The organism is Cellulomonas sp. Marseille-Q8402 (genome assembly GCF_965119525.1).
Map to the genome: position 1 here is coordinate 2217414 of NZ_CBCPLX010000001.1, position 56946 is coordinate 2274359.

48 protein-coding genes, 1 tRNA gene, 4 pseudogenes and 1 riboswitch (2 of these 54 running past the window's edge) are annotated in these 56946 nt (G+C 75.5%); of the genes and pseudogenes, 16 read left to right on the top strand and 37 right to left on the bottom strand.

Annotation, left to right across the window (positions count from 1 at the left end; translation table 11 throughout):
- From ACWPWW_RS10220 to ACWPWW_RS10230, 3 genes are all read right to left on the bottom strand, one after another.
- A protein-coding gene (locus tag ACWPWW_RS10220) for a TetR/AcrR family transcriptional regulator (protein WP_454050197.1) crosses the window boundary here: on the bottom strand, positions 1 to 333 show its start. Its footprint begins 333 nt before the window's first position; the window shows 333 of its 666 coding nt (coding positions 1-333); its start codon is at positions 331 to 333; its stop codon lies beyond the left edge, outside the window.
- 175 nt (positions 334 to 508) lie between these two features.
- Positions 509 to 1747: an Nramp family divalent metal transporter gene (locus ACWPWW_RS10225; RefSeq protein ID WP_454050198.1), complete on the bottom strand. Its 1239-nt coding sequence runs from the start codon at positions 1745 to 1747 to the stop codon at positions 509 to 511.
- Between the two features lie 73 nt (positions 1748 to 1820).
- The gene (locus ACWPWW_RS10230) at positions 1821 to 2474 is read right to left on the bottom strand and encodes a hypothetical protein (protein ID WP_454050199.1); all 654 of its coding nucleotides are present in this window, start codon (positions 2472 to 2474) and stop codon (positions 1821 to 1823) included.
- A 102-nt stretch (positions 2475 to 2576) separates the two neighbouring features.
- On the opposite strand from ACWPWW_RS10230, the gene ACWPWW_RS10235 reads away from it, so the two are divergent.
- Positions 2577 to 3701 carry an N-acetyltransferase family protein gene (locus ACWPWW_RS10235; protein ID WP_454050200.1) on the top strand — a complete coding sequence of 375 codons (1125 nt, stop codon included), beginning with the start codon at positions 2577 to 2579 and terminating at the stop codon, positions 3699 to 3701.
- A gap of 28 nt (positions 3702 to 3729) precedes the next feature.
- Here the strand turns inward: ACWPWW_RS10235 and ACWPWW_RS10240 are convergent, their stop codons facing one another.
- Genes ACWPWW_RS10240 through ACWPWW_RS10250 form a run of 3 tightly spaced genes read right to left on the bottom strand, consistent with a single transcriptional unit; the run spans position 3730 to position 7584 of the window.
- Positions 3730 to 4728 carry an ABC transporter ATP-binding protein gene (locus ACWPWW_RS10240; RefSeq protein ID WP_454050201.1) on the bottom strand — a complete coding sequence of 333 codons (999 nt, stop codon included), beginning with the start codon at positions 4726 to 4728 and terminating at the stop codon, positions 3730 to 3732.
- Positions 4725 to 6470, bottom strand: coding sequence for an ABC transporter permease (locus ACWPWW_RS10245; protein WP_454050202.1), 1746 nt, complete (start codon positions 6468 to 6470; stop codon positions 4725 to 4727). Before ACWPWW_RS10245 ends, ACWPWW_RS10240 begins: the two co-directional genes overlap by 4 nt.
- A 16-nt stretch (positions 6471 to 6486) precedes the next feature.
- Positions 6487 to 7584, bottom strand: a complete 1098-nt coding sequence (locus ACWPWW_RS10250) for a thiamine ABC transporter substrate-binding protein (protein ID WP_454050203.1) — start codon at positions 7582 to 7584, stop codon at positions 6487 to 6489.
- Positions 7585 to 7673: 89 nt separating this feature from the next.
- A riboswitch (TPP riboswitch) is annotated at positions 7674 to 7805 on the bottom strand.
- A 152-nt stretch (positions 7806 to 7957) separates the two neighbouring features.
- On the opposite strand from ACWPWW_RS10250, the gene ACWPWW_RS10255 reads away from it, so the two are divergent.
- Positions 7958 to 8242 carry a DUF4235 domain-containing protein gene (locus tag ACWPWW_RS10255; protein ID WP_454050204.1) on the top strand — a complete coding sequence of 95 codons (285 nt, stop codon included), beginning with the start codon at positions 7958 to 7960 and terminating at the stop codon, positions 8240 to 8242.
- 84 nt (positions 8243 to 8326) lie between these two features.
- Here the strand turns inward: ACWPWW_RS10255 and mnhG are convergent, their stop codons facing one another.
- From mnhG to ACWPWW_RS10285, 6 genes are read right to left on the bottom strand one after another with little or no spacing between them, the layout of a single operon-like run.
- The gene (gene mnhG / locus ACWPWW_RS10260) at positions 8327 to 8725 is read right to left on the bottom strand and encodes a monovalent cation/H(+) antiporter subunit G (RefSeq protein WP_454050205.1); all 399 of its coding nucleotides are present in this window, start codon (positions 8723 to 8725) and stop codon (positions 8327 to 8329) included.
- The gene (locus ACWPWW_RS10265) at positions 8722 to 9399 is read right to left on the bottom strand and encodes a monovalent cation/H+ antiporter complex subunit F (protein WP_454050206.1); all 678 of its coding nucleotides are present in this window, start codon (positions 9397 to 9399) and stop codon (positions 8722 to 8724) included. Before ACWPWW_RS10265 ends, mnhG begins: the two co-directional genes overlap by 4 nt.
- Entirely contained in the window at positions 9396 to 9977 is a 582-nt protein-coding gene (locus ACWPWW_RS10270) for a Na+/H+ antiporter subunit E (protein ID WP_454050207.1), read from the bottom strand. The genes ACWPWW_RS10265 and ACWPWW_RS10270 overlap by 4 nt, the downstream gene beginning before the upstream one ends.
- Positions 9974 to 11521, bottom strand: a complete 1548-nt coding sequence (locus ACWPWW_RS10275) for a Na+/H+ antiporter subunit D (RefSeq protein WP_454050208.1) — start codon at positions 11519 to 11521, stop codon at positions 9974 to 9976. The genes ACWPWW_RS10270 and ACWPWW_RS10275 overlap by 4 nt, the downstream gene beginning before the upstream one ends.
- Complete coding sequence (locus ACWPWW_RS10280) at positions 11518 to 12066, bottom strand: Na(+)/H(+) antiporter subunit C (protein ID WP_454050209.1); 549 nt, start codon at positions 12064 to 12066, stop codon at positions 11518 to 11520. The genes ACWPWW_RS10275 and ACWPWW_RS10280 overlap by 4 nt, the downstream gene beginning before the upstream one ends.
- A complete protein-coding gene (locus tag ACWPWW_RS10285; RefSeq protein WP_454050210.1) occupies positions 12063 to 15173 on the bottom strand; it encodes a Na+/H+ antiporter subunit A in 3111 nt (1036 codons plus the stop codon). The genes ACWPWW_RS10280 and ACWPWW_RS10285 overlap by 4 nt, the downstream gene beginning before the upstream one ends.
- Before the next feature lie 261 nt (positions 15174 to 15434).
- Between ACWPWW_RS10285 and ACWPWW_RS10290 the strand changes: the two genes are divergently transcribed.
- Positions 15435 to 17681, top strand: a complete 2247-nt coding sequence (locus tag ACWPWW_RS10290) for a (Fe-S)-binding protein (RefSeq protein WP_454050211.1) — start codon at positions 15435 to 15437, stop codon at positions 17679 to 17681.
- 7 nt (positions 17682 to 17688) lie between these two features.
- Here the strand turns inward: ACWPWW_RS10290 and ACWPWW_RS10295 are convergent, their stop codons facing one another.
- Together ACWPWW_RS10295 and ACWPWW_RS10300 are read right to left on the bottom strand one after the other, a co-directional pair.
- Entirely contained in the window at positions 17689 to 17850 is a 162-nt protein-coding gene (locus ACWPWW_RS10295; RefSeq protein WP_454050212.1) for a hypothetical protein, read from the bottom strand.
- A gap of 68 nt (positions 17851 to 17918) precedes the next feature.
- Entirely contained in the window at positions 17919 to 19505 is a 1587-nt protein-coding gene (locus tag ACWPWW_RS10300; RefSeq protein ID WP_454050213.1) for an MFS transporter, read from the bottom strand.
- Between the two features lie 81 nt (positions 19506 to 19586).
- Here ACWPWW_RS10300 and ACWPWW_RS10305 point away from each other — a divergent pair, with 81 nt between their 5' ends.
- Positions 19587 to 20102 carry a TetR family transcriptional regulator gene (locus tag ACWPWW_RS10305; protein WP_454050214.1) on the top strand — a complete coding sequence of 172 codons (516 nt, stop codon included), beginning with the start codon at positions 19587 to 19589 and terminating at the stop codon, positions 20100 to 20102.
- 35 nt (positions 20103 to 20137) lie between these two features.
- On the opposite strand, the gene ACWPWW_RS10310 is transcribed toward ACWPWW_RS10305, so the two are convergent.
- Positions 20138 to 21340, bottom strand: coding sequence for a glycoside hydrolase family 26 protein (locus ACWPWW_RS10310; RefSeq protein WP_454050215.1), 1203 nt, complete (start codon positions 21338 to 21340; stop codon positions 20138 to 20140).
- 468 nt (positions 21341 to 21808) lie between these two features.
- Between ACWPWW_RS10310 and ACWPWW_RS10315 the strand changes: the two are divergent.
- A pseudogene (locus ACWPWW_RS10315) lies at positions 21809 to 24514 on the top strand (cation-translocating P-type ATPase); the annotation flags it as partial.
- Positions 24497 to 25174 carry a type II toxin-antitoxin system Phd/YefM family antitoxin gene (locus ACWPWW_RS10320; RefSeq protein ID WP_454050434.1) on the top strand — a complete coding sequence of 226 codons (678 nt, stop codon included), beginning with the start codon at positions 24497 to 24499 and terminating at the stop codon, positions 25172 to 25174. The pseudogene ACWPWW_RS10315 and the gene ACWPWW_RS10320, both read left to right, overlap by 18 nt.
- Positions 25175 to 25294: 120 nt before the next feature.
- Here ACWPWW_RS10320 and ACWPWW_RS10325 read toward each other — a convergent pair whose 3' ends face one another.
- The 5 genes from ACWPWW_RS10325 to dcd all read right to left on the bottom strand — a co-directional run bounded on the left by ACWPWW_RS10325 (position 25295) and on the right by dcd (position 30767).
- Positions 25295 to 26095: an SDR family NAD(P)-dependent oxidoreductase gene (locus ACWPWW_RS10325; RefSeq protein ID WP_454050216.1), complete on the bottom strand. Its 801-nt coding sequence runs from the start codon at positions 26093 to 26095 to the stop codon at positions 25295 to 25297.
- A gap of 34 nt (positions 26096 to 26129) precedes the next feature.
- Entirely contained in the window at positions 26130 to 28007 is a 1878-nt protein-coding gene (locus ACWPWW_RS10330) for a glycoside hydrolase family 15 protein (protein ID WP_454050217.1), read from the bottom strand.
- Positions 28008 to 28047: 40 nt separating this feature from the next.
- Positions 28048 to 28941 carry an SDR family oxidoreductase gene (locus ACWPWW_RS10335; protein WP_454050218.1) on the bottom strand — a complete coding sequence of 298 codons (894 nt, stop codon included), beginning with the start codon at positions 28939 to 28941 and terminating at the stop codon, positions 28048 to 28050.
- 131 nt (positions 28942 to 29072) lie between these two features.
- A complete protein-coding gene (locus ACWPWW_RS10340; RefSeq protein WP_454050219.1) occupies positions 29073 to 30179 on the bottom strand; it encodes a hypothetical protein in 1107 nt (368 codons plus the stop codon).
- Positions 30180 to 30191: 12 nt separating this feature from the next.
- On the bottom strand, positions 30192 to 30767 hold the full coding sequence (gene dcd, locus ACWPWW_RS10345) for a dCTP deaminase (RefSeq protein ID WP_454050220.1): 576 nt from the start codon (positions 30765 to 30767) through the stop codon (positions 30192 to 30194).
- 79 nt (positions 30768 to 30846) lie between these two features.
- Here dcd and ACWPWW_RS10350 point away from each other — a divergent pair.
- Positions 30847 to 30920: transfer RNA gene (locus tag ACWPWW_RS10350), tRNA-Pro, on the top strand.
- 104 nt (positions 30921 to 31024) lie between these two features.
- Here ACWPWW_RS10350 and ACWPWW_RS10355 read toward each other — a convergent pair.
- The 10 genes from ACWPWW_RS10355 to ACWPWW_RS10400 all read right to left on the bottom strand — a co-directional run bounded on the left by ACWPWW_RS10355 (position 31025) and on the right by ACWPWW_RS10400 (position 40320).
- Complete coding sequence (locus ACWPWW_RS10355) at positions 31025 to 32188, bottom strand: GGDEF domain-containing protein (RefSeq protein ID WP_454050221.1); 1164 nt, start codon at positions 32186 to 32188, stop codon at positions 31025 to 31027.
- A 100-nt stretch (positions 32189 to 32288) separates the two neighbouring features.
- Positions 32289 to 33059: an ABC transporter permease gene (locus tag ACWPWW_RS10360; RefSeq protein WP_454050222.1), complete on the bottom strand. Its 771-nt coding sequence runs from the start codon at positions 33057 to 33059 to the stop codon at positions 32289 to 32291.
- 1 nt (position 33060) lies between these two features.
- Positions 33061 to 34029, bottom strand: a complete 969-nt coding sequence (locus ACWPWW_RS10365) for an ABC transporter ATP-binding protein (RefSeq protein ID WP_454050223.1) — start codon at positions 34027 to 34029, stop codon at positions 33061 to 33063.
- A gap of 56 nt (positions 34030 to 34085) precedes the next feature.
- Positions 34086 to 34856 (bottom strand): hypothetical protein, encoded by a 771-nt coding sequence (locus ACWPWW_RS10370; protein ID WP_454050224.1) that lies wholly within the window; start codon positions 34854 to 34856, stop codon positions 34086 to 34088.
- Positions 34853 to 35764: an ATP-binding cassette domain-containing protein gene (locus ACWPWW_RS10375; protein WP_454050225.1), complete on the bottom strand. Its 912-nt coding sequence runs from the start codon at positions 35762 to 35764 to the stop codon at positions 34853 to 34855. Before ACWPWW_RS10375 ends, ACWPWW_RS10370 begins: the two co-directional genes overlap by 4 nt.
- Entirely contained in the window at positions 35761 to 36153 is a 393-nt protein-coding gene (locus tag ACWPWW_RS10380) for a GntR family transcriptional regulator (protein WP_454050226.1), read from the bottom strand. Before ACWPWW_RS10380 ends, ACWPWW_RS10375 begins: the two co-directional genes overlap by 4 nt.
- Positions 36154 to 36433: 280 nt before the next feature.
- Positions 36434 to 37498, bottom strand: coding sequence for an aspartate-semialdehyde dehydrogenase (locus tag ACWPWW_RS10385; RefSeq protein ID WP_454050227.1), 1065 nt, complete (start codon positions 37496 to 37498; stop codon positions 36434 to 36436).
- Positions 37495 to 38772, bottom strand: a complete 1278-nt coding sequence (locus ACWPWW_RS10390) for an aspartate kinase (RefSeq protein ID WP_454050228.1) — start codon at positions 38770 to 38772, stop codon at positions 37495 to 37497. Before ACWPWW_RS10390 ends, ACWPWW_RS10385 begins: the two co-directional genes overlap by 4 nt.
- Positions 38773 to 38911: 139 nt before the next feature.
- Entirely contained in the window at positions 38912 to 39691 is a 780-nt protein-coding gene (locus ACWPWW_RS10395) for a TSUP family transporter (RefSeq protein WP_454050229.1), read from the bottom strand.
- The gene (locus tag ACWPWW_RS10400; protein WP_454050230.1) at positions 39688 to 40320 is read right to left on the bottom strand and encodes a TetR/AcrR family transcriptional regulator; all 633 of its coding nucleotides are present in this window, start codon (positions 40318 to 40320) and stop codon (positions 39688 to 39690) included. Before ACWPWW_RS10400 ends, ACWPWW_RS10395 begins: the two co-directional genes overlap by 4 nt.
- 153 nt (positions 40321 to 40473) lie before the next feature.
- Here ACWPWW_RS10400 and ACWPWW_RS10405 point away from each other — a divergent pair, with 153 nt between their 5' ends.
- The 3 genes and pseudogenes from ACWPWW_RS10405 (at position 40474) to ACWPWW_RS10415 (ending at position 43595) form a co-directional block, all read left to right on the top strand.
- The gene (locus tag ACWPWW_RS10405; RefSeq protein ID WP_454050231.1) at positions 40474 to 40899 is read left to right on the top strand and encodes an organic hydroperoxide resistance protein; all 426 of its coding nucleotides are present in this window, start codon (positions 40474 to 40476) and stop codon (positions 40897 to 40899) included.
- Positions 40900 to 41124: 225 nt separating this feature from the next.
- A pseudogene (locus ACWPWW_RS10410) lies at positions 41125 to 41370 on the top strand (hypothetical protein); the annotation flags it as partial.
- Between the two features lie 1421 nt (positions 41371 to 42791).
- Positions 42792 to 43595, top strand: coding sequence for a helix-turn-helix transcriptional regulator (locus tag ACWPWW_RS10415; RefSeq protein WP_454050232.1), 804 nt, complete (start codon positions 42792 to 42794; stop codon positions 43593 to 43595).
- A 12-nt stretch (positions 43596 to 43607) separates the two neighbouring features.
- Here the strand turns inward: ACWPWW_RS10415 and ACWPWW_RS10420 are convergent, their stop codons facing one another.
- From ACWPWW_RS10420 to ACWPWW_RS10430, 3 genes are all read right to left on the bottom strand, one after another.
- Positions 43608 to 44171: a DUF5063 domain-containing protein gene (locus tag ACWPWW_RS10420; RefSeq protein ID WP_454050435.1), complete on the bottom strand. Its 564-nt coding sequence runs from the start codon at positions 44169 to 44171 to the stop codon at positions 43608 to 43610.
- 149 nt (positions 44172 to 44320) lie between these two features.
- Positions 44321 to 44920, bottom strand: a complete 600-nt coding sequence (gene recR, locus ACWPWW_RS10425; RefSeq protein WP_454050233.1) for a recombination mediator RecR — start codon at positions 44918 to 44920, stop codon at positions 44321 to 44323.
- A gap of 52 nt (positions 44921 to 44972) precedes the next feature.
- Positions 44973 to 47660, bottom strand: coding sequence for a DNA polymerase III subunit gamma and tau (locus tag ACWPWW_RS10430; RefSeq protein ID WP_454050234.1), 2688 nt, complete (start codon positions 47658 to 47660; stop codon positions 44973 to 44975).
- A gap of 677 nt (positions 47661 to 48337) precedes the next feature.
- On the opposite strand from ACWPWW_RS10430, the pseudogene ACWPWW_RS10435 reads away from it, so the two are divergent.
- The 6 genes and pseudogenes from ACWPWW_RS10435 to ACWPWW_RS10460 all read left to right on the top strand — a co-directional run.
- Positions 48338 to 48424, top strand: a pseudogene (locus tag ACWPWW_RS10435) (MetQ/NlpA family ABC transporter substrate-binding protein); the annotation flags it as partial.
- Positions 48425 to 48530: 106 nt separating this feature from the next.
- A pseudogene (locus ACWPWW_RS10440) lies at positions 48531 to 48581 on the top strand (hypothetical protein); the annotation flags it as partial.
- Positions 48582 to 48714: 133 nt separating this feature from the next.
- Positions 48715 to 49374 carry a MetQ/NlpA family ABC transporter substrate-binding protein gene (locus ACWPWW_RS10445; protein WP_454050436.1) on the top strand — a complete coding sequence of 220 codons (660 nt, stop codon included), beginning with the start codon at positions 48715 to 48717 and terminating at the stop codon, positions 49372 to 49374.
- Positions 49375 to 49672: 298 nt separating this feature from the next.
- Positions 49673 to 50443, top strand: coding sequence for a MetQ/NlpA family ABC transporter substrate-binding protein (locus tag ACWPWW_RS10450; RefSeq protein ID WP_454050235.1), 771 nt, complete (start codon positions 49673 to 49675; stop codon positions 50441 to 50443).
- A 40-nt stretch (positions 50444 to 50483) separates the two neighbouring features.
- Positions 50484 to 51554 carry a methionine ABC transporter ATP-binding protein gene (locus ACWPWW_RS10455; protein WP_454050236.1) on the top strand — a complete coding sequence of 357 codons (1071 nt, stop codon included), beginning with the start codon at positions 50484 to 50486 and terminating at the stop codon, positions 51552 to 51554.
- A gap of 59 nt (positions 51555 to 51613) precedes the next feature.
- Entirely contained in the window at positions 51614 to 52213 is a 600-nt protein-coding gene (locus ACWPWW_RS10460) for a methionine ABC transporter permease (RefSeq protein WP_454050437.1), read from the top strand.
- A gap of 116 nt (positions 52214 to 52329) precedes the next feature.
- Here ACWPWW_RS10460 and ACWPWW_RS10465 read toward each other — a convergent pair whose 3' ends face one another.
- The 4 genes from ACWPWW_RS10465 to ACWPWW_RS10480 form a co-directional block, all read right to left on the bottom strand.
- A complete protein-coding gene (locus ACWPWW_RS10465; RefSeq protein ID WP_454050237.1) occupies positions 52330 to 53778 on the bottom strand; it encodes an FAD-binding oxidoreductase in 1449 nt (482 codons plus the stop codon).
- Entirely contained in the window at positions 53775 to 54989 is a 1215-nt protein-coding gene (locus ACWPWW_RS10470; protein WP_454050238.1) for an alpha-hydroxy acid oxidase, read from the bottom strand. Before ACWPWW_RS10470 ends, ACWPWW_RS10465 begins: the two co-directional genes overlap by 4 nt.
- Positions 54990 to 55102: 113 nt before the next feature.
- Positions 55103 to 56596 (bottom strand): protein kinase domain-containing protein, encoded by a 1494-nt coding sequence (locus ACWPWW_RS10475; protein WP_454050239.1) that lies wholly within the window; start codon positions 56594 to 56596, stop codon positions 55103 to 55105.
- 102 nt (positions 56597 to 56698) lie between these two features.
- A protein-coding gene (locus ACWPWW_RS10480) for an FtsX-like permease family protein (protein WP_454050240.1) crosses the window boundary here: on the bottom strand, positions 56699 to 56946 show its final stretch. It continues 1126 nt past the right edge of the window; only the last 248 of its 1374 coding nucleotides appear in the window; its start codon lies beyond the right edge, outside the window; it ends in the stop codon at positions 56699 to 56701.

Consider the following 56946-nt stretch of genomic DNA (forward strand, 5'->3'; position numbering starts at 1 on the left):
GCCGCGGACGTGCAGGAACACCCGGCGCGCCGGGTCGGCCTCGGCGGCGACGGCGCGCACCCAGGGCTGCGCGGCGAGGTCGACGGTGGCGTCCCGGCGGTCGGCGCCGTCGACGGCGTGGTCGAGGCAGCCGACCAGGATGTCGGCCTTGCTCGGGTACGAGTAGTACACGGTCTGCACGCCCACGCCGGCGGCCCGGGCGACCGCGGTGATGGAGGTGGTCGCGTAGCCGTGCTCGACGAACAGCGTGGTGGCGGCAGCGGCGATGCGCGCACGGGTGGCGACGGCGCGCCGCGTCCGCCCGTCGGCGTGGACGGTCCCGCTGCTGGTCACGAGCCAAACGGTAGCAGCACTACGGAATGCATCTGGTAGCACCGCTACCAGAACTGGTCGCCCCCGCGCCGAGATGACGGCTCTCGCCTGCTCGCGGCGGCGGTCGCACAGGCGGGAACTGCCATCTCGGCGCAGACCGGGGCGGGTTTCCGTAGCGGGACTACCGGTAGCGGGGTCACGCGCCCGTCGCCAGGAGGACCAGGAGCGCGAGGTTGAGGGCCACGACCAGCACCACCACGACCACCAGGGCCGCCTGCAGCCGCGGGCCGTTGGCGTACGACCCCATCAGGGACCGGTCGCGGTTCAGCCGCACCAGCGGGATCGCCGCGAACGGGATGCCGAAGCTCAGCACCACCTGGCTCACCACGAGCGTCCACGTCGGGTCGGCGCCGACCCCGAGCAGCACCAGCGCGGGGACCAGCGTGATCGCGCGCCGGGCCAGCAGCGGGATCCGCCGGTGGATCAGCCCCTCCATGACGGCGGCGCCGGCGTAGCAGCCGACCGACGTGGACGCGAGCCCCGAGGCGAGCAGCCCGATGGCGAACACGACGCCGACGACGGGGCCGAGCGCCGTGCTGATCGCCGCGTGCGCGCCCTCGATGGTGTCGGTGCCCTCGACGCCCCGCAGGTTCGCCGCCGCGAGCAGCAGCAGGCCGATGTTCACGGTCCCGGCCACCGTGAGCGCCGCGCCGACGTCCCAGCGGGTGGCACGGAGCAGGCCGTCCCGGTGCCCGTCGTCGCGCACCTGCCCGAACCGGTCCCGGCTGAGCGCCGAGTGCACGTAGATCGCGTGCGGCATGACCGTCGCGCCCAGCATCGAGGCGGCCAGCAGCACGGAGTCGGTCCCGGCGAACCGCGGCACCAGCCCGCCGAGCATCGCCGCGGGATCGGGCGGGCCGACGACCAGCCCCAGCAGGAACCCCACGACGATGACCAGCAGCAGCCCGACGACCAGCCGCTCGAAGCGGCGCTGCCCGTACCGGTCCTGCGTGGCGAGCAGCAGCATCGACACCACGCCCACCACCAGGCCGCCGAGCACGAGCGGCAGCCCGAACAGCAGGTTCAGCGCGATCGCACCGCCCACGACCTCCGCGATGTCCGTGGCGGCCGCCACCACCTCGGCCTGGGCCCAGAACGCCAGGCGCGGGCCCTTCCGCAGGCGCTGGCCCAGCACGCCGGGCAGGGAGTCGCCGGTGACGATGCCGAGCTTGGCGGACTGGTACTGCACCAGCACGGCCATGGCGTTGGCGGCGACCAGGACCCACAGCAGCAGGTAGCCGTACCGCGCGCCGGCGGTCAGGTTCGCGGCGACGTTGCCCGGGTCCACGTAGGCGATCGCGGCGACGAACGCCGGGCCGAGCAGGGGCAGCACGCGGCCGCGCGAGGTCGCACGTCGGTCGGCTGTGGCGGTCACCGCACCTCCAAGTTCGGTCGTCCGAACTCAGTCTAGGCACAGGCCGCCGCCGCCCGCGCGAGACGGCGCCGGCTCAGGCCGCGGCGGGCTCCACGTCGCGCCGCCACCGGCCGCCGACCTGGCGGAACCCGACGCGCTCGAGGTAGTCGCCCGCGCCCTGCGCGTCGGGCGTGATCACGAGCGACCGCAGGCCCGTGCCCGCGAACACGCCGCTGCGCCGGTACACGAACTCGCCGGGCGTGAAGTCGCGGAACCGCGGGGTGACGTAGTCGAGCTCGACCTCGCCGACGTCCGCGCCGGCGTCCCGCACGACCACTACGCCGACGGTCTCGTCGCCCCGGAGCACCAGGAAGGCCCAGCGTGCCGCGCCGGCACCGTCCGGCGCCGACGACCCGGGCAGCACGAACGACGGGTAGTACCGCGCGATGTCGGCGGCGTGCACGCCGAGGACGTGCCGCAGGTAGTCGTCGTCGGCGCCGACCGGCACCACCTGGTACACCTCGGCGTCGTGCCGCTCGCGGGTCAGCCGCCAGAGCCAGTACGCGTCGATCACGGCGATCACCGCGTTCATCACGGCGAACGGCCAGATGCCGACGACGGCGTTGTACGCGGCCGCGATGACCGACCCCGCGAAGTTCATCCACCGGAACCGCAGGACGCGGGCCTGCATCAGGGACACGACGACGAGGGCCGACCCGACCCACCCGATGATCTCCAGCACTGGCATGGGCGTGACGGTACCGCCCGGGACCGCGCGAGGAATCGGTAGCGTCGCTCCAGGAACAACTATTCCGTCGCCCTCGGCGAGGCTCGGCGGGACGATGACCGCATGACGGTCTCGACGACGCAGCCCCACCTGGTCCCGCTGCCGGTGCCCGCGACGCTCGACGCCCCCGGGGCGTGGCTGCTGCGGGGCCTGGTCGACGCCTCGAACGCGGTCCTGCTCGACGACTGGGGCACGCTCGACGAGGCGCGGCTGCCGGCCGAGACGCTCGCCTCCCTGCAGCACCAGGAGCACGCGGCCAAGCTGCGGTTCCTCGCGCTGGACGCCCCGGTCGACGCCGGCCCGCCGGACCCGGCGCGCGTCCTCGGCTACCTCGCGCTGCACCTGCCGCGGCAAGACAACACCCACACCGGCGACGTCGAGATCGGCGTCCGGCCCGAGCACCGCGGGCGCGGGATCGGGTCGGCCCTGCACGACCTCGCGCTGCGGACCGCCCGTGAGCACGGCAGGACGGTGCTCACGGGGGCCACCGACCAGCGCGCCGAGCCCGAGCCCGGCCCCGGGACGCTCACCCCCGGGACCGGCAGCGGCCGGGTGCGGACCGACGACCGGTCGGTCGCGTTCCTGCTGCGCCGCGGCTGGGAGCTCGAGCAGGTGGAGCGCCGCTCGGTGCTGCAGGTGCCGCTGCCGGACGGCGAGCTGGCCCGGCACGCCGACGCGGCCCGGGCCGCGGCGGGGCCCGGCTACCGCGTCGTGCAGTGGGACGACCGCTGCCCCGACGCGTGGGTCGACCAGTTCGCGCTGCTGCAGACCCGCATGAGCACCGACGCCCCGATGGGCGGGCTCGACCTGCGGGAGGACGTCTGGGACGCCGCCCGGGTCCGGGCGGCCGAGCAGCAGCACGCCGAGCGGGGGATGCGGTACCGGGTGTCCGCGGCGGTGCACGTGCCGACCGGGGCGCTGGTCGCCTTCTCGGTCCTGCTCAGCCGCCCGGACACGGAGGAGTTCCTCTACCAGGACGACACGCTGGTGCTGCGCGAGCACCGCGGCCACCGGCTGGGGATGCTGGTGAAGACGGCGAACCTGGCCCGGCTGGCCGAGGTCCAGCCCGCCGCGCGGCGGATCGCGACGTGGAACGCCGAGGAGAACGGCCCCATGCTGGCGATCAACGTGGCGCTCGGGTTCCGGCCGGCGGGCGGGTGCGGCGGCTGGCAGCTCCGGCTGGCCTGAGCCGCGACCCGGGGCAGGACCCGGCCGCTCAGCCCCCGACGACGGCCACCGCGCCCTCGTCGGCGGCGACCCGGACCCGCTGCCCGACGCCGGGCACGTCGCCCGCCGCCGGCAGGGCCGCGGTCACCGGCACCTGCTCGCCGTCGAGCAGCGCGACGACCTCGACCCGGCCGCGCCGGGCCCGCCGCCCGGTGACGACCGCGGACCGCACGGGTCCGCCCGCGGGGTGGTCGCCGGCCGCGAGCACCCGCCAGCCGCCGGGCGCGACCGCGAGCGGCTCGGCGTCCAGGAACGTCCGGTACCCGAGGAACTCCGCCACCTCCCGCGACGCCGGCCGCCGCCACAGCGCCTCCGGCTCGTCGACCTGGAGCAGCCGGCCCGCGGACATCACGGCGACCCGGTCCGCGACGGTGAACGCCTCGTCCTGGTCGTGCGTGACGAACAGCGCCGTCGTCCCGGTGGCGACCAGGACGTGCCGCAGGTCGTCGGCGAGGCGCTCGCGCAGCGACCGGTCGAGGGCGGACAGCGGCTCGTCGAGGAGCAGCAGCCGCGGGCTCGGCGCGAGCGAGCGCGCGAGCGCCACCCGCTGCCGCTCCCCGCCGGAGAGCGTCGCGACGGGCCGGGCGGCGTAGCCGGGCAGGCCGACCAGGTCGAGCAGCTCGGCGACCCGGGCGGCGCGCGCGGTCCGGTCGAGGCCGCCGAGGCCGTAGGCGACGTTGCCGGCGACGTCCCGGTGCGGGAACAGCTGGCCGTCCTGGAACACCAGCCCGAACCCGCGGCGGTGCACCGGCACCCGCGCGAGGTCGGCGCCGGCCCAGGTCACGGACCCGCCGGCCGGCGGTTCCAGCCCCGCGACGGCGCGCAGCAGCGACGACTTGCCGCAGCCGGACGGCCCGAGCAGCGCGAGCACCTGACCGGCGGGCACCTGCAGCGTCACCCCGTCCACCGCCGTCACCGACGTGGCGTCCCGGCCCGCTCCCCGGTAGCGCACGACGAGGTCGTGGACCCCCAGCCCGTCCTCGGTCACAGCTCTCCTCCCACCGGCCCGCGGAGCCGCTCCGCGAGGGCCATCACGCCGGCGGTCAGCGCGGCGAGCACCACGCCGGCGGCCAGCGCCATCCCGTAGTTGTCCGCGCCCGGCTGCCCGATCAGCCGGAAGATCACCACCGGCAGCGTCGGGCGGTCCGGCCGCGCGAGGAACGACGTGGCACCGAACTCGCCGAGCGACACCGCGAACGCGAACCCGATCGCCAGGCCCACGGACCGGGCCGCCAGGGCACCGTCGACGCCCAGCAGCACCCGGCCCGGGCCGGCGCCGAGCGTCCCGGCGGCCTCGCGCAGGCGCGGGTCGACGGCGCGCAGCACCGGCAGCACGGTGCGGACCACCAGCGGCACGGCCACGACGGCCTGCACGACCGGCACCAGCACCCCGCTGCTGCGCAGGTCGGTCTCGATGCCGAACGGGTGCCCGAGGGTCAGCAGCGCGCCGAACCCGACCGTCACCGCGGACACCCCGAGCGGCAGCATGAACACGCCGTCGAGCACGCCGACCGCGCGCCGGGCGGCCGGGGGCCGGGGCCGGCGGGACACCACGAGCGCCACCAGGCAGCCGACGACGAGGGCGAGCACGGTGGCGTCGACGGCGATCCGGAGCGAGTTGCCCAGCGCCTCCCAGACCGTGACGGTCAGGGCGTTCCGCCCTCCGGTGGTGCCGAGCGCCCGGTAGTGGTCCAGCCCCCAGCCGTCGGCGGTCCGCAGCGAGCCGGCCACCAGCGCGCCCAGCGGCAGCGCCAGCAGCACCAGCACCACGGCGGTGACCGCGGCCGGGAGCGGGTGCGGCCGGCCGGCGGCGGCGACGGCGGTGTCGACCAGGGACAGCGCCCGCTCCCGCCGGGACCGCGCCCGCCCGGCGACGGCCAGCGCGACGGCCACGACGACGACCTGCACCACGGACAGCACCGCGGCGGCGCGCAGGTCGAGGAACTGCGTCGTCTGGATCCAGATCTCGGTCTCGACGGTCCCGAACCGCATCCCGCCGAGCACCAGCACCGTGCCGAACGCCGTCGCGCAGAACAGGAACACCAGCGACGCGGCCGAGGTGATGGCCGGGGTCAGCGCGGGCAGCGTCACCGTCCGGAACGCGCGCGCGGGCGAGGCGCCCAGCGAGCGCGCCGCCTGCTCCGGGCGCGGGTCGAGCCGCTCCCACGTGCCGCCGACGGTCCGGACCACCACCGCGTAGTTGAAGAACACCAGCGCGGCGATGATCGCGGCGAAGGTGCCGTCCAGGTGCAGGAACCCGAGCGGGCCGTTCTCCCGGAGCAGCGCCCGGAAGGCGACGCCCACGACGACCGTCGGCAGCACGAACGGCACCGTGACGAACGCGCGCAGCACCCCGCGCCCGGGGAACCGGCAGCGGTACAGCACGTACGCGCCGGGCACGCCGAGCAGGACGGACAGCACGGTGCCGAGCGCGCCCTGCGCGAGCGTGAGACCGATGATCCGCCAGGTGCGCGGCCGGGCGAACACCTCGGTGAATCCGGACAGGTCCAGGGCGCCGTCGGGCACGAAGCCGCGCCCGACGAGGGCCAGGACCGGCCACGCGAAGAACACGCCGAGGAACACCAGCGGCACCGCCGCGGCGACCGTCCAGGCCGCGGCTCGCCCCACAGCCCAGCCCGGCGCCGGCGGGCGGAGCGGGCCGGGTCCCGGGCGCGCCGCCGTCCCCGTCCGGCGGGTGCCGGACGGGGACGGCCGCGTGGTGGTGCTCACGGGTCCCCGGCGTCGCTCAGCCGGTGACCAGGTCGGTCCACTCGCGGACCCAGTCGTCGCGGTGCGCGGCGATGTCGTCGAGCGGCACCTCGTACGGCTCCTCGGCGAGCGGCGCCCACTGCGCCCAGGACTCGGGCAGGTCGACGGCCGTGCTGACCGGGTACATGTACATCGAGCCCGGGATGTCGGCCTGCACCTCGTCGGAGAGCAGCCAGTCGACCAGCTGCTGCGCGCCCTCGGGGTTCTGCGCGCCGGCCAGGACGCCCGCGTACTCGACCTGCCGGAAGCAGGTGCCGAGCATCGCGCCGGTGGTCGGCTCGGTGCCGCCCTCGGGGACGGTCTCCGGCGGCGAGGACGCGTAGGACAGCGCGATCGGCCGGGGGCCGCCCCCGCCGCCGCCGGAGAAGTCGGTGTAGTAGGCGTCCGACCAGCCCTCGGCGACCTTCAGCCCGTTGGCGCGCAGGTCGGTCCAGTACTGCTGCCAGCCGTCCTCGCCGAACGCGCCGACGGTCGCCAGCAGGAACGCGAGGCCCGGGCTGCTGGTGGCGGCGTTGGTCACGACGGTGAGGTCCGCGTACTGCGGGTCGGTGAGGTCCTCGAGCGTGGTCGGCTCGGGGATGCCCTGCGCCGTGAACCAGGCGTGGTCGACGTTCAGGCAGACGTCGCCGCGGTCGATCGCGGTCAGCGAGCCCGACGCGTCCGGCGCGTACGCCGCGGCGTCGGCGGCCGCGGGTGCCGACGACTCGTAGGGCTGCAGCACGCCCTCGTCGATCGCCCGGGAGGCGAACGTGTTGTCGATGCCGTAGACCACGTCGCCCAGCGGGGCGTCCTTGGTGAGGATGAGCTGGTTGACCAGCGCCCCGCCGTCGCCCGGGGCGACCTGCGTGACCGTCAGGCCGGACTCCTGCTCGAACTGCTCCAGCAGGCCGTCGCTCACGTGGAACGAGTCGTGCGTGACCAGGGTGACGGTGCCGGCGGCGTCCGTGCCGTCGTCGGTGGCCGTGCCCGACCCGCCACCGGCGACGGAGCAGGCGGTCAGGGCCAGGGCCGTCGCCGCGAGACCCGCGGGGACGGCGAGCCGGTGGGTCCGGCGGTGTGCGCGCGTGCGCGCCATGGTGGTTCCTCCTCGATGTGCACCGAGGGGGCCGCCGCGCGCTGCCGTGCGGCCCGGGCGCGACGCCCGCGGAGCACGACGGCACGAGGCGACTGAGATTCCCGACTCCCTACGCCGGTGCTAACCGGATCAGGTTCGAGGGTCTGCGGTCCGTCCGCACTCTCAGCGTCGGTCGGGCCGCGGCTTCTCGCGCGACCCGGGACGCTCCCCTGTCGTTCGCGCCGACCTTACACCGCCCGCGCCCGGGCGTCGGTGCCCGCTCACGACCCGCTCACGACCCGCTCACGACCCGCGCGTGACCTGCGGGCCCGTACGGGCAGGGCTAGCGTGGGCGCGTACCCGACCCGACGCAACGCCCGACCCAGGAGGTCCCGTGGCCGACGAAGAAGCCCAGTCCACGTTCGCCAAGATCACCGGCCTGGTCGTCGCCGGCGCCGTCGCCTGGCTGGCCGGCAAGGCCGTCGACGCCGCGTGGAAGGCGGCCTCGGGCCACAAGCCGCCGAAGCCCGAGGACGACGCCACCGACATCCGGATCAGCGAGGTCGTCCTGGCCGCCGCCATCACCTCGGGCGCCGTGTCGCTCGCCCGGGTGTTCGCGACCCGCGGCACCAAGAAGTTCGTCCAGCGCGTCGACAAGAACCGCCGCCTCCCGGGCTGACCACCACCGCCGGGTGGAAGGTTCCGGCAGACACGCCGACGGCGTGTCGGGTCGGACCTTCCACCCTGCGTGACGTGCGGCAGGTCAGGCGTCGCGCTCGTCGCGGCTCTCGTCCGCCTCGCCGCCGTCCTGGCCGTCGGCGCGGTCCTGCGCCTGCGTGAGCTCGTCGACGACCAGCAGGTCACGGCGGACCTTGCCCGTGCGGTAGCCGGCCCGCCCGACCAGGTGCGCCGCCACCGGCGCGGTGAGCATCTGGAACAGCGCCACGAGCACGAGCGCCCACACCGCCGCACCGGAGCGCAGCCGCAGCGACAGCCCGATCAGCACGAGGATCAGCCCGAGCACCTGCGGCTTGGTCCCGGCGTGCATCCGCGACAGCAGGTCGGGGAACCGCAGCACGCCGACGCCGGCGGCGAGCGCCAGCAGCGCCCCGCCGAGCAGGCAGACCGCGGCGACGACGTCGGCGACCAGGTCCCAGCTCATCGTCCGCCCCCTCCGTCGGTCTCGCCGTCGTCCGCGCGGTCGGCACGCGCCGCGGCCGCCCGGTCGTGCGCGGTCTCCTGGGCCGCAGCGTCGCCCCCCGCGGCGTGCTGGGAGCGCCGCCCGTCCCCGTCGGTCACGTGCTCCCCCGGTCCGTGCTCGTCCACGTGCGCCTCGTCCCCGTGCTCCCGGCGGTCCTCGTCGGGCACGACCCGCGCGCCGCGGGCCTCGTCCCCGTGCGCCGCGTGCTCGGCGTGGACGGCCTGCCGGTCCTCGGCGGGGCGCGGGGCCTCGACGGCGGACGCCTCGGCCTCGCGGGCCCGGCGCGCCCGGCGGGCGGACTCGGCCTCCTCCTCGGCGCGGATCCGCTCGGCCTCCTCCTGCGCGATCTCCTCGCGGGACCGCACGCGGCCCTCGCCCTCGGGCTCGACGGACGCGAACCGGGCGATGGTCACGGAGCCGACGAAGCCGACCAGCGACAGGACGACCAGGATCGGCACGACGTCGGTGCGGCGCTCGGCGGCGGCGTAGAGCGCCACGGCCCCCACCACCACGGTCACGATGATGTCCAGCGCGACGGTCCGGTCGAGCATCGACGGCCCGCGCTCCGCGCGGATCAGGGCCAGCACCCCGGCGACGGTGAACAGCGCCGCGCACACCAGCAGGACGACGGTCATGCGCGCACCTCCGCGCGTCGGGTGGTGCGCCCGCCCGGCTCGAGGCCGGCCTCGCGCAGCTCGGTGTCGGAGGCGAACGCGCGCAGCACCCGCTCCTCCTGGTCCAGCACGGACTGCCGCGCCCGCTCGACGCCGCCGGACTGCTCGACGTCGAGGACGTGCAGGTAGAGCATGCCGGTCAGCCGGTGCGCCTCGACGACGAGGGAGCCCGGGACCAGCGAGCACAGCTCGGCCGTCATCGTCAGGTACAGGTCCGAGTGGTTGCGCAGCTGGACCCCGATCACCGCCCCGCGCGGGGTGTGCCGGGGCCGCAGGGCGACCCACGAGACCTCGACGGACGCGTGCACCAGGTCCCACGCGAACCGGGCCACCAGCACCACCAGCGCGACCGGGCGCACGGTGCCGTGGAAGTCGATCGGGGTCATCCGCAGCAGGCCGGTGACCGCGACCGCGATGACGGCGCCGGCCAGGACGTTGCCCACCGAGAAGTCGCCCCAGAGCAGCACCCAGACGGCGACCAGCCACAGCATCGTCGGCCACTGGGCGGCCAGCTTCCGCCGGCGCGGGTGCAGGCTCACGAGCCGGCCTCCCTCGACGCGTCCACGGACTCGCCCGAGCCCCGGCCGCCCTCCGGCAGCACCGACTGGACGTAGACGGACCGGTCGGCGAGCGCACCGGCGGCGCGCTCGGCGTACCCGTACAGCGGGCCCGCGCCGATCGTCAGCGCCAGGCCGAGCACCACCAGCGCGCCGGCGGAGCCCACCATGCCCTTCGGCAGGTGCGTGTCCGGCAGCGGCTCCGGCGGCGTCTGCCAGAACGCCTTGTTCCAGGCCTTGATCAGCGCGTAGAGCGTGAGCAGGGAGGTCAGCACGCCGCCCACCACCAGGGTGAGCGCCAGCGCGGAGCCGTCCTGCACGCCGGCCTGCAGCAGGCCGACCTTGCCGAGGAACCCGGACAGCGGTGGGATGCCGCCGAGGTTCATCGCCGGGATGAAGAACAGGATCGCCAGCACGGGCGCGATCTTCGCCAGCCCGCCGAGCGAGTCCAGCGACGTCGACCCGCCGCGCCGTTCGATGAGCCCCGCGACGAGGAACAGGCCGGTCTGCACGATGATGTGGTGCGCGACGTAGTAGATCGCCGCGGCCCAGCCCGTCTCCGACGCCAGCGCGATGCCGAAGATCATGTAGCCGATGTGGCTGACCAGCGTGAACGACAGCAGACGTTTCAGGTCGTCCTGCGCGACGGCGCCGAGGATGCCCACCACCATCGTCGCCAGCGCGGCCCACATCAGGACGTCGTCCATCCGGCCCTCGGGGAACAGCAGGGTCTGGGTGCGGATGATCGCGTACACGCCGACCTTGGTGAGCAGGCCGGCGAACACGGCGGTCACCGGCGCGGGCGCCGTCGGGTAGGAGTCCGGCAGCCAGGCGGACAGCGGGAAGATCGCCGCCTTGATCCCGAACGCCAGGAGCAGCAGGACCTGCAGCGCGAGCCGCACGCCCGGGTCGATCTCCGGCAGCCGCTCGGCGAGCTGCGCCAGGTTCACCGTGCCGGTCGCCGCGTAGGTCATCGCGATGGCGATCAGGAACAGCACGGACGACAGCAGCGCGACGACGACGTAGATGCTGCCGGCGCGGATCCGCTCGCCGGTCCCGCCCAGCGTGAGGAGCACGTACGAGGCCGCCAGCAGGATCTCGAAGCCGACGTAGATGTTGAACAGGTCGCCCGACAGGAACGCGTTCGCGACGCCGGCGGTGAGGATCAGGTACGTCGGGTGGTAGATCGAGACCGGCGCGGCCTCGTCGCCGTCGGCCTCGCCCTGGGCCAGCGAGTACAGCTGGACGCAGAGGGTCACGGCCGCCGACACGGTGAGCATCAGGGCGGAGAGCCGGTCGGCCACCAGGTCGATGCCGACCGGTGCCGCCCAGCCGCCGATGTCGACGACCAGCGGCCCGTCGTCCGCGAGCACCAGCAGCGTCGCGGCGACGACCAGCACGATGCTGAGCGCGACGACGCTGATGATCCGCTGCAGCCGCGGCCGGCGGTACAGCGCGAGCGCGAGCCCGGCGCCGAACAGCGGCACGACGACCGGCAGCGGCACGAGCCAGCTGAACTCGCTCATCGGCCCTCCTGCCCTCGGTCGTCGGTCGGTCGGTGGTGGTGGTGGTGGTGCTCGTCGGCGCCCACGCCGGCCGGCGAGGGTCCGCCCTCGTCCGTCTCGTCGCGGGTCTCGGCGGCCTCCTCGTCGAGCGTGGTGGTCGACTCCTCGGTGTCGTCGTCCTCGAACGCGCGCTCGTCGCGGGCGGCGAGCCGGGCGATGCGGCGGTCCTCGAGGTCGTCCTGGACCTCGTCGTGCCGGTGCAGCTGCCAGGACCGGTAGGCGATGGCGAGCAGGAACGCGGTCATGCCGAGCGTGATGACGATGGCGGTCAGCACCATCGCCTGCGGCAGCGGGTCGCTCATCCGGCCCTCGGGCTCGAGGCCGACGATCGGCGGCCGGCCGGCCGCGCCGCCCGCGACCAGGAACAGCAGGTTCGCGCCGTTGCCGATGAGGATCACGCCGATCAGGACGCGCGACAGGCTGCGCTCCAGCAGCAGGTAGACGCCCGCGGTGACCAGCACGACGATCACGCCGACCAGCACCAGGTTCGGGCTCATGTCGATCATCGCGACCCCTCCGTCCCGGAAGCGCCGGGGTGCTCCACGAGCCCGGCCGCGGCGGCGTCCACGCGGACCTCCTCGGCCGGCTCGGCGTCGCCGCCGACGGCCGCTGGCTCCCCCTCGTCCTCGGACTGCCGGTCGATCTCGGCCCCCAGCGTGCGCAGGATGTCGAGCACCAGGCCGACGACGACCAGGTACACGCCGACGTCGAAGAACAGCGACGTGACCAGGTGGATGTCCCCGATCAGCGGGATCGACACGTCGATGATCCAGGACTGCAGCACGCTGCCGCCGAACATCAGCGCGCCGAGCCCGACGCCGGCGGACAGGAACAGCCCGCTGCCCAGGAGCAGACCCGGCTGCACCGGGGCCGCCTCGCCGAGCTCGTAGCGACCACCCGCCAGGTACCGCACGATCAGCGCGATGCCCGTGACCAGGCCCGCCGCGAACCCGCCGCCGGGCGCGTTGTGGCCCGAGAACAGCAGGAAGAGCGAGTACACGATCATCGTGTGGAACAGCAGCCGCACGACGACCTCGAACACGACGGACCGCCGGCGGGGCGCCAGGGTCCGGCCGGCCCGCAGCCACTCGCGCGGCTGGTAGGCCGCCCGGGACTCCGGGGGCCGGCGGACGGACGCGAGCGGGTCGTCCCCGCCGCCCCACACCTGCCGCTGCTCGGGGGCGTCGCCGGCCCGGAAGATCGCACCGGACCGCTTGCGCAGGAACACCAGCGAGGCGACGCCGGTGGCCGCGACCAGCAGCACCGAGATCTCGCCCATCGTGTCCCAGGCGCGGATGTCGACCAGCGTGACGTTGACGATGTTCTTGCCGCCGCCGAAGGCGTACGCCTCCTCGGCGAAGTCGACCGACACGGGGCTGTGGATCCGCGCGCCGGGCACGATCAGCGCGAGCGCGCCGACGGTCAGGCCGGTGGCGAGCGCGACCACGAGCCGCACGAAGCGGGACGCGACCAGCGGCCGGTCCGAGAAGTACGGAGGCAGCCGGCGCATCACCAGCACGAACACGACCAGCGTCACCGTCTCCACGAGCACCTGGGTCAGCGCGAGGTCGGGCGCGCCGTGCAGCAGGAACAGCGCCGCGATGCCGTAGCCGGAGACGCCGAGCAGGATGACGGCCTTGAGGCGGCGGCGGGCGCGCGCGACCAGCACGGCGGCGACGGCGACGAACCCGCCGATGACCAGCTGCGCCGGGCGGTCCCAGGCGCGGGCGTCGTCGGGCAGCTGCGTGAACCGGGCCAGGGGCACGCCCACCGCGGCGACGAACACCACGAGGATGCCGCCCAGGTAGAACGGCAGCGAACCACGCTGGGTGATCGCGGTGACGTCGGCCGCCACGTCGTCCAGCCGGCGCATGAACCGGCGGTACACGCGGTCCGCCTCCGGCACGTGCGGCACGGCGGCCTGCGCGGCCTCGACGGGCCGGCGGGCGAGGAACAGCAGGGCTCCGACGCCGAGGACCGCGACCGTGATCGCGAGGGTCGGCGTGAAGCCGCCCCAGAGCAGCAGGTGGCCGGGCTCGCCCGTCGGGTAGGTGTCGGCGTACGGCGCGAGCAGCTCCTCGCCCCAGGAGGGCAGCAGCGCGACCGCGAGCCCCAGGACGGCGAGCAGCAGCGCGGGCCACACCAGGACCAGCGAGGGCCGGCCGACGGGGGCGGGCTCCGCGCGGTCGTCGTCGGCGTGCGCCTCGGGCTCGGCCGCGCTGCGCTCGTCGCGGGCGACCGGCGCGGCCGCCTCGCGGCGCACCGCCGAGGCCTCGCGGGCCGCGGTCAGCGCCTTCACCGCCGCGGGCGACAGCACGGGCTTGGTGGCGAACGCGCCCCACCAGAGCCGCAGGCCGTACGCGACGGTCAGCGCGGAGCCGACGGCGACGACCACCAGCACGACCAGGTCCTCCGGGTGCCCGCCGTGGCCGAGGGCCTCGAGCGCGGCCTCCTTGGCCACGTAGCCGGCGAACGGCGGGAAGCCGATCATCGACAGCGTGGCGAGCCCGCCGGCCAGCGCGGTCACCGGCAGGGCGCGCCCGACCCCGGACAGCCGGCGCAGGTCGCGGGTGCCGGTGGCGGCGTCGACGACGCCGACGACGAGGAACAGCGCCGCCTTGAACATCGCGTGCGCGCCGACCATCGCCAGGCCCGCGAGCGCCGTCGCCCGCGTCCCGTACCCGATCAGCAGCACGATGAGGCCGAGCTGGCTGACCGTGCCGAACGCGAGGATCAGCTTGAGGTCGTGCTGGCGCAGGGCGCGGTAGCCGCCCAGCAGCAGCGTCCCGGAGCCCAGGGCGAGGACCATCCAGCGCCACACCGGCAGGTCGGAGTAGGCCGGCGCGAACCGCGCGACCAGGTACACGCCGGCCTTCACCATGGCGGCGGCGTGCAGGTAGGCGCTGACCGGGGTCGGCGCGGCCATCGCCGCGGGCAGCCAGAAGTGCAGCGGGATCAGCGCGGACTTGCTCGCCGCGCCGGCCAGCAGGCAGACCACCGCCGCGGTGACCAGCGGCCCGTGCGGCGGGTCCGCGATCGTCTCCGACAGGCGGTACGTGCCCGCGCTCTCCCCGAGCAGGATCACGCCGACGAGCATGGTCAGGCCGCCGGCCGTGGTGACGACGATGGCCTGCATCGCGGCCCGGCGGCTGGCCTTGCGCTCGTGGTAGTGCCCGATGAGCAGGTAGGAGAAGACCGTGGTCAGCTCCCAGAACACGAACAGCAGCAGCGTGTCGTCGGCCGTGACCAGCCCGAGCATCACCCCGGCGAACGCGACCAGCACGGCGCTGAACCGGCCGAGGCCGCTGGCGTGCTGCTTGAAGTACGCCGAGCAGTAGACGAGCACCAGGGCACCCACGCCGCCGACGAGCAGCGTCATCAGCCAGGACAGCGTGTCCAGCCGGAACGCCAGCTCCAGCCCGAGGCCGGGCACCCACTGCACCACCTGCACGGGGCCGTCGCCGGCCATCACCTCGCCGGTGAGCGACAGCGCCCACACGGCGGCGGACAGCGGCGCGAGGGCGAGGACCCAGAAGGCCTTGCGCCCGATCCACGCCACGAGCGCGGGCGCGACCAGGGCCGCGACGAGGTGCACCGTGAGCAGCTGCAGCACGTCCGCTCCGTCCTGTGGTGGGCGGGTGGTCGGTCGATCGGTCGCACCGACCACGCGGCCGGCAGGTGTGGTGTTGTCGACGGGCAGGTACAGGGACGCACGGCGTCCTCCGGCACGCAAGCGTGCGGGGACGACCGTGGTCGAGGGATTACCTGGACTCTATCAAGTGATGGCCTGCCGCGACGGGTGCAGCACGGCCGCGGCCGCGCGCGGCGGGACCTCCGGCCCGGGCCGGCGGGCGGCGCGGGCTAGCGTGTGCGGGTGGACGCGCTGCAGGTGACCTGCCTCGTCGTGGTGGCGGCGGCCACCGTGGCCGGCGTCGCGACGTTCGCCCGCGGGGTGCTGCGGATCACCCGCACCGTCCGGGCCGGACGCCCCGCGCCGGGCCGGCTGCGGCCGGTCGGCCGGCGCACGCTGCTCGTGCTGCGGGAGATGGTCGGGCACGGCCGGTTCCAGCACACCCCCGTCGTGCGGGTGGCGCACTGGACGGTGATGGTGTCCTTCCCCGTCCTCTTCCTCACGCTCGTCACCGGGTACGCGCAGGTGGTCGACCCCCGGTTCGCGCTGCCGCTGCTCGGGCACCTGGTCCCGTGGGAGTGGCTGACCGAGGGGATCGCGTGGCTGTCCCTCGCCGGCATCCTCGCGCTGATCGCGGTCCGCGTCCGGCGCACGCCGCGCGACCTGCCGCCGACGCCCGCCCGCGCGATCGCCGCCGTCGGCGCGGGCACGGGCGACGGCTCGGGCCCTGTCGCCGACCCGGGCGGCCTGCCCGCGCGGCGGTCCCGGTTCTTCGGGTCGCACACCGGGCAGGCCGTCGTCGTCGAGGCGACCGTCCTGCTGGTGGTCGTCGCCGTGCTGGTCCTGCGGGGCCTGGAGCACGAGCTGGCCGTCCGGGACGGCTCGCCGCTGGCGAGCGCCTGGCACTTCCCCGCGACCGCGTGGCTCGGCGGGCTGTGGTCGGGGGCGTCCGTCGCGGCGCTCGAGGCCGCGGTCGTGGTGTGCGCGACGGTGAAGATCCTCGTGTCGATGGCGTGGTTCGTCGTCGTCGGCCTGCAGCCGACCATGGGCGTCGCCTGGCACCGGTTCCTCGCCGTGCTCAACGTGTACGCGCAGCGGTCGCCCGACGGCGCCGTCGCCCTGGGCCCGCTGCAGCCCGTCCGGGTCGGGGACCGGGAGCTTGACGTCACCGCGCTGGAGGACCTCCCGGAGGACGCGCGGCTCGGCGCCCGCGCGGTCGAGGACCTCACCTGGAAGCAGCTCCTCGACGTCTCGACCTGCACGGAGTGCGGCCGGTGCCAGGACCAGTGCCCCGCCTGGGCGACCGGCAAGCCGCTGTCCCCGAAGCTCCTCACGCTCGCGCTGCGGGACCACGCGTCGGCGACGGCGCCGTACCTGCGCGCCGCGCGGGCCGGCGCCGAGGTCCCGGCGGGCCACGTCGACGTCGACCTGGTCGCGTCCGGGGTGATCGACGCCGACGCCCTGTGGGCGTGCACCACCTGCGGCGCGTGCGTCCAGCAGTGCCCGGTCGACATCGAGCACGTCGACACCATCGTCGACGTCCGGCGCTACCAGACGCTGATGGAGTCGGCCTTCCCCGCGGAGCTCGGGGCGACGTTCACCAAGATGGAGCGGCGCGGCAACCCGTGGGGCCTGCCGGCGCGGCAGCGGCTCGACTGGGCGAAGGACCTCCCGTTCGACGTCCCGGTGGTCGGCGCGGACGTCGCGACGGCGGCGGAGGTCGACTACCTGTTCTGGGTGGGCTGCGCGGGCGCGTACGAGGAGAAGGCGCGGCGCACCACCCGGGCGGTCGCCGAGCTGCTGCACACCGCGGGCGTGACGTTCGCGGTGCTCGGCGACGGCGAGGGCTGCACCGGCGACCCGGCCCGGCGCGCGGGCAACGAGGTGCTCTACCAGATGCTCGCGTCCGCGAACGTGGAGACGCTGACCGCCGCTGCGGCCCGGGCCGTGGTCGTGACGTGCGCGCACTGCTTCAACACGCTGTCCCGGGAGTACCCGCAGCTCGGCGGCCGCTTCGACGTGGTGCACCACACCGAGCTGCTGGACCGGCTGGTGGGCGAGGGCCGGCTGACTCCGGTGGCCCCCGACGACGCCGCGCCGCAGCGCGTGACCTACCACGACCCGTGCTACCTGGGCCGGCACAACGACGTCTACGAGCCCCCGCGCGAGCTGCTCGGCGCGCTGCCCGGCGTCGAGGCGGTCGAGATGCCCCGCAACCGCGAGCGCTCGTTCTGCTGCGGCGCGGGCGGCGCGCGGATGTGGCTCGAGGAGTCGATCGGCACCCGGATCGGCACGGCGCGGGCGGAGGAGGCGATCGCCACCGGCGCCGACGTCGTGGCGACCGCCTGCCCCTACTGCACGGTCATGCTCACCGACGGCGTGGCGGCGGCCGGCGCGGCGGCGGCCGGTGTGGAGCGGGCCTCGGTCGGCGTCCCGGAGGTCACCGACATCGCCCTGCTGCTGCTGGACCGGGTCCGCGCCGGGTCGTAGGCGGAGGTCAGGGGCGGCTGCGGCGGCGGGCCGCGCGGACCGCCGCCGTGGCCGAGCCGACCGCGAGCACGACGCCGATCAGCTGCAGGCCCGGTGAGTCGTCGGCGCCGCCCAGGACCACGGCGACGGCGCCGAGCGCGATCCCCAGGGCAGCCAGCAGGTAGGTCATCGGGTCCACCTCTCGTCGGGGTATCGACTCTCGACCGTGATCTATCGAATGTCAATACCTCCCGTCGGTCAGAGCGCCGTCGCCCGCCGCAGGGTCACGAACGAGACGAGCGCGGCGCCGACGGCGACGACGGCCCCGACCGCCGCCGCGTGCTGGGTGCCGGCGTCGAACGCCAGCCGCGCGGACTCGAGCAGCGCGTCACCGGCGTCGCCCAGGCCGTCGGCGACGGACACCGCGCCGCCGAGGGTCTCCCCCGCGGCGTGCGCCTGGTCGGCGGTCAGCGACCCGGGCACCACGACGCGCGCCCGGTAGGTCGCGTTCAGCACGGAGCCGAGCACCGCGACGCCGAGCGTGGTGCCGAGCTCGTACGCGGTCTCGGAGATCGCGGACGCGGCACCCGCCTTCTCCGGCGGGACGGCCGAGGTGATCTGGTCGTTCGTCAGCGTCTCCGCCAGGCCGACGCCGACACCCATGACCACGAACGTCACGGCGACCGTGACCGGGGTCGGCACGTCGCCGACCAGGGTCAGGACCCCGTAGCCGACCGCGGCGAGCAGGAAGCTCGACCCGATGAGGACGCCGGGCCGGACGCGCCGCACCAGCCGCACGGCCAGCAGGCCGGCCACCACGGACGCGGCGAGCCCGGGCACCAGCACCAGGCCGGCGTCCATCGGGCTGAGCCCGGCGGCGAGCTGCAGGAACTGGGACACGATCACCAGCAGGCCCGAGAACCCGAGGACCGAGAGCAGGTTGGCCGACACGGCGCCCGAGAACACCGGGTCGGCGAACAGCCGCACGTCGATCATCGGGCTGGCGAGCCGCCGCTGCCGGCGGACGAACGTCCACCCCGCCGCGAGGCCGACGACGACGCACGCCACCGTGGTGCCGGTGACGCCGTGCTCGCCGACCGCGATGATCGCGAGCACCAGCGGCAGCATCGTCGCGAGCGCCAGCACGATGCTCCACGGGTCGAGCGGCCCCGGCGACGGGTCCTTCGACTCCGGCACCAGGGCGAGCGCCAGCGGCAGCAGGACCAGCAGCACGGGGACGTTGAGCAGGAACACCGAGCCCCACCAGAAGTGGGTCAGCAGCGCGCCGCCGACGATCGGACCGAGCGCCGCGCCGCCCGCGAACCCGGAGGCCCAGACGGCGATGGCCAGCCGGCGCTGCGCCCGGTCCAGGAACACGTTCCGGATCAGCGACAGCGTCGACGGCATCAGCGTCGCGCCGAAGACCCCGAGCAGCGCGCGGGAGGCGATCAGCATCGCCGGGCTGGTCGACCACGCGGCCAGCAGCGAGACCACGGCGAACCCCGTCGCGCCGATCAGCAGCAGCTTCTTGCGGCCCACCCGGTCGCCCAGGCTGCCCATCGGCACCAGCAGGCCCGCGAGCATCAACGGGTACGCGTCGACGATCCACAGCAGCTCGGACCCGGAGGCACCGAGCGCGGCGGTGATCGACGGGAGCGCGAAGCTCAGCACCGTGTTGTCCACCGAGATGAGCAGCACCGGGAGCATGAGCACGACCAGCACCGCCCAGGGGCGGACCGGGCGGCCGCGGTGCAGCAGCACCGGCGCGGTCGCGGGGTTCTCGTGGGTGACGGCGATCCCGGTGGAGCGGCCGGTGCGGGTGCCGGGAGCGGCGGGGGCGGACATGGAGCTGACCTCGTTCGTCGTGGGGATGCGGCTACTGTACCGTCTGGACGGTTCAGCGTCGAGGCCGGTAGGTTCATTCCCATGTCCGCCACCCGCGACCGGCTGCTCGACGCCTTCGAGGGCCTGCTGATCGCGCACGGGCCGCGCGCCGCGACGCTCGACGCGGTGGCCGCCGCCGGCGAGGTGTCGAAGGGCGGCCTGCTCTACCACTTCCCCAGCAAGGCGGCCCTGGTGCAGGGCCAGCGCGACCGGCTCGCCGCGCTCGGTGCGGCCGACCTGGCGGCCATGCGCGCCGCCCCGGAGGGGGCCGCGGAGTACTACCTGCGCGAGTCCGAGCAGTCGGGCGGCGCGCTCGACCGGGCGCTGATCGCCGCGGCCCGGCTGGCCGAGGAGTCCGACGGCGACGCCACGGCGGTGCTCGGCGAGCTGCGGGACGGCTGGTACGCCGCGCTGCTGGAGGAGCTCGGGGACCCGGCGCTCGCGCACGTCGTCCAGCTGGTCGGGGACGGGATGTACTACAACGCGGTCACCGGGGTGAAGGACGCGGGCGCCCTCGCCGACGCCCGCGCGGTGCTCGCGCGGCTCCGGCCCGCCTAGGGGCGGCGGACGGCGGAGGCGCGACCGCCCCCGGGTCAGCCGGACGCGGCGCCCGTCCGGCACGCCGTGACGTCGGGGGCCTGGTGCACCCGGTCCGGGAGGTCCGCGCGGAACGCCGAGGCGACGTCCGGGTCGCCGCTGAGCGACCACCGCACGACCGCGTCCACCTCGGTCTCGTGCTTGTCCCAGTCGAACCAGTTGACGAGCCGCAGCAGAGGCAGGCGCGCGTGCACGTCGTCCCCCAGGACCTGCCGCCACCAGGCCCGCTTGATCTCGAGAGCCGTGGCGGGCGGTGCGTCGGCGCTGACGAACGCCGCCGTCTCGGGGATCGTCAGCGGCTTGCCCCGCGCCACCGCGTAGTCCGCGACGAAGTCGGGGACGGCGGAGTCGTCACCGCCCACGCCCACGTAGCTGCCGGTCAGCTGGTCGACGAACTTGGTCGGCTCGGGAACCGCGTCCTCGCCCCACGGGTAGGCGTCACCCCAGTGGTAGAGCGACATGCCGACCCAGTCCACGGCGTCGTCCCCGGGGTAGTACGGCGCGTAGGGGTCGTCCGCGGCGGTCAGGACGGCGTCGCCGTCGGTGTCCAGAGCGGTCAGGTCGGCGCTCCCCGGCCGGGCGGCGGAGGGCCCACCCGTGAACGGGTACCCGCCGCCGTAGTTGGGCGCCCACAGCATCTCGGTCCCCGGCGCACCGTCGTGCACGGCCTCCGCGAGCCGGCGGAACGTCTCGACGTAGGCAGCGGGCTGCTGGCCCCAGGCGTACCAGGAGCCGTTCATCTCGTGACCGAACCGGAGCAGCACCGGCACGCCCCCGGCGTTCACCTCCGCGAGCAGACCGACCACGTCCGCCACCACGGCGTCGGTCACGGCCGCCAGCCCGTCCTGCGGCTCGAGCGTCAGCACCAGCACCCCGCCGCCCTGCGCCACCTGCTGGGCCGCGGCCCGGACGTCGGCGTCGTCGGCGTCGTCGAGCGGCACGTCCGTGAACGACACCGCGGCGGCGGGGCTCAGCCGGGTCGCGGCCGTGAACTCGGTCAGCGTCTCCTGGCCCCAGTCCGGGTTCACGCCCAGAGCGACGCCCTCGGCGGGAAGCGCCTCCGACGGGGGGAGGGCGGGCGCGCAGGTCGCGGCGGGCGACGGCGCGGGACCGGACCCCGCAGACGGGCTGCACCCGCCGGCGAGCAGGGCAGCGCCGGTCACGAGCGCACCGGCAGCGGCGCGGGTGGTGCGGGGCACGGATCTCCTCCGTCCGGGACGGCCGCGGCCCCGCGGCAGCAGCCGCGGGGCCGTCGTCAGTGGTGTGCCGCCCGGCGCGGAGGGCGCCGGGCGGGACGGGTCCGTCGCGTCAGATGCGCACGCGTCGGGGATTGCTCACGCTGCTCCAGGGGACGTCCTCGCGGTTCTCGGACGTCTGCTGGTCGTTCGTGGTCATCTCCATGACTCGCCCCCCTCGATCGACTTACGGAGTGTCATCCTCCGTCGTGAACGGCCGGACCGCACCCTCGCCGGGTGAACACCGCGTAAAACTTCCCGGCGGCCTCTCACCCGGCGCCCCGGTGGGACCCACGTCCCACGGCGGCTCCCCTCGACCCGGTGATCACGCGCGCGACCGGCGGACGGGCCGGTCGCGCCGTCCCCAGGGCTCGGTGCCGGGCGATCGGCCGTGCCACCATGGGCCGGACGCCGAACACCTCAGGTGGTGACATGTCGACCTCAGCCTTGACGACGCCCTCGCCCGCAGCCCCCGCCGCGGCCAGGCCCTACGCCGAGCCCCCGGACGCGGTGCTCGCCGAGGTCCGCAGCACCGCGGACGGCCTGGCCGGCACCGACGCCGAGCGCCGCCTCGCCGAGCACGGGCCGAACCGCCTGCCGGCGCCGCCGCGGCAGGGCTGGCTGCGCCGCCTGCTCGGGCACTTCGACGACGTCCTCATCTACATCCTGCTGGCGTCGGCCGTGCTCAAGGCGATCCTGGGCGACTGGGTCGACTTCACCGTGATCCTCGCCGTCGCGGTGATCAACGCCGCGGTCGGGTTCCTGCAGGAGGGCCAGGCCGAGCGCGCGCTCGACGGCATCCGCACCATGCTGTCGCTCGACGCGCAGGTCCGGCGCGACGGCGAGTGGCGCGTCGTCGACGCCGAGACGCTCGTCCCCGGCGACGTGGTGCGCGTGCGGTCCGGCGACCGCGTGCCCGCCGACCTGCGGCTGGTCGAGGCGACCAACCTGCAGGTCGAGGAGGCCGCGCTCACGGGCGAGTCCGTCCCGGCCACCAAGGACGTCGAGGCCGTGGGCGCCGACGCCGGCATCGGCGACCGCGCCTCCATGCTCTACTCCAGCACCATCGTCGCCGTGGGCACCGGCGTCGGCGTCGTCACGGCGACCGGGTCGGGCACCGAGATCGGCCGGATCCAGTCGATGATCGCCGAGGTCGACCACCTCGACACGCCGCTGTCCCGCAAGCTCGCCGCGTTCGGCAAGACGCTGTCCCTGGGCATCCTCGCGATGGCGGCGATCATGCTCGTCATCGGCCGGGTCATCCACCAGTGGGACCTGCCCGACCTGGTCTCCGCCGCCATCGGGTTCGCGGTCGCCGCCGTCCCCGAGGGGCTCCCGGCGCTGGTCACCGTCACCCTCGCGCTCGGCGTGCAGCAGATGGCGCGGCGGAACGCGATCACCCGCAAGCTCACCGCCGTCGAGGCGCTGGGCGCGGTGACCACGATCTGCTCCGACAAGACCGGCACGCTCACCAAGAACGAGATGACCACCCGCACCGTGGTGACCGCGACCGCGACGTACCAGGTCGAGGGCCTCGGGTACGCGCCCGAGGGCCGCGTCACGCGCGACGGCGTGGCCGCGCCGCTCGACGCGCACCCCGACCTCGCCGCCCTGGTCACGGCGGCGGCGGCCGCGAACGACGCGCGCGTGGTGCAGGAGGGCGGGCTGTGGCGCGTCGTCGGGCAGCCGACCGAGGGCGCCATCGCCACCCTCGCCCTGAAGGCGGGGGCGGACGTCAGCGGCGTCGAGCGGCTCGCGACCCTCCCGTTCGAGTCCGCGACCAAGTACATGGGCACCCTCGACCGGGTGCCCGGCGCGGGGACCCGCATCCGCGTGGTCGGCGCGCCCGACCGGCTCCTCGACCGCTGCACCCACCAGCGCGCCGCCGACGGCACCGTCGAGCCGGTCGACACGGTCCGCTGGGAGGCGGTCATCGACGAGCTGGGCGCTCAGGGGCTCCGCACGCTCGCGGCCGCCGAGCGGCCCGTCGCCGACGCCACCACCTCCCTCGACGCGGACGACGTCGAGACCGGGCTGACGTTCCTCGGCGTGTTCGGCATCGTCGACCCGCCGCGGCCCGAGGCGGTCCAGGCCATCGCCGACTGCCACCGCGCCGGCATCCGGGTCAAGATGATCACCGGCGACCACGTCGGCACCGCGACCGCGATCGCCCGCGAGCTGGGCATCGTCCCCGCCGGCGAGGACGTGCAGGCGCTCACCGGCGCCGAGCTCGAGGCGATGACCCAGGAGCAGCTGCGCACGCGGGTCCGCGACGTCGACGTCTACGCGCGCACCAGCCCCGAGCACAAGATCCGGATCGTGCGGGCGCTCCAGTCGCACGGCGAGGTCGTCGCCATGACGGGCGACGGCGTCAACGACGCCCCGGCGCTGACCCGCGCGGACATCGGCATCGCGATGGGCATCAAGGGCACCGAGGCCACCAAGGAGTCCGCCGAGATCGTCCTGGCCGACGACAACTTCGCGACCATCGAGCGAGCGGTCGAGGAGGGGCGGCGGATCTACGACAACATCGCGAAGTCCGTCGTCTTCCTCCTCCCGACCAACGGTGCCCAGTCGCTCGTCATCCTGGTGGCCGTCCTGTTCGGCCTGACGCTGCCGCTGTCGCCGGTGCAGATCCTGTGGGTCAACCTGGTGACGGCCGTGACCCTGTCGCTCGCCCTGGCCTACGAGCCCGCCGAGCCCGGCGTCATGTCCCGCCGCCCCCGCCCGCCCGGCGGCTCGGTGATCTCCCGGCAGTCGCTGCAGCACGTCGTCGTCGTGTCCCTGCTGATCGGCGGCGCGACGCTCGCGGTGTTCTTCATCGAGCGGGACCGGGGCACCGACTACGCCGTCGCGCAGACCACCGCGGTGACGATGCTCGCGCTCGGCCAGCTGGCCTACCTGTTCAACTGCCGGTTCCTCGGCGAGTCCAGCCTCACCCTCCGCGTGCTGCGCGGGAACCGCGTCGTGTGGATCGCGGCCGGCTGCCTGGTGGTGCTGCAGGTGCTGTTCACCTACGTGCCGTTCATGAACCGCTGGTTCGACTCGGCGCCGATCGGGCCGCGCGAGTGGGCGCTGACGCTCGGGTTCGCGCTGCTGGTGTTCCTGCTGGTCGAGGCGATGAAGGCGATCACCCGCGTGGCCGACGCGCGGCGGGCCGCACCGGCCGTCGGCACCGCGGCCGGCCCCGCCGGGACGCCCGCGCCCGTGCCCGGTGCGGTCGACCTGGACGACGCCGGCGCCCGGCTGGTCGACCTCGTCGGCGCGGTCGAGCAGGGCGAGGAGATCACGCTGACCCGCGACGGCCGGCCGGTGGCACGGCTCGTGGCGCCGCACGGCGTGGCCCGGCGGACCAGCGGCCGCGGCCACGGCGGCGCCGCCGGAGCACCCGCGACCACGACGTCGATCCAGCTCCCGCCGCCGACGGCGGTCGAGGCGCCGGGGGCGGCCGGAGGCGCCGGCTCCGACGCCACGGCGGTGCCTGTGCCCGGGCCCGGGCCTGCGCCCGTCACCGCACGCGCGGCGTCCGGCGAGCCGACGACGTCGACCGACGCGACGATCCTGCTCGACCCGATCGACCCCGCGGACCCGCTCGGCGACACGGGTACGACCCGGCGGAGCGACGCCGGTACGACCCGGCGCAGCGGCACGGGATCGGGCGCGGCAGAGCCGGACGGGGAGCCGGGCGCGGTGACGTCCGATCCCCCGCCGAGGCGCCGGTCCCGCCGCCGGTCCGACGACACCGCCACGCCCACGGAGCGGCTCGACCAGGTCGACGACCCGGACCCCCGCGCCTGACGACACGCCGCCCGAGCCGCGTTCCCGTCCGAACCGCGTTCCCACTCGGACCCCGTTCCCGCCCGGACCCCGTCCGGCCGGAGGTTCGCCGGCCCTCGCGCCCGCCGGCGGGGCGGCGGGTCAGATCGTCGCGACCGAGCCCGCGTCGACGCGGTAGTTCGCGCCGTTGACGAAGCTCGCGCGCTCGGACACCAGGAACGCGATCACCGCGGCGACCTCCTCCGCCTCGCCGCGGCGCCGGAGCGCGATGAGCGGCCGCTCCTCCGCGAGGAACGACGCGATCGCCTCGTCGCGGTCGGTGCCGCGCTCGTCGGCCCGCGCGTCCATCATCGCGTCGGTCATCGGCGTCGCGATGAACGCGGGCGAGACGGCGTTCACCAGGACGCCCTCCGGGCCGTAGGCCTTGGACAGCCCCTTGGCGAGCGACAGCACGCCGGCCTTGGACGCGCAGTAGGGCAGCTCGTCGACGTACGGCTGGACGCCGTCCTCGGACGCGAGCAGCACCACCCGGCCGCGGCCGGCCTCGCGCATCGGGCCGAGCACGGCGCGGACGACGCGGACGGTGGCGAGCAGGTCGACCTCGAGCGTGCGGGCCCAGCCGTCGTCGTCGATCTCGTGGAACAGGCCCTGCGCGCCGGTGACGCCGGCGGCGTGCACCAGGATCTCCGGCGCGCCGAACGCGTCGTGGGCCCGGGCGACCAGCGCGTCGACCTCGGACGGGACGGTCAGGTCGGCGAGCACGGGCAGCAGCCGGTCCGGCCCCGCGCCGAGGTCGGCCACCGCCGCCTCGAGGTCGGCGGCGACGCGGTCGGTCAGGACGACGCGCGCGCCCTCGGCGAGCAGCAGGCGCGCGGTGGCGAGCCCGATGCCGGAGTCGCCGCCGGTGACGAGCGCGACGCGGCCGGTGATGCCCAGGTCCATGGTGTCTCCTCGGGGTCGTGGTGGAGCGGGTCGGTCAGTCCGCCGTCCCGCCGTCACGCAGCGCCGGCGCCAGGGTGAGCGCGGCCTGCACGAGCGCAAGGTGGCTGAGGGCCTGCGGGAGGTTGCCGAGGAAGGCGCCGGACCCGGCGTCGACCATCTCGGGCCAGACGCCGACGTCGTTGGCGAGGCCGAGCAGCTCCTCCATCCAGTCCCGCGCCTCCGCGGTGCGCCCCACCAGCGCGAGGGCCGACACGCCCCAGAAGGCGCACGCGACGAAGGCGCCCTCCTCGGCGGGCATGCCGGTGTAGCGGTGCAGCAGGGGGCCGGTGCCGAGCTCGGCGCGCAGCGCGTCGACGGTGCGGCTCATGCGGTCGCCGGTGTCGAACCCGCTGCGGGCGTGCAGCAGGATCGAGGCGTCGAGGGCGTCGGAGCCCGGGTACATCACGTAGGCCCCGCGCTCCTCGGACCAGCCGTGCCGGTCGACCCACGCGCGGATCCGGTCCGCCTCGGCGCGCCACCGCTCGGCGTCGCCGGGGATCTGGCCGAGGTCGACCAGGTGGGCCGCGCACTGCAGGGCCTGCCAGCAGCCGAGCTTCGACGTCGTGTAGTGCCGCTGCTCGGGGAGCTCCCACATGCCTGCGTCGGGCCGGTGCCACGCGTCAGCGGCCTCGTCGGCGACGGCGGCGAGCAGCCGCCCGGTCTCCGCGTCGAGCAGGTTGCCGGCGTCGACGTAGCCGCGGACGACCGCGAGGACGTCGCCGTACACGCCGAGCTGGAGCTGGCCGTCGGCGCGGTTGCCGGTGACCACCGGGCCGAGGCCCCGCCAGCCGGGCACGTCGGCGGCGACCGGCTCGGGCGGGATCGCGCCGTCGAGCGCGAAGAAGATCCGGACCCCGTGCGCCCGCAGCGTGCGCAGCACCCAGGAGATCGCGGCGTGCACCTCCTCGCGGAGCCCGAAGCCGATCCAGGCGTCGAGCGTGTACGCGGTGTCGCGGACCCACGCGTAGCGGTAGTCCCAGTTCTTGCCGCCGGCCAGGCTCTCCGGCAGCGACGTCGTCCCCGCGGCGGCGATCGCGCCGGTCGGCTCGTGCAGCAGCAGCTTCAGCGCGAGCGCGCTGCGCTGCACCGCCTTGCCCCAGGGCCCGTCGTAGTGGAACTCGCGGGTCCAGCCCCGCCAGTTGTCGATCGTGCGGTCGATGCCCGCGTCGACGTCCTCCGCGTCGGGCACCACCACGGGCTCGCGCTCGGTGCCGACGACGGCCACCAGGTGGCGGGAGCCGGCCGTCGCCTCGAACGTCCCGGCGCACGCCTGGTCGTCGACGACGGAGGTCATCTCCCCCAGCGTGCGCACGGTGAGGGTCACGCCGTCCGCGCGGAGCACCGGGCCCCGGACCGTCGACTGCACCCACGGCGAGGCGGTGCCGAGCACGGTGCCGGGCGCGACGCGCCACGCCATCGGCACCGACCCGGACAGGCCGTCGACGCGGCGCGCCAGCTCGCTCCACGGCAGCCGGCCGGCGACGCCGGTGTTCATCGCCTCGGTGACGCGCACCTGCCCGCCGTCGGTGTCGTAGGTGGTGACCAGCACGTTGGTGCCGACGACGTACTGCCGCCGCAGCCGGTACGGCACGGTCGGCGCCAGCTCCAGGTGCCCGCCGCCGTCGGCGTCGAGCAGCGCGGCGAACACCGGCGGCGTGTCCAGGTCGGGCACGGGGAACCAGTCGACGCGGCCGTCGTCGGCGACCAGCGCGAAGGTCCGCCCGTCGCCCAGCACCGCGTAGGACCGCAGGTCCGCGTACCCGCCGGTGCGCGGGGTCGGGTCACGCGGCGCCTCCGCGTCCGCGTGACCCGACCCCGCGGTGCGCGTGCCCGCGTCGCCGTCCAGGTTCTCCAGGCCGGGCTGCTCCGTCACGCGCGCCCCCGCGGGCGCGCGGCCTGCGTCGGCCCGGTCGTCACGGGGTCGGCATCCCCCCGTTGACGTTCAGGGTCTCGCCGCTCACGTAGCTCGACTCCGGCGACGCGAGGTACACGTACGCCGGCGCCAGCTCGGCGGGCTGGCCCGCGCGGCCGTACGGCGTCTGCGTGCCGAAGTCCGGCAGCGCCTCCGGCGGCTGGCCGCCCGCGGTCTGCAGCGGCGTCCAGATCGGCCCGGGCGCCACGACGTTGACGCGGATGCCCTTCGGGGCGAGCTGCTGGGCGAGGGCCTTCGAGATCGTGTTGATGGCGGCCTTCGTCGTCGCGTAGTCCACGAGGATCGGCGCCGGCTGGTAGGCCTGGATCGACGACGTCGTGATGATGCTGGCGCCCTTGGGCAGGTGCGGGACGGCCTCCTGGACCAGCCAGAACAGCGCGTGCACGTTGGTGCGGAACGTCTGGTCGAACGACTCCGAGGTCAGGTCGGCGATGTCCTCGACGTACTGCTGCCGGCCGGCGACGATCGCGAGCGTGTCGAGGCCGCCGAGCTCGTCGAGCGCGGTGCGGACCAGCGAGCGCGAGTACGCCTCGTCGGACACGTCGCCGGGCGCGAGGACGACCTTCCGGCCGGCGTCGCGGACGAGCTGCGCGACGGCCTCGGCGTCCTCCTGCTCCTCGGGCAGGTAGCTGAGCACCAGGTCGGCGCCCTCACGGGCGAACGCGATGGCGACGGCACGGCCGATGCCGGAGTCGCCGCCCGTCACGACGGCCTTGCGGCCGGTCAGCCGGCCGCTGCCGCGGTAGGTGTCCTGGCCGTGGTCGGCGTGCGGCCGCAGGTCGGCGTCGAGGCCCGGGCCGTCCTGGCTCTGCTCCGGCGGCTCGGGCGTCGGGTACTGGGAGATCGGGTCCTGGAACGTGTACTGGTCGGCCATGGGCCACCTCCGTCTTCCGATCGGGTGGGGATGCGGCGACGCCCGCCGGATGTGCACGGCGGGCGTCGTCCTCCGCCATCGTCGGACGGGGCCGGGGAGGTCGCAACAGGGGGCGGGTGGTGACGGTCCGGTCAGAGGTCCGCGGGGTCGACCAGGAACCCCGCGAGGTCGGCGATCTCCCCGCCGACCTCCGCGTGCACCTCGCGCGCGATGCTGCGGACCACGCGTGCCGCCCGCCCCCGGGCCACCCGGTGCGGCAGCGACGGGCGCTCGGACTCGAGCTCCTCGACGTCGGGCGCCGACCACCGGACCTGGTAGCCGACGACCTCGCCCTGCGCCCAGTCGAGCGCCTGCAGCACCATGGACGGCTCGGCCTCCACGGCGACCTCGACGACGACGATGCCGTCCACGCCCAGGTCGACCTGCATCCCGAACGCCTCGGACGGCGGCGGGTTCACGTGCATGTGCGCGTCGAAGGCGTCGGCCTCGGCGTGCAGCCGGCGTCGCTCGCCGGGGTCGGTGACGCCCGCACCCACGCGGTCGCGGGCGACGAGCGCGGCGCCCGTCTGCTGCGGCGACGCGCGGCGGGAGGTGTCCTCGTGCGACGGCGGCACGTCCAGCCGGGCGCGGGAGTCGACGCGCCGCGCGGCCGCGAGCACGACGCCGGGCTCCACCCAGCGGTCGGAGAGCACCGTCAGGTCCAGCGCCGCGTCCATCTCCGGCTCCAGCACCACCCCGCCGTCCACGCGCACGGCACCGCCCAGCCGGCGCGCGGCCGCGACGAGCCACTGCACGACGCGCAGCTCCTCGCGCACCGGGCCCTCGCTGCCGAACGCGCGGCGCAGCCCGTCGCGGTCGCCCCCGAACGCCGGGGACTGCGCCCGCTCCCGGGGGCAGTCGACCACCCACGCGACGCGGGCGTCGGTCGGCAGGCCCCACCGGGCGACCTGCCCGGGCTCCAGGGCGTAGGGCCCGGTCACGGTCGAGAGCCGGCCGAGCCGGAGCACCCCGGGCGTCGCGGCCGGCGCCGGACCCCGGGCGGCACCGGTGGCCCGCCGGCCCGACGGCACGCGCGGCGGCCGCTCCCAGCGCGCGCTGGCGAACCGGCTCGCGGCCAGCACCTCCACCTCGTCCGGGGCGATGCCCTCGGGCACGACGAGCAGGTGCCGCCCCGGCGGGGGCGTGACACCGGCCGCGGCGGCGGGCACCTCGGGCAGCGGCGGCAGCAGGCTGGTCACGGCCGGCGCCCGTCAGACCTCGGTGCGGTGGAAGTTCTGCCAGGAGCGCGAGGCGGTCGGGCCGCGCTGCCCCTGGTACCGCGACCCGCTGGCGCCGGAGCCGTAGGGCTGCAGGGCGGGCGACGTGAGCCGGAAGAAGCACATCTGCCCGATCTTCATCCCCGGCCACAGGGTGATGGGCAGCGTCGCGACGTTCGACAGCTCCAGGGTCACGTGGCCGGAGAAGCCCGGGTCGATGAACCCGGCGGTCGAGTGCGTCAGCAGCCCGAGCCGGCCGAGCGACGACTTGCCCTCCAGCCGCGCCGCGATGTCGTCCGGGAGGGTCACCTGCTCGAACGTCGACCCGAGCACGAACTCGCCCGGGTGCAGGACGAACGGCTCGTCGCCGTCGACCTCGACCAGGCGCGTCAGGTCGGGCTGGTCCTGCGCCGGGTCGATGACGGCGTACTTGTGGTTGTCGAACAGCCGGAAGAACCGGTCGAGCCGGACGTCGATGCTCGAGGGCTGCAGCATCGCCGGGTCGTACGGGTCCAGGGCCACCCGCCCGGAGTCGAGCTCGGCGGAGATGTCGCGGTCGGAGAGCAGCACGGGACCACGGTACCGGCGTCCGCGGCGGTGGCCGATTCACGAGCACCGTCCGACGTCGGCTATGCTGGGCGGGCTTCACCGGGGTGTGGCGCAGCTTGGTAGCGCGCCTCGTTCGGGACGAGGAGGTCGTGGGTTCGAATCCCGCCACCCCGACCGGTGAGGAAGGCCCGGACCTCACGGTCCGGGCCTTCGTGCATCCCGGGCCCGGAGGCCGGCCCGCACGGGCGGGCACCGGGCCCGCAGCAGGCGGCGAGGGGTCAGCAGCCGGCGTGCTGGTCGCGGCGCGCGGCGACGGCCTGGTGCGCGTCGGGCGTGCGGCGGTCGTCACCGGCGCGCCGGTCGCGGACCGGTGCCCCCGCGCGACGGGCCCCGAGCGGCTCGGTGGCGATCCGGAACCGGTCCCGGCCCGCCTGCTTCGCCTTGTACAGAGCGACGTCGGCGGCGGCCAGCGCGCTCGCCGACGGGGAGTCGGCCGTGATGAGCGCGATGCCGGCGGAGAACGTGACGCCGGTGCCCTCCTCCGCCCACTCGGTGCGCAGGGCCCGGAGCATGTTCATCGCCTGCACGGGCTCGGTGCGCGGCAGGATCAGCACGAACTCCTCGCCGCCGTAGCGCGCGGCGTAGTCGCGGCGCCGCAGGTGCTGGTCGACCGCGTGCCCGAAGCGCTCGAGCACCAGGTCGCCCGCGCCGTGGCCCTGGGTGTCGTTGACGCACTTGAAGTGGTCGAGGTCGGCGATCACCAGCGTGTCCCCGGGCACCGCCAGCGCGAGCCGCTCGTCCAGGTCCCGGCGGTTGCCGAGCGAGGTGAGCGCGTCGGTGCGCGCGTCGGCACGGAGCCGCGCCCGCAGCGTCCGCTGGTAGGCGGCCGAGACGGCGAGCAGCTGCGCGATGGCCCACCAGGTGATGCCGTAGATGGCCAGCCGCACCGCCACGTTGCCGTCGAGCACCGGCACCATCGAGCCGTAGACGACCCAGGCGACGGGCAGCACCGCGAGGGCGGCCCGCGCCCGGTGGAACAGGCCGATGTACACGAAGCACAGCGGGATCAGGCCGACGAACGCGGTCGCGAGACTCTCGGTGGCGAGGCTCAGCACGCCCAGGGCCACCAGGACGAGGACGGGGAACACGAGCGTGGCCCGCGAGTCCCGGCGCCAGCGCACCAGCAGGCTGAGCCCGACGACGGCCAGCATCGCCGCGGACGTGCCGGCGAGCACCCGGAGCTCGTGCCCGTCGACGCCCAGGCAGAGGGCGCCGACGACGACGACCAGGCCGCTGAACAGCAGCAGCACCCGGCCGCCCGCGGCCGCGTGCCCGCCGACGCGGAGCCAGGCGGGGGCGTGCGTCATGAGCCGCACCACCACGGGCATCTCCGGCACGCCGCGGTCGCGGGAGCGCGGGTCGTCCGGCGGCGCGAGGGTCATGCCCAGATCATCGGCCGCCGGACCAGCGCCCTGCAGGATGTCGTTGACATTTCACGGAATCTTGCGGAATCCCACAGGTTCGGCCCAGCCGGCGGACCGGTCACCGCCACCGGAACAGCTTCGCGGAGAGCGGCACGAGGACCACCGTCCACCCCGCCATCACCAGCAGCTCCCGCGTCGGTACGGCCCCGCCGGCCCACGCGTCGAGCATCGCCTGCGACCCGGCACCCAGCGGGGTCCACGCGGCGATCTCCTGCACCACCTCGGGCATGATCGGCAGCGGCAGCCACACCCCGGCGAAGAACAGCGACACGAAGTACACCGTCATGCCGATGCCGGTCGCGGCCCCCGCCGTCGGAGCGCGGGCGGCGATCAGAGAGCCGACGCCGAAGGTGGCCGTCGCGGTGAGCAGGAACGCGAGCAGCACCAGCCCCGGGTCCGCCGGCGCCCCGACGTCCACGAGCAGCAGCCCGACGGCGAGCGTCAGCACCGCCGCGACGAGCAGCGCCCCGACGTTCACCAGGATCTGGGCGACCAGCAGCCGGGACGGCGGCAACGGCGTGGTGGACAGCCGCCGCAGCACGCCCTGGCCGCGGTAGGTCGCGATGGTGATCGGGTAGACGGACAGCGCCACGGTGCCGATCGCCAGCGTCAGCACCACGGGCGTGTACCCGGTGATGCCGTTGATCTGCGACAGCAGCGGGTCGCTCGCGTCGAACGGGGTCGACCCCCAGGGCATCGCGAGGCCGAGCACGGCCAGGAGCACGCCCGGGAACAGGACGGCGAAGAAGAGGTTGCCGGGGTCGCGCAGGGCGAGCCGTCCCTCGACGGCGGTGACCTGGGCGAGCACCCGGGGGCTGGTCGCGGACATGTCAGGCCTCCACGCGGGTCGTCGGCTGCAGGTCGAGGGCGGCGGAGCCGGGCTCCGCGCCGGTGAGGCGGACGAACGCGTCCTCCAGGGTGCTGCGCGTGACGCGCAGGCCGTCGGGGCGGACGCCCGCGGACGCGAGCGCCACCATCACGTCCTGCACGACGTTGCCCGTCCCGCGGACCCGGACGGCGCCGTCGTGCTCCTGCTCGACGGCGACCACGGTCGCCAGCGCGCCCAGCCCCGTCGGCACCGGGCCGGACGGGTGGAAGGTCAGGGTCTGCTCGGCCCCGACCAGCGCCGCGACCTCGGCCGGGGTGCCCTCGGCGACCACCCGGCCGGCGTCGACGAGCACGACCCGGTCGCACAGCCGCTCGGCCTCCTCCATGAAGTGCGTGACCAGCACGACGGTGACACCGCGCTGCCGCACCCGCTCGATCACGTCCCAGGTGTCCCGGCGGGCCTGCGGGTCGAGGCCGGTGGTGAGCTCGTCGAGGATCGCGACCTCGGGGTTGCCGACCAGCGCCAGGGCGATGGACAAGCGCTGCTTCTGCCCGCCGGACAGCGTCCGGTACTGGGCGCCGGCCTTGTCCGCCAGGCCGAGGTCGCGGAGCAGCTCGTCGGGGTCGGCGGGGTCGTCGTAGAAGCCGGCGTACTCGACCACGGCCTCGCGGACCGTGATGCGGGCGGGCAGGGCGGACTCCTGCAGCTGCAGGCCCACCCGCTCCCGCAGGGCCGCCCGCTCCTGGGCGGACCCGTCGGGGTCGAGCCCGAGGACGCGGACCGTGCCCCCGTCGCGCTCCCGCAGACCGCCGATCATCTCGACGGTCGTCGTCTTGCCGGCGCCGTTGCGGCCGAGCACCCCGACGATCTCGCCGCGGGCGACGGTCAGGCCGACGTCGGCGACCGCGACGGTGCGGCCGTACCTCTTGCTCAGGTGCTCCGCGTGGATCACGGGGCTGCTTCCGGGCATGACGGACTCTCCTGTCTGGCGTGCGGTGGCCGAGCAGGGCGGGGTGCGGCGCGACGTCAGCCGCGGCGCGGCGGGATCGACCGGCGGGCGGCGATCAGCCAGAAGGCGGCGGCCATGGCCACCGTCAGGACGACGCCGACCGTGAGGACCAGCGCGAGCGGGGTGCCGTCCCCGTCGCCGCCGAACAGGTCGGAGAACGGGACCCAGTCGTTCGAGTTGCCCACCAGGATCGTCATCACGAGCGACGGCCCGGCGGTGAGCGGGAGGGTCAGGGTGCCCCACCAGCCGCCCGCGGCGGCGTAGACGGTCCCGACCAGCAGGCCGCTCACGTAGGCGACCACGAACGTCGCCACGTACGCCGCCAGCAGGCTGCCGAACGTCACGTCGGGGTCGAACCAGCCCTGGTCCTGGGGCGACCAGTCCCAGCCCATGGCGCCGTACCAGGCCCGCTCCGCGATCAGGCCACCGGCCATCAGCGCGGCGAACCCGACGGCGAGCCCCACGGCGGCGAGCAGGGCGCCGCGCACGTAGCTGCGGCGGGTCATGCCGCTCGCGACGTGCACCGGCGGGTACGTGGTGGCGACGCCGATCAGCACGGAGAACGGGAACCAGACCCCGCTCTGCCGCGCGAACCAGAGGATCGACGTCCCCGGCTCGCCGACGGCGTCGACGACGAGCGGCGCTCCGACCACGACGACCAGGACGATCGCCCAGTACCAGAGCGCGACCTGCCCGAACCAGGCGACCAGCGAGATCGTGGTGCGGAGCACGGGGCCCTGCCGGGTGGCCGGGCGGGCGGGGAACAGCGGACGGGTGCTGGTGCTCATCGGGCCCTCCCGAGCTCGCGGGCGGCGTCGGCACCGCCGTCGGCCGTCAGGTGCACGAACAGGTCCTGCAGCGGCACCGGGCCCAGGTCCAGCCCGGCGGCGCGGGCGTCCGCGGCCTCGCCGTCCGCGAGGGTGGCGAGCACGGTCGCCTGCACGGTGCCGCCGAGCTGCTGGCGGCCGAGCAGCGTCCGGCCGACCACGAACCGCTCGACCTCGCGCGCCGGGCCGGTGACGGAGACGCCCGTGACCCGGAGCGCGTCGGCGTCCTGGGCGAGCAGCACGCGCCCGTGCTCCAGCACGACGACGTGCTCGACCAGCCGCTCGATCTCCCCGATCAGGTGGCTGGACAGCACGATCGTCCGGGGGTGCTCGACGTAGTCCTCCAGCAGCGCGTCGTAGAACGCGTACCGGGAGGGGGCGTCGAGACCGAGGTGCACCTCGTCGAGGATGGTCAGGTCCGCGCGGCTCGCGACGCCGAGCACGATGCCGAACGCCGACTTCTGCCCGCGGGAGAGCTTCTGCGGCTTGGCGGCCGGGTCCAGCTCGAACCGGTCCATCAGCCGCTCGGCGACCTCCCGCGAGAACGCCGGACGGCAGTCCTCGACGAAGCGGAGGTTGCTGCGCAGCGACTCGGTGTCGAGCACGTCGCCCGACTCCCGGACCAGCAGCACCCGGGGCAGCAGGTCCTCGTTCTCCCACGGGTCCTGGCCCCCCACCCGCACGGTGCCGGACGTCGGGCGGCGGAAGGCCGCCACCACGGACGCGAGCGTCGTCTTCCCGGACCCGTTGCGGCCCAGCAGCGCGGTGATCGCGCCGGCGGGGATCGTGACGTCGACCGCGTCCAGGGCGTGCTTCGCGCCGTACCGGACGGCCAGGGCCCGCGTCTCGACGCCGAGCGGGGCGCTCACGACGCCGCCCCGTCCTGCTGGTCGGCGGCGGTGCGGGCGGCGTGCGCGCGCAGGCGGGCGATGACGTCCTCGAGCGGGATGCCGAGGGCGCGGGCGTGGTCGGCGACCGGGTCGACGGTCTCGCTGAAGAACGTCTCGCGCCCCTCGGCCCGCAGCCGGTCCGGCGCCCCCGGCGCGACGAACATGCCGACGCCGCGGCGCTTGTAGAGGATCCCGTCGTCGACGAGCTGTGCGAACGCCTTGGCCGCCGTGGCCGGGTTGATGCGGAAGGTGGTGGCGTACTGCGTCGTGCTCATCACCTGCTCCTCGGGCTGGAGGTCGCCCCGCAGGACGTCCTGACGGATCTGGTCGGCGATCTGCACGTAGATGGGGTCGCGCCCGTCGAACACGGTGGACCTCCTCGCGTGCGGCTGGTTCGGTGGTTCGTTACTCCACTAATGAACCACAGAGCCGGGCCCGCGCACAACCCCTCGCGCCCAGCCCAGCCCAGCCCAGCCCAGCCCAGCCCAGCGAGTGTGCAGAAGCTCGGGCGATGTGGGCGGTTTGTCCGCGGACTTGTGCACCCTCGGCCGGCACCCGGACGCACGCGAGCACGCGGACGCACGCGTGCCCGGACGCACGCGAGCCCGGGACCGTGGCGGTCCCGGGCTCGGCGTGCGTGCGTGCGGGTCAGGCCGTGGCGACGCCCCGGCGGGCCGCGACCAGCTCCGCGACCTGCACGGCGTTGAGCGCCGCACCCTTGCGCAGGTTGTCGTTGGAGATGAACAGCGCGAGCCCGCGGCCCTCGGGCGCGCCCGGGTCCTGCCGGATCCGGCCGACCAGCGACGGGTCGGCACCGGCCGCGGCCTGCGGGGTCGGCACGTCGGCCAGCTGCACCCCCGGCGCGCCGGCCAGCAGCTCGTAGGCGCGCTGCGGCGTGATCGGCCGGTCGAACTCGGCGTTGATCGACAGCGAGTGCCCCGTGTACACCGGCACCCGCACGCAGGTGCCCGAGACGAGCAGGTCCGGGATGCCGAGGATCTTGCGGGACTCGTTGCGGAGCTTCTGCTCCTCGTCGGTCTCCAGGCTGCCGTCGTCGACCAGGTTGCCCGCCAGCGGGATGACGTTGAACGCGATGGGCGCGACGTACTTCTGCGGCTCCGGGAACGTCACGGCGGAGCCGTCGTGCACCAGCGCGAGCGTGTCCTGCTGGACGGCACCCCGCACCTGCTCGTCGAGCTCCTGGGCACCGGCGAGCCCGCTGCCGGACACCGCCTGGTACGTGGACACGACCAGCCGGCGCAGGCCCGCCTCCTCGTGCAGCACCCGCAGGACCGGCATCGCGGCCATCGTGGTGCAGTTCGGGTTGGCCACGATGCCCTTGCGGGTCTCGTCGAGCGCGCCGGGGTTCACCTCGGACACGACCAGCGGCACGTCGGGGTCCATCCGCCAGGCGGAGGAGTTGTCGATGACGGTGACACCCGCCGCGGCGAACCGCGGGGCCTGCGTCTTCGAGGTCGTGCCGCCCGCCGAGAACAGCGCGATGTCCAGGCCCGTGGGGTCGGCCGTCGCCGCGTCCTCGACCACGACGTCCTCGCCGCGCCACGGCAGGGTGCTGCCTGCGGACCGCGCCGACGCGAAGTAGCGGATCTCGGCGACCGGGAAGTCGCGCTCCTCCAGCAGCCGGCGCATCACGGCGCCGACCTGGCCGGTCGCGCCGACGACGCCGACGCGCAGCCCCTCGCGCGCGCTCATCGGCCGGTCCCGCCGTACACGACGGCCTGCTCGTCGGCGGTGTCCAGGTCGAACGCGGTGTGCACGGCGCGCACCGCCGCGTCGAGCTGGTCGGCGCGCGTCACCACCGAGATGCGGATCTCCGAGGTCGAGATCATCTCGATGTTGATGCCCGCCTCGGACAGCGCGGCGAACAGCTTCGCGGAGACGCCGGGGTGCGACTTCATGCCGGCGCCGATGAGCGACAGCTTGCCGATGGTGTCGTCGTACTGCAGCGACGTGAAGCCGATGTCCGGCTGGTGCTCCGTCAGCGCGGCGGTCGCGGCGGCGCCGTCGGAGGCCGGGAGCGTGAACGAGATGTCCGTGCGGCCGGTCGAGGCGACGGACACGTTCTGCACGATCATGTCGAGGTTGACTCCCGAGCCGGCGACGACCTGGAAGATGCGCGCGGCCTTGCCGGGCACGTCCGGGACGTCGACGATCGTGATCTTCGCCTCGCTGCGGTCGTGCGCGACGCCGGCGATGATCGGCTGCTCCATCGGTGCTCCTTCGGCTGCGGTCGGGACGTCGGTCACCAGGGTGCCCGTGCGGGTGGAGAACGACGAGCGCACGTGCACGGGGACGCCGTAGCGGCGCGCGTACTCGACGCAGCGCAGCACGAGGACCTTGGCGCCGCTGGCGGCCATCTCGAGCATCTCGTCGTAGGTGATCCGGTCGATCTTGCGGGCGGACGGCACGATGCGCGGGTCCGCGGTGAACACGCCGTCGACGTCGGTGTAGATCTCGCAGACGTCGGCGTGCAGGGCGGCCGCGAGCGCGACCGCCGTGGTGTCGGACCCGCCGCGGCCGAGCGTCGTGACGTCGTTGGTGTGCTGCGTGACGCCCTGGAACCCGGCGACGATCGCGACGGCGCCGGAGTCGACCGCCTGCTGGATGCGGCTCGGCGTCACGTCGATGATCCGCGCCCTGCCGTGCACCGAGTCCGTGATGACGCCGGCCTGCTGGCCGGTGAACGACTGCGCCTCGACGCCCAGGTTGCTGATCGCCATCGCGAGCAGCGACATCGAGATGCGCTCGCCCGCGGTCAGCAGGATGTCCATCTCGCGCTGCGGCGGCAGCGGCGTGACCTGCTGCGCGAGGTCGATCAGCTCGTCGGTCGTGTCGCCCATCGCGGAGACCACCACGACGACGTCGTCTCCGGCCCGCTTCGCCTCGGCGATCCGCTTCGCGACGCGCTTGATGCTGTCGGCGTCTGCGACCGAGGAACCGCCGTACTTCTGCACGATGAGGGCCACGAGAGGGGTCTTTCCGGGTGCGGTGGACGGTCGCGGACGGCGACCGGCGGGGTCGCGGCGAAGTCTAGGCCGCGCGCGTCCCACCTCTGCGGCCCCGCCCGCATCGCGGGACCGCGCGGGCGCCCGCCCCCGTCGGGGCTCAGAGCAGCTCGGCCCCGAGGCGCACGATCAGCACCGTGACCACCACCAGGAACACCACCCGGACGAAGCCGCTGCCCCGGGCGACCGCCGTGCGCGCACCGAGGTAGGCGCCGGCGATGTTCGCCGCCCCGACCATCAGCCCGAGCCGCCACAGCGGGGCGCCCTGCGCGGCGAACACGACCAGCGCCCCGAGGTTGGTCGCGGCGTTCACGATCTTGGCCTGCGCCGACGCCTGCAGGAACGCGTAGCCCAGCACCCCGACGAGGGCGATGACCAGGAACGACCCCGTGCCCGGACCGAGCAGCCCGTCGTAGAACCCGATGCCCGCCCCGAGCGCGAGCGCGACGAGCAGGTGCGTCCGCCCGTGCCAGCGCAGCTCCGTGGCCCGCCCGACCTGCGGGCGCGCGACCGTGTAGACCGCCACCGCCACCAGCGCGACCAGGATCACCGGGACGAACACGTCCTCCGGCAGCAGGGACGCGAGCGCCGCGCCACCGCCCGCACCCGCCAGCGCGGCGGCGGCCATCGGCCCGGCCGTGGCCATGTCGGGCTGCACGCGCCGGTAGTAGGTCGCGGCACTGACCGCCGTCCCCATGATCCCGGCGAGCTTGTTGGTGGCGAGCGCCTGCACGGGGCTGATGCCCGGGACCAGCAGCAGCGCGGGGAGCTGCACCAGCCCGCCGCCGCCCACGACCGCGTCCACCCACCCGGCCACGAAGCCGGCCAGCACCAGCAGGACGACCGCCGTGACCGACAGCTCCAGGCCCGAGATCGTCACGCGGCCCGGTGGGCGGCGACCACGGCCGCACCCGCGTGCTGCAGGGCCGCGGCCACGGCGCGCGCCCGCTCCTCGCCGCCGACGTACCCCGCGACCATGGCGCCGTCTCGCAGGATCACCAGCTCCTCCGCCGCGGCCTCGGCGTCCGCGACCCCGAGGTCCCGCAGCAGCGCGGCGGCGGTCGCGACCATCCACAGCCGGTGCTCCGCCACGACGGCGCGGACGGGGTGCTGGGGGTCGGCGTACTCGGCGGCCGCGTTGATGAACGGGCAGCCGCGGAACCCCGGTGCGCAGGACTCCCGGCCGAGGACGTCGGCGTACGCCCGCAGCACGGCGCCGGGGTCGCCCGGGTGCGCGCCGACCGCCGCGTCCAGCGCGGCCCGCTCGGCGGCGGCGACCGCGGTCAGGTACGCCACCACCAGCGCGTCCTTGGTGGGGAAGTGCCGGTAGAACGTCACCTTGCTGACCCCGGCCGCGGCGATCACCCGGTCGGCGCTCACCGCGCGGATGCCGTCGGCGTAGAACAGGCCGGCGCCGGCGGCGAGGATGCGCGCGGCGACCGGCGAGGCGGGGAGCGCGGCCGGCGTCGGGTCGGCGAGCGGGGGCCAGGCGAGGCCGGCGGGCGTCATGGGTCTCTCTCCTGTCGCGGGCCGCGGCGGCGGGTACGGGGCGTGCACGGGTCGTGCGCGGGTGTGACGCAGTCGCCGGCCGTCAGTCTGGCACGCGCGACCGCGCCGTGGTTCTAATAGACGTACTAGTTCGTCTACCTGGAGGTCTCCCTCATGAGCGCGCTCTACACCGCCACCGCCACGTCGACCGGCGAGGGCCGCGCCGGAGGCCAGGTCACCAGCGACGACGGCGTGCTGGACCTCACGCTCGCCGTGCCGGCCGCGATGGGCGGTCCCGGTGGCGGCACCAACCCGGAGCAGCTGTTCGCCGCCGGCTGGGCCGCGTGCTTCCACTCCGCGCTCAAGGGCGTGGCCGCCGCCGCGAAGACGCCGATCCAGGACTCGGCCGTCGTCGCCGGAATCGGCATCCTGCCGAACGGCACGGGTGGCTACACCCTGAGCGCCGCGCTGCACGTCGAGATCGGCGGCGTCGACCAAGCGACCGCCGAGAAGCTCGTCGAGCAGGCGCACCAGGTCTGCCCGTACTCCAACGCCACCCGCGGCAACATCGATGTGGTCCTGGAGACCACCGTCGCCTGACCCGCGGTGCCGCCGCGGGCGCACACGCTCCCGCGGCGGCGCACGCCGGTCCTAGGCTGGCCCCGGGCGGGTCCGCGATCAGCGCCGACGACGGCGCGCGCCGCCTGCGAGGGGGCCGGTCGGCATGGTGGCGCGGTGAGCGGCGACGGTCCGGACGAGGCCGTCGCGACGGTCCGCCGGCGGCTCGCCCTGGGGCAGGACGTGGTGCTCCGCGGCGACCGCGGGATGGGCAAGTCGACGACGCTCGAGGCGCTGCGGGCCGACCTCTCCGACCGGCGGCGGACCGGCGTCCTGCTGCCGGCCGCCGGGCCGTCCCCGTTCGCCGCGGTCCTCGACCACCCGTCCGCGCCGCAGCGCGCCCCGGACGAGACGGCGCTCGTGCACTGGCTGGCCGAGGAGGTCGCCGCCCCGCGCGCCGTGCTGCTGGTCGACGACGCGGACCTGCTCGACCCCGGCAGCGTCCGGGTGGTCCGCCGCGCGCTGCGGCGCACCGGCTGCCGGCTCGTCCTGTCCACGACCACCGACCTGCTCCGCGCACCGCCCGGCGGGGCCCGGGACCTGCTGGTCGCCCGCCCGCCCACCGAGACCCGGCTGACCCCGCTGGGCGTCGCCTCGCTGGGCGCGCTCGTCGCGACGGTGCTGTCGGGCCCGGCGGACGCGGCGCTCACGGCGGCGCTGCTCGCGCAGTCGGGCGGCAACCCCGGCGTCGCCGTCGCGCTGCTGGCCGCGGCCCGGGCCACGCGGGTGCTGCGGCAGGTCGACGGGCGGCACGTCGACGACGGCCGGCTCGCCGACGTCCCGGCGGACGCGGTGGCGGCGCTGCTGCTGGGCGGGCTGGACCCGGCCCGGGTGGACGCCCTGGAGCAGCTGGCGCTCGTCGGCCCGGTGCCGCCCGACGAGGCGGCGTCGCTGGTCGGCCCCGACGTGCTGGACGACCTCGCGGACCTCGGCCGGGTGGCCGAGCACGCGGTCGCCGGCACCGGCGCGCTGGTCGTCGTGACGCCCCCGGCGCTCGCGCGGACGCTGCGCGAACGGGCCACCCCGGCCCGGCGCCGCCGCGCGCTGACGCGGGCGCGGGCCGTCACGGGCGTCGAGCACCGTGCAGCGGACGCGCCCCCGGCGGACCTGGGTGCGCTCCTCACCGACGGCGGCGACGGTGCCGGCCGTGCCGGGGGCGCCGGGCTGCCGCGCTGGAGCAGCGGGCTCACCGACGTCCTGCACGAGCGCGCGGCCGCCGCGGAGTCCGCGCGGCGGGCGGCGTGGCTCGCCGCACCAACGGTCCCGAACGCGAACCGCTACCTCGCGCAGCTCATGCGCCGGCCCGCACGGGACCAGATCGCCACGGTGTTCCGGGACACCGTGACCGCCGGGGACGACACCGACGACGACGTCGCGACGTTCCGGTACCACCGGGCGCGCTGGGACGACTGGCACGGCAGCGACGAGGTGGACGTCACCGGCGTGCGTCCGGACGGTGCGCGTGCCACCGGGCCGCGGGCGCAGGACCTCGGTGACCTGAAGGAGCGGCTCGTCCTCGCCGTCCGGGACGGCGAGCCCGCCGAGCAGGTCGCCGCCGCCCCCGAGGACCCCGCCGTCCCGCCCGCGCTGCGGGGCGGCGCAGAGCTGCTGCGGGTCGCCGCGCTGCTGGAGGCGGGGCGGCCCGGCCTCCCCCCTGCGGGCTCCCCGCGGGCCGCCCCCCCCGCCCCCCCCCCCCCCCCCCCCCCCCCCCCCCCCCCGTTCCCGCCGACGACCCCGCCACCGGGATCCGGCACCACCGCGTCGCGCTCCGCGCCGAGTGCCTGCTGCTGCTCGGCCGGCTCGACGACGCCGAGCGGCTCACCCGCGCGGCGCTCGGCGCGGCCCACGACGCCTACGACGCGTCCGGCATCCGCGTGCACGCCTCCGTGCTGGCCGAGGTGCTGGCGTTCTCCGGCGAGCTCGACACGGCGTGGGACGTGCTCGGCAGCGCGCTGCGGCTCGGGCCGGCGGGCCCGGCCGAGACGACCTTCTACCGGCGCGGCCTCGCGGTGGGCGCGATGCTGCAGACCGCGGCCGGGCACGTGGACCTGGCCCGGGCCCTGCTGCGGGAGCTCGAGCAGACCCCGCGGGTGTACCGGCCGCTGGTCCGCTCGCTGCGCGCCGTCGGCGTCGCCGCGCTCGCCGTCGCGACCGGCGACCGGTCCGGCGCAGGCGAGCTCGCGTGGCAGGCCGGCCGCTCGTACGCCGACGCGGGTCTGCTGCAGCCCGCGCTGCTCACCTGGATGTTCGCGCCGCCACCGCTCACCCCGGAACGCGCCGCCGCCGTGCGCCGTGCCCGGTCCCGTGCGGTCCTGCCGCTGCTCGACCCGTACCTCGACCTCCAGCTGGCGCTCGCCGACGGCGACCGGGACGCGGTGGCCGCGGCGCTCCCGCGCGCGCACCCCCGGGTCGCCCGCGTCCTCACCGCGGCCGCGCACGAGCTGCTCGGGCTGGACGCGGGACCGGGTGCGGTGCCGGGCGCGCACGAGCCCGGGCGGCCCGAGCGGCTCTCCGGCCGCGAGGCGGAGATCGCCGCGCTGGGCCGGGACGGGCTCAGCAACCGGCAGATCGCGGAGCGGCTGCACCTGTCCGTGCGGACCGTCGAGAACCACATGAGCCACGCCTTGCGCAAGCTCGGCTACCGCGCGCGCGGCGACCTCGCGCGCTGGTCCGCCTGACCCGCCGCGCGCTCAGGGCTGGAGGGCGTCGTACTCCGCCTCGGCGGCCACGTCGTCCTCGACGTCCAGCCGCAGGTGCGCCAGCACGGTCTGCAGGGTGCGCAGGGTGCTGGACGCGCGCTCGCCCCACGAGGACAGGTAGGAGAACTGCCACCACCACAGGGCCTCGAGCACGTGCCCGTGGTCGTAGTGCCGCAGGCCCTGCACCAGCGCGCCGGTGATCGACACCAGGTCCCCCGACAGCGTCGCGGCGCCGACCTCCCCGCCGAGGACCGGGTCGACCACCTCCGCGTAGTCGTCCAGCCCGTCCAGCACCCCGGCCAGGGCGGCGCGCAGCGGCTCGACGTCGGCGTCCGGCCCGACGTCCGGCTCGTACCGCTCGCTGGGCACCACGTCGACGATCGCACCCAGCCGGGCCCCCACCGCCAGCACGTCCGAGACCGCCAGCAGCAGCAGCGGGATCGCGGCCTCCGGGTTGGTGCCGGCGCCGACCTCGGTGACGGTCGTCAGGAACGACCGGCACTCGCGCGCGACGGAGTCGGCGACCGCGCGCAGGTCCGCGGCCTCCGGGTCCATCGCCAGGTCGTCCACGCGGGGGGCGTCGCTCGCCACGCGCAGGTCGTCGGTTCGGTCCACGTCCGCCATCGTGCCCCTCGGGGTCGAACCACGCCCGCCGACACCCGGGACCGCAGGTCACGGCCCGCCGGTGGCCGGAGGGTGCGTGCTCAGGCGCTGATGCGCCGGCGACCCTCGAAGGCCCGGCCCAGCGTGACCTCGTCCGCGTACTCCAGGTCGCCGCCCACGGGCAGGCCGGACGCGAGCCGGCTGATGGTCAGGCCCATCGGCACCAGCAGCCGCGCGAGGTAGGTCGCGGTGGCCTCGCCCTCGACGTTCGGGTCGGTCGCGAGGATGACCTCGGTGACCGTCCCGTCCGCGAGCCGGGTCATGAGGTCCTTGATCCGCAAGTCGTCCGGGCCGATGCCCGCGATCGGGTTGATGGCGCCGCCGAGCACGTGGTACCTGCCCCGGAACTCGCGGGTGCGCTCGATCGCGACGACGTCCTTGGGCTCCTCGACGACGCAGATCACCGCGGCCGACCGGCGCGGGTCGCGGCAGATCCGGCAGAGGTCCTCCTCCGCCACGTTGCCGCACTGCACGCAGAACCGGACCCGGGCCTTGACCTCGGTCAGCGCGTCGACCAGCCGGCGCACCTCCGTCTGGTCCGCCGCGAGGATGTGGAACGCGATCCGCTGCGCGCTCTTGGGACCGACGCCGGGCAACCGCCCCAGCTCGTCGATCAGGTCCTGGACCGCGCCCTCGTACACGCCCCCAGCCTACGGCCCGCCACCCCCACGGGCCGACGACGCGGCGCGCGGGTCAGAAGCCCTCGTCGACGAGCTCCTCGATGATCGTCGCGCTGAGCACCTGCGTGAGCAGCGGGATGCCGGACAGGCCGGTCGCGCCGATGTCCGGGTCGTCCATCGACGGCTCGTCGTCCGCCCACCGCGAGCGCGTCGGGGCGCTCGGCGCGGCACCGCCGGCCTTGCCGGACTGGCCGGACTGCGCGGCGCGCGCCGCGGCCCGGACGCGGTCGGCACCGCTCGGCGTGACCGAGGCCCGACCCGCGGGGCGGGCCGGACCGGCCGGGCCTGCGGGGTCCGGCGGCGCGTCGCGCACCCAGTCGTCGGCCGGTGGCTCGGGCGCGCCCGGGTCGTCCGGGTCCGCGACGTCCCACGGCGGCGGCGCGGCGTCGCCGCCCGCGCGGGGGCGGGCGGCGGGGGCGGCGGCTGCGGCGGGTGCGGCGGGTGCGCGGTCCCCGCCGGGTGCGCCGGGCGCGCGGGGTGCGCCGGACGGGGCGTCGGCTGCGCCCGCCCGGGCGTCCGGCGCCTCGTCGGGCACGACCCGCTCCCGTCCCGCGGGTGCGTCGGGCTCCGGCGCGCCGCCGGCCGGGGCCGCGTCGGCCCACGGGTCGGCCGCGACGGCGACGACCGGTGCCGACGCCCAGGGGTCGGCCGCGTCGGGGTCCTCGTCGGCCGGGGCCGGGAGGCCGGCGGCAGCCGGGCCGGCGTCCCGCGGCGCGCGCGGCGCCTCGGCCGTCGGCGCGGGCACCGGGGCCGGGCGGGCCGCCGGCGCGTCCCAGGACGCGGCGGCCTCCGCCGCGCTCGGCGTGCTGGTGCGCGGGGCCGTCGGCGCGCCGGGGCCGCCGGGGCCGCCGCCGGACGGCCGGGACGCCGCCGGGGCGCCCGAGCCGCTGCTGAGCACCGGCTCGACCTTGACGGTGAACCCGAGGGTCTCCCGGACGGCCTGCTGCACGAGGTCCGCGTGCGAGCCCGCGCGGAACGCCGACGCGAGGCCGGGCGCGCCGAACCCGAGCTTGAGCGTCGTCGCGTCGAGCTCCACCACCTGCGCGTTCTGGCTGATCAGCACCCAGGTGGTCTTCTTCAGGCGGTTGAGGGTGTCGAGCACCTCCGGCCAGCGGCGGCGCAGCACCTCGGTGTCGCCACCGCCCGGGGCCCCGGCCGGGCGCTCGACGGGGGCGACGGGCTCGACGGCGGGGACGTCGTGGGGCACGGCCGCGGGCTCGGGCCGCGGGGCGGGCTGCTCCGCGGCGGCCGCGGGCTGCGCGGGCTCTGCGGGCTCGGGCTCCGCAGGCTCGGGCTCCGCGGGCTCCGCGGGCAGGTCGCGGGCGGGCTCTGCCTCGACCTCGGGCTCCGCCTCCACGGGCGGCACCGGTTCCGCCTCCGCGGGCCCGGTCCCCGCGGCCTCCGCCACACCCGCCTGGGGCACGCCCGGCGCCGCCGGAGCCGGCGTCACCACCGCCACGCGCTCCACCGGGGTGGCGGGCTCGAAAGCCGGCGTCGCCTCCGCCGGTGCGGCCGCAGGGGTGGCCGGCGCGGACCCGACGCGCACGCCCTCCCGCTCCAGCCGGTCGACGCGCGCGCCGAGCCCGGAGGCGGAGTCGTCCAGCGCCGGCAGCAGCAGCCGCGCCATCAGCAGCTCCAGGTGCAGGCGCGGGGACGTCGCGCCGGTCATCTCGGAGAGCGCGGCGTTCACCAGGTCGGCGGACCGGGACAGCTCCGCGGCGCCGAGCTGGCGCGCCTGGGTCTGCATGCGGGTCATCTGGTCACCGGGCACGTCGCGCAGCACCGCGGCCGCGGCCTCGCCCGAGGCGGCGAGCACGATGAGGTCGCGCAGCCGCTCCAGCAGGTCCTCGACGAAGCGCCGGGGCTCGTGGCCGGTGGAGATCACGCGCTCGACGACGCGGAACGCGCTCGCGCCGTCCCGGGCGGCGACGGCCTCGACCAGGTCGTCGAGCAGGGACGCGTGCGTGTACCCGAGCAGGGCCACGGCGTCCTCGTAGACCAGGCCCTGCGGGCCGGAGCCGGCGATCAGCTGGTCGAGCACCGACAGGGAGTCGCGGACGGAGCCGCCGCCGGCGCGCACGACGAGCGGCAGCACGCCGGAGCCGACCGTGACGCCCTCGGCGACGCAGAGCTGCTCGAGGTAGCCGACCATCACGTCCGGCGGGACCAGGCGGAACGGGTAGTGGTGCGTGCGGGACCGGATGGTCCCGATGACCTTGTCGGGCTCCGTCGTCGCGAAGATGAACTTCACGTGCTCCGGCGGCTCCTCGACGATCTTGAGCAGCGCGTTGAAGCCCTGCGGCGAGACCATGTGGGCCTCGTCGAGGATGAACACCTTGTACCGGTCGCGCGCGGGGGCGAACGTCGCGCGCTCGCGCAGGTCGCGGGCGTCGTCGACGCCGCCGTGGCTCGCCGCGTCGATCTCGACGACGTCGAGGCTGCCGGGGCCGCCGCGGGCCAGCTCGACGCAGGAGGCGCAGGCGCCGCAGGGGGTGTCCGTCGGCCCCTCGGCGCAGTTCAGGCAGCGCGCGAGGATCCGGGCGGACGTCGTCTTGCCGCAGCCGCGGGGGCCGGAGAACAGGTACGCGTGGTTGGCCTGCCCGCTGCGCAGCGCCTGCCGGAGCGGCGCGGTGACGTGGTCCTGCCCGACGACCTCGGCGAAGGTCTCGGGCCGGTAGCGGCGGTACAGGGCGGTCGTCACCCCAGAACTGTAGAGGGGCCCGGGGACACGCGGGCACCCCCGGACGACGGCCTGGGGACGACCCCTCCCGCCGCGCAGGTGGCGGCCCGTCGTCACGCCATCTCACATCGCGGACACGGCGTTCCACGCACCGAGACGGGTGCGCTAGGTTCCCGCCATACCGCCGACCGCCCGGTCCGGCGGACCGCCGCACGAGAGGGAGCAGGCAGATGCGCGACCGCGCCGTCCACCCGCAGCGCCTCGTCGTGCGCGCCGCGACCACGGGCCCGGCCCGCGCCTGTCGCTGTCCCCGCGCGGTCTGACCCGCTCGACGGCCGGGGCCCCCCCGCCCCGACCCGGTCGGCCCGCCGCGCACCGCACACCCCCGTGCCCGCGCGACCACCCCCGCACGTCCGCTCCCCCGCACGCCCGACGTCCCCGGCGCACCCGCGCCGGGACCACCCCCGAGAGGCACTCCCCCATGAAGCGCAGACTGACCGCCTGGATCGCCGCGATCGCCGCCACCGCGTCGCTCGCCGCGTGCGCGTCCGGCGGCGGCTCGTCCGCCTCCGAGGCCACCGCGCCCGCCGACGCCGACAACCGCGTCTCCGTGCGGGTCGGCGTCACGGACAAGGCGCAGGAGTACTGGACCACGTTCACCGACCTCGCGGCCGAGGAGGGCATCGACGTCGAGCCTGGTGAACTTCACCGACTACGCGCAGCCCAACCCGATCCTCAGGCCGGGCGACCTGGAGCTCAACCAGTTCCAGCACCTGCTGTACCTGGCCAACTACAACGTGAACTCCGACGACGACCTGCAGCCGATCGGCTCGACGGCGATCTACCAGGCTCGGTCTCTACACGACCAAGGGCTACGCCGCGCCGGAGGACATCCCGGACGGCGCCGAGATCGCGATCCCGAACGACGTCGTCAACCAGGCCCGCGCGCTGCTCGTGCTGCAGTCGGCCGGGCTCGTCGAGCTCACCGGCGGCGGCAACGCGTTCTCCGCCCGCCGAGGTCGACGAGGCCGCGTCCCGCGTGACGGTCGTGCCCGTCGACGCCAACCAGACCGCGGTGCAGGCGCAGTCGCTCGACGGCGCCGTGATCAACAACAACTTCGCGACCGACGCGGGCATCGACCCGACCACGGCGATCTACTCGGACCTGCAGGACACGGAGACGGCGCGGCCGTACCTGAACATCTGGGTGGCCCGGGCCGAGGACGCCGACAACCCGGTGTACGCGCAGGCTCATCGAGATCTACCACTCGAAGGAGGTCACCGACGGGCTGCTGGAGGAGAACGGCGGCACCGCGGTGGTCGAGGACGTGCCGGCCGACGAGCCTGCAGTCCGACCTGGCCGACCTCGAGGACCTGGTCCGCGAGTCCGCCTGACGCCCACCCACGCGCCGACGGCGCCGGGTCCCCCGCGGGCCCGGCGCCGCCGGCGCGCTGGCGCGGTCCCGGCGGGGGTGGGACCGTGATCGCAGGCCCGCCCGCGGGTCTGAGACCTGCGGACGTGGCGCTGCGGACGGGTGCTACTGTCGCCCGCGTCCGCCCCCTCAGGGACAGGAGTCGAGCACGTGAGCACCCACGCCGCTTCCGAGCGCCGCGCGCCGTCGTCGCGCGTCATGGCCGGGGCGTCCTGCGGGCTCGTGTGCTGTCGCCAGCGAATGTGCTGACGCTGCTCCCTCGCAGCTCGGCTCCCCCGCGGCGGACCCCCGCCCGTCCCTGACGCTCGTCGCGAGCGCGACCGGCTCGGGCGGGTCCTCACCCCGGCCCTGACGCCCGACGGCCCCGCCGCCCGGACCACGGCCCCGCCGCGGCCCACCCGGCGCGAGGCCCGCCCCGCACGCCCCCCCCCGGCCTCGCGACCAGCAAAACCACCGGAGGGCAGCCCCCCCAGGAAGCGCGGACTGACCGCCGCACTCGCCGCCCTCACCCTGGGCGCGCTGGCTGCCTGCTCCGGCAGCGAGCCGACCGCCGCCCCGACGGCCGCCGACCCGGACAACCCGGTGACGGTGCGCGTCGGCGTGACGGACATCAGCAAGGAGTACTGGACGACGTTCACGGACCTCGCCGCCGAGGAGGGCATCGAGGTCGAGCTGGTGAACTTCACCGACTACCAGCAGCCGAACACCGTGCTCAGCGAGGGCGACCTGGAGCTCAACCAGTTCCAGCACCTGCTCTTCCTGGCCAACTACAACGTGAGCGCCGACGACGACCTGGCGCCCATCGGCAGCACGGTCATCTACCAGCTCGGTCTCTACACCACCCAGGGCTACACCTCGCCCGAGGAGATCCCGGACGGCGGCGAGATCGCCATCCCGAACGACCCGACCAACCAGGCCCGCGCCCTGCTGGTGCTCCAGTCGGCGGGCCTGATCGAGCTGCAGGACGGCGGCAACGCGCTGTCCACGCCCGCCGAGATCGACACCGCCGCCTCGCGCGTCTCGGTCGTCCCGGTCGACGCCAACCAGACCGCCATCCAGCTGCAGGACCTGGACGGCGCGGTGGTCAACAACAACTTCGCCGCGGACGCCGGCATCGACCCGACGACGGCGATCTACTCCGACCTCGAGGACACGGAGACGGCCCGCCCGTACGTGAACATCTGGGTCGCCCGGGCCGAGGACGCCGACAACCCGGTCTACGAGCAGCTCATCGAGATCTACCACCGTGACGAGGTCATCGGGCAGCTGCTCGAGGAGAACCAGGGCACGGCCGTCGAGCAGAACCTGACGCCCGAGGAGCTGCAGACCAGCCTCACGGAGCTCGAGGACCAGGTCCGCACCGCGGGCTGACGCGCGATCCCCGACGACCCCCACACAGGATGGTGACCCGATGACCGCCATGGTCTCCCTGCGCGACGTCACGAAGGTGTTCACGGGCTCCTCCGGCCTCGTGCGCGCCGTCGACGGCGTGACGCTCGACATCGAGCGCGGCGACGTGTTCGGCGTGATCGGCTACTCCGGCGCCGGCAAGAGCACGCTGGTCCGGCTGATCAACGGGCTCGAGACGCCCACGTCGGGGCAGGTCGTCGTCGACGGCACCGAGCTGACCGGCCTGAGCGAGCGGGGCCTGCGCCCCGCTCGCGTGGGGATCGGGTTCATCTTCCAGCAGTTCAACCTGCTGCGGTCCCGGACGGTGGCGGCGAACGTCGCCTACCCGCTCCGGGTCGCGAAGTGGCCCAAGGCGCAGCGGCAGGCGCGGGTCGCCGAGCTGCTGGAGTTCGTCGGGCTCACCGACAAGGCCAAGCAGTACCCGGACCAGCTGTCGGGCGGGCAGAAGCAGCGCGTCGGCATCGCCCGGGCGCTCGCGACGTCGCCGGCCCTGCTGCTCGCCGACGAGGCGACCAGCGCGCTGGACCCGGAGACGACCAAGGACGTGCTCGACCTGCTGCGGCGGGTCAACCGCGAGCTCGGCGTCACGATCGTGGTCATCACCCACGAGATGTCGGTCGTCTCCTACCTCTGCAACAAGGTCGCGGTGATGGAGCACGGCAAGGTCGTCGAGTCCGGCGACGTGTACGGCGTGTTCGCCGAGCCGAGCCAGCAGGTCACGCGGCGGTTCATCGGTGCCGCGCTGCACGACCGGCCGCGGCCCGACGTGGTCGAGCGCCTGCGCGGGCGGCACGACGGCCGGATCATCACGGTCGCCGTGCGCGAGGTCGAGGGCGTCCCGGGGGTCACCATCACCGAGCGACTCCGCGCGCACGGCGTCGACGGCTCCGTGGTGTTCGGCGGGATCACCGAGGTGAACTCCCGGCCCCTCGGCTCGCTGACGTTCGCGCTCACCGGCACGGACGCGCAGGTCGACGCGCTGATCGCGGACCTGCGCCAGCACACCGAGGTCGTCGAGCACGCGCACGACGGCGACCATGCCGGCCCGGCGACCGAGGGGGTGACCGCGTGAACAGCAACGGCGTCAGCCTGTGGCCCGAGCTCTGGCAGGCCCTCGGCGAGACCCTGCAGATGGCGATCGCCGCCCTGGCGATCGGCGGGCTCGCGGGCCTGCTGCTCGGCATCGCGCTCTACGTGACCCGCAAGGGGAACATCCTGGCCAACCGGCCGGTGTTCGTGGTGCTCAACCTGCTGGTGAACATCGTCCGGCCGATCCCGTTCATCATCTTCATCACCGCGGTCCGGCCGCTGACCCAGGCGCTCACCGGGGCGTCGTACGGCGTCGAGGCGGCCATCCCCGCGCTGGCGATCATGGCCACGTTCGCGACGTCCCGGATCGTCGAGCAGAACCTCGTGGCGCTCGACCCGGGCGTCGTCGAGGCGGCGCGCGCGATGGGCGCCGGCCCGCTCCGGATCATCGCGACCGTGATCGTGCCCGAGACGCTCGGCCCGCTGATCCTCGGCTTCACGTTCCTGTTCGTCGGGATCGTCGACATGACGGCGGTCGCGGGCGCGATCGGCGCCGGCGGCCTCGGCGACTTCGCGATCGTCTACGGCTACCAGCGGTTCAACGACGTGGTCACGTGGACCGCCGTCGCGGTGATCGTGATCATGGTCCAGGCGGCCCAGTTCCTGGGCAACTTCCTGGCCCGCAAGGTCCTCCGCCGCTGACCCCCTCCCCCCGCCCCCCTCCCCCGACCCCCTCCCCCGACGCCTCCCCCGGACGCCGAGGTAGTGCGATCCCGCCGAGGTAGAGCGACATCCCGCACTACCTCGCGGGGGTCGCACTACCTCGGCGTCGTGCTGTGGGGGCGAGGGGGGCGGGGGGCGGGGAGGAGGCCGGGGGGGGTGGGGTCAGAGCTTTTGCCGGGGTTGAGGATGGCCTTGGGGTCCAGGACCTGCTTGATGCCGTGCTGGATGGCGAGGACGCGGTCGCCGAGCTCGCCGGCGAGGGCGCCGCGCTTCTCGGTGCCGATGCCGTGCTCGCCGGTCATGGTGCCGCCGAGCTCGACGGCCAGGCCGAGGATGCGGGCGTGCGCCTCGGCCGCGGCCGCGACCTGCGCCGGGTCGGTGGGGTCGTACGCGATCACCGGGTGCAGGTTGCCGTCGCCGACGTGCCCGCCGGTGCCGATGAGCAGCCCCGTCTGCGCCGCGATGTCGGCGAGCCGCTCCAGCAGCTCGGGCAGCCGCCGGCGCGGGACCGCGACGTCCTCGTTGATGCTGCCGCCGCGCACCGCGCGCATCGCCTGGTTGAAGGACCGGCGCGCCCGCATCAGCGTGTGCAGCCGCTCCGGGTCGTGCGCGACGTCGACGGCCAGGGCCCCGTGCGCGCGGGCGGCGGCCTCGTAGGCCGCGACGTCCTCGGCGCCGCCGACCGCCTCGTCGGTGATGACCAGCAGCATGGCCCGCGCGCCCACGGGCAGGCCCGCGTCGGGGTCGTACGCCGCGAGCGCCGCGAGCACGACGTCGTCGAGCAGCTCGAGGGTCGACGGCCGGTGCGGGCTCGCGATGATCGCGTTGGCCGCGTCGAGGGCGTCGGCGACGGAGCCGAACGTGGCGCTCACCCCGCGGTCCGGTCCCGGCGCGGGCAGCAGGCCGAGCGTCGCCTCGGTGACGACCGCGAGCGTGCCCTCCGACCCCACGACCAGCCCGGTGAGGTCCAGGCCGGCGACCGCCTTGACCGTCGGCGGCGACGTGCGGACGACGGTGCCGTCCGCCAGCACGACCTCGAGCGAGCGCACGAAGTCGCGGGTCACCCCGTACTTCACGCAGCGCATGCCGCCCGCGTTGGTCGCGATGTTGCCGCCGATGGTGCTCTGCGCGTACGACGCCGGGTCCGGCGGGTAGAACAGCCCGCGCGCGGCGACGGCGTCGACCAGGTCCTTGGTGACGACGCCGGGCTGCACGACCGCGACCTGGTCCACCGGGTCGATCCGGCGGATCTGCGTCATCCGGGCCGTCGACAGCAGGATCGCCCCGGGCACGGCGTTGGCGCCCCCGGCGAGCCCGCTCAGCGCGCCCTGCGGCACGACCGGGGTGCCGTGCGCGTGCGCGACGGCCAGGACGGCGGACACCTCGGCGGTCGTCGCGGGCAGCACGAGCGCGACGGCGTCCCCGGTCGGGGCGGTGGCCGAGCCGTCCTGGCGGCGCCCGGCGAGCACGGCCGGGTCGGTGACCACCGCGTCCGCCGGGAGCGCGGCGCGCAGGCCGGCGAGCACCGCGAGCGCGGCGCTCACGGCAGCCGCACGTGGTCGGGGGTGAGCTCCGCGAGCGACCGCACGCCGAGCAGCCGCAGCGTCCGCGCGATCTCGGTGGTGAGGATCTGGGCGACGCGGTCGACGCCGCGCTCGCCGCCGGCCATCAGGCCGTACAGGTACGCGCGCCCGAGCATGACCGCCTTCGCGCCGAGCGCCACCGCCGCGACGATGTCGCCGCCGTTGCTGAACCCGGTGTCGACGTACACCTCGGCCCGGTCGCCGACGGCCTGCACCGCACCGGGCACCAGGGTCAGCGGCACGGGGGCCCGGTCCAGCTGCCGGCCGCCGTGGTTCGACAGCACGACGGCGTCCGCACCGGCACCGACGACCCGCTCGGCGTCGGCGACCGTCTGCACGCCCTTCACGACCAGCGGGCCGTCCCAGTGCTCGCGCACCCAGGCCAGGTCGGCCAGCTCGACGGTCGGGTCGAACATGTGGCCGGCGAGCTCCTCGATGGTGCCCTGCCACGAGTCGAGCGTCGCGAACCGCAGCGGCTCGGTCGTCAGGAAGTTTATCCACCAGGCGGGGTGCAGCGCGCCGTCCAGCACGGTCCGGGCCGACAGCGCCGGCGGGATGCTGAACCCGTTGCGGTCGTCGCGCAGCCGCGCACCGCCGACCGGCACGTCGACCGTGATGACCAGCGCCTCGTACCCGGCGGCCTTCGCGCGGGCCATCAGCTCCGTCGAGGCGCCGCGGTCCTTCCACACGTACAGGCCGAACCAGTTCCGCCCGTCCGGCGCGGCCTCGGCGACGCCCTCGATCGACGTCGTGCCCATGGTCGACAGCGTGTACGGGATGCCGGTGCGGGCGGCCGAGCGCGCGACGGCGGACTCGCCCTCGTGCTGCATCAGCCGGGTGAACCCGGTCGGCGCGTAGAGGAACGGTGCCGCGGCCTCCCGGCCGAGCAGCGTCGTGCTGAGGTCGACGTCGCCGACGTCCCGGAGCACGGACGGCTGGAACTCGACGTCCCGCAGCACCCGGCGCGCGCGGCGCAGCGAGATCTCGGCCTCGGCGGCGCCGTCGACGTAGTCGAACACCGAGCGCGGGGTCCGACCGCGGGCGATCGTCCGCAGGTCCCGCACCGTGGACGCGCGGGACAGGCGGCGGGCCACCGGGTCCAGCTCGACGGGTCGCATCCGCAGGAGGGGCCGGAGCTCGGACCAGGTCTGCAACCGTCGCCGCGTGGGCACGTGCGGTCTCCTTCACGCGAGGGGACCGGCCGCTCCGGGCCCGCTCCGGCGACCGTAGACCGGGTCCGCGGACGCGGGCGGCGCCGTCTCAGGTGGCGGCTGCCGGGGCCCGGTCAGCCGTCGCCACGCCTCCCGGGGCCCTTCTCCGCGTCCTCCAGGGCCTGCTCGGCCTGCTTCGCGGCGTCCTCCGCGGCCTTCCGCGCCTGCTTCTCCGCGTCCTCCTGGGCCTTCTCGAGCGCGCGCTCCGCCGCGTCGGCCGGTCGCCCCGGGGTGTCCGGACGCCCGGACGACTCGGTCTCGGCCGCGGGCTGGTCGACAGCGGGCTGCTCGACAGCGGGCTGCTCGGCGACGGCCTCGACGACCGGCTGCTCCGCGGCGGGCTGCTCGACGACGGGCTCGGCGACCACCGCCTCGTCCACCGGCGTCGACGAGGCGACCGTGCCCGCGGCGGGCTCGGTGCTCGCCGGCGGGCCCGCCTGGGGGGCGTCCCCCGTCAGCGCGTTCACGCCGAGCAGCACGGAACCGAGGCCGATCACGGCGGCCGCGACCGTGGCCACGCGCGCACCCCGCCGGCGTCCGGACCGCGGCGGGGCGTCCCCGGCCGGCAGCGTGACCGGGGGCAGCGTGGTGACGGCGAGGGGCGTCGTCGGGGCGGACCCGAGGTCCCCGGCCGCCGCCCCGAGGCCGACGGCGCCGGGCCGCAGCAGGCCGCGGAGCTCCTCGGCCGCGGCCGTGGCGGTGAGCCGGTCGAGCGGGTCGAGCGCGGTCATCGCGCCGATCAGCTCCGCCCACCGCGGGCCGAACCGCTCCGGGACGGGGACGGGCTGGTGCAGGCGCGCCACGGCCGAGGTCAGCGCGTCACCGGGGAACGCGCGCTCGCCGGTCAGGCACTCGACCAGCACCAGACCGAGCGCGTACACGTCCGACTCCGCGGTCAGGCGACCGCCGATCGCCTGCTCGGGGCTGAGGTAGGGCGGCGTGCCGAGCAGCTCCCCCGTGGTGGTCTGCGACTCGTCGGACCGGGCCCGGGCGATGCCGAAGTCCGCCAGCTTGGTCCACGGCCCGGCGGTGTCGGACAGGTCCGCCGCGGGCAGCAGGATGTTCGCCGGCTTGACGTCGCGGTGCACGACGCCCTGGTCGTGGATGTAGGCGAGCGCCTCGGCGACGTGCACCCCGACGAGCGCGGCGTCGACGACCGCCATCGGGCCCTCGGCGATGCGCGCGGCGAGGGAGGGCCCGCGCACCAGCTCCATCACCAGGAAGTCCTGCAGCTCGCCGTCGGGCAGCTCGGCGGTGCCCGCGTCCAGCATCATCACCAGGCCCGGGTGGCTCAGGCGGGCCAGCAGCCGGGTCTCCGCGTGGTGCCGGGCGTCGTCGTCGTGCCCGGCGGGCGAGGGGTGGAACACCTTGACGGCCACCTCGCGGCCGAGCACCGTGTCGAGCGCCCGGTAGACCTCGGCCATGCCGCCCTGGCCCAGGCGCTCGGCGAGCTCGTACCGCCCGGCGAGGACGGTGCCGGCGGGGAGCACGGTGTCCCGGGGGCGCGGACCGCGTCCGGGCGGGGTGCCGAACGCGGGCGCGGTCGCCACCTCGGGCTGCTCGCTCACGCTGGACCTCCTGGACGCCGAGCACCCAGGATCGCCGCCGACGGCAGGATGCGCGCGTCGAGCGGCCCCGCCGTGGCACGCGTCACCGGTCCGGGTGACGGCTCAGTCCGGTCGCACCTGCGTCTCGGCGAGCACCGACCGGAGCAGCGGGCGGCTGATCTCGGTGGCCCCGAGCACCAGCAGGCACCCGCCGGTCAGGCAGCCGACGAGCAGCAGCAGGCCGGACGGGTCGGTCACCCCGGCGAACCCGAGCACCGGCGACATCATCACCACGGCCGCCGCGGCGGAGCCGACGCCCACGGTCAGCATCGGCACCAGCACCTCACGCCGGCGCACCTGGTCGAGCAGCG

What these genes read in the sequence shown, in the direction of transcription:
- ACWPWW_RS10230 (WP_454050199.1), bottom strand. Translation starts at nt 2,474, where the DNA reads ATGCCAGTGCTGGAGATCATCGGGTGGGTCGGGTCGGCCCTCGTCGTC.
- ACWPWW_RS10235 (WP_454050200.1), top strand. Translation starts at nt 2,577, where the DNA reads ATGACGGTCTCGACGACGCAGCCCCACCTGGTCCCGCTGCCGGTGCCC.
- ACWPWW_RS10250 (WP_454050203.1), bottom strand. Translation starts at nt 7,584, where the DNA reads ATGGCGCGCACGCGCGCACACCGCCGGACCCACCGGCTCGCCGTCCCC.
- mnhG (WP_454050205.1), bottom strand. Translation starts at nt 8,725, where the DNA reads ATGAGCTGGGACCTGGTCGCCGACGTCGTCGCCGCGGTCTGCCTGCTC.
- ACWPWW_RS10265 (WP_454050206.1), bottom strand. Translation starts at nt 9,399, where the DNA reads ATGACCGTCGTCCTGCTGGTGTGCGCGGCGCTGTTCACCGTCGCCGGG.
- ACWPWW_RS10275 (WP_454050208.1), bottom strand. Translation starts at nt 11,521, where the DNA reads ATGAGCGAGTTCAGCTGGCTCGTGCCGCTGCCGGTCGTCGTGCCGCTG.
- ACWPWW_RS10280 (WP_454050209.1), bottom strand. Translation starts at nt 12,066, where the DNA reads ATGATCGACATGAGCCCGAACCTGGTGCTGGTCGGCGTGATCGTCGTG.
- ACWPWW_RS10295 (WP_454050212.1), bottom strand. Translation starts at nt 17,850, where the DNA reads ATGACCTACCTGCTGGCTGCCCTGGGGATCGCGCTCGGCGCCGTCGCC.
- ACWPWW_RS10300 (WP_454050213.1), bottom strand. Translation starts at nt 19,505, where the DNA reads ATGTCCGCCCCCGCCGCTCCCGGCACCCGCACCGGCCGCTCCACCGGG.
- ACWPWW_RS10305 (WP_454050214.1), top strand. Translation starts at nt 19,587, where the DNA reads ATGTCCGCCACCCGCGACCGGCTGCTCGACGCCTTCGAGGGCCTGCTG.
- ACWPWW_RS10320 (WP_454050434.1), top strand. Translation starts at nt 24,497, where the DNA reads ATGAAGGCGATCACCCGCGTGGCCGACGCGCGGCGGGCCGCACCGGCC.
- ACWPWW_RS10325 (WP_454050216.1), bottom strand. Translation starts at nt 26,095, where the DNA reads ATGGACCTGGGCATCACCGGCCGCGTCGCGCTCGTCACCGGCGGCGAC.
- ACWPWW_RS10335 (WP_454050218.1), bottom strand. Translation starts at nt 28,941, where the DNA reads ATGGCCGACCAGTACACGTTCCAGGACCCGATCTCCCAGTACCCGACG.
- ACWPWW_RS10355 (WP_454050221.1), bottom strand. Translation starts at nt 32,188, where the DNA reads ATGACCCTCGCGCCGCCGGACGACCCGCGCTCCCGCGACCGCGGCGTG.
- ACWPWW_RS10360 (WP_454050222.1), bottom strand. Translation starts at nt 33,059, where the DNA reads ATGTCCGCGACCAGCCCCCGGGTGCTCGCCCAGGTCACCGCCGTCGAG.
- ACWPWW_RS10365 (WP_454050223.1), bottom strand. Translation starts at nt 34,029, where the DNA reads ATGCCCGGAAGCAGCCCCGTGATCCACGCGGAGCACCTGAGCAAGAGG.
- ACWPWW_RS10370 (WP_454050224.1), bottom strand. Translation starts at nt 34,856, where the DNA reads ATGAGCACCAGCACCCGTCCGCTGTTCCCCGCCCGCCCGGCCACCCGG.
- ACWPWW_RS10385 (WP_454050227.1), bottom strand. Translation starts at nt 37,498, where the DNA reads ATGAGCGCGCGCGAGGGGCTGCGCGTCGGCGTCGTCGGCGCGACCGGC.
- ACWPWW_RS10400 (WP_454050230.1), bottom strand. Translation starts at nt 40,320, where the DNA reads ATGACGCCCGCCGGCCTCGCCTGGCCCCCGCTCGCCGACCCGACGCCG.
- ACWPWW_RS10405 (WP_454050231.1), top strand. Translation starts at nt 40,474, where the DNA reads ATGAGCGCGCTCTACACCGCCACCGCCACGTCGACCGGCGAGGGCCGC.
- ACWPWW_RS10420 (WP_454050435.1), bottom strand. Translation starts at nt 44,171, where the DNA reads ATGGACCCGGAGGCCGCGGACCTGCGCGCGGTCGCCGACTCCGTCGCG.
- ACWPWW_RS10455 (WP_454050236.1), top strand. Translation starts at nt 50,484, where the DNA reads ATGACCGCCATGGTCTCCCTGCGCGACGTCACGAAGGTGTTCACGGGC.
- ACWPWW_RS10460 (WP_454050437.1), top strand. Translation starts at nt 51,614, where the DNA reads ATGGCGATCGCCGCCCTGGCGATCGGCGGGCTCGCGGGCCTGCTGCTC.